This window comes from Ornithinimicrobium sp. CNJ-824 (genome assembly GCF_001942405.1).
Taxonomy (GTDB): Bacteria; Actinomycetota; Actinomycetes; order Actinomycetales; family Dermatophilaceae; genus Ornithinicoccus; species Ornithinicoccus kibberensis.
On sequence record NZ_MKKA01000044.1, the window covers coordinates 56,041 to 113,711 of the forward strand.

A 57,671-nucleotide genomic window follows, 5' to 3' on the forward strand; every position below is an offset into this window, starting at 1 on the left:
TGGCCGAGCTGGAGGAGGTGCTCGGCGCGGAGGGGCCGGAGCGCACCGACGCGGTCAACGCGCTGACCACCGCCCTGTCGGACCTGGACGGCGACCCGTCGGTGGTGCAGGAGGATGAGCTGCCCGGGACGCCGGTGGTGCACCGGGCCGACCGGCTCGTGCTCGACGAGGGGCTCGCGGTCCGGCAGCCGTTCGTCGACGCCCTGGCCCGCTCCTACGGCGCGCCCGCGGTCACCACCGACCTGAGCGGGGACGAGGGCAAGGCCGTGCTCGACGCGTGGGTCGACGAGCACACCGGGGGCCTGGTGCCCGAGTCGGCGATCGTGCCGCAGCCCGACCTGCGCCTGGTCCTGCAGGACGCGATCCTGCTGGCCGCCCGCTGGGAGGAGCCCTTCCCCGCGGCGCTGACGGCGCCGCATACCTTCACCCTCGCCTCGGGGGACGAGGTCGAGGTGGAGATGATGGACCCCGGGCGGGAGCGCCCGACGGCCTACGCCGAGGTGGAGGGGTGGCAGGCGGTGCGGCTGCCTTACACCGGCGGACGGCTGGCGGCCGAGGTCGTGCTGCCGCCGCAGGGGACCGCGCCTGCCGACCTGACGCCGGAGCTGCTCGCCGAGATCCTGGGGGAGCTCGACACGGGGGAGCAGCGGCTGGTGATCCTACGGATGCCGGTGGCCGACGTGGAGTCCGAGCTCGACCTGACCCCCTGGCTGCGTGAGCGGGCGCCCTCGTCGCTGGAGGGCGGCTTCGGCGGGATGAGCGAGCAGGAGCTGTTCATCAGCCAGGCCGTGCAGCAGGCCGTGCTCGCCGTCGACGAGGAGGGTACGGTCGCCGCCGCCGTCACCGAGATCGGGTTCGACGAGTCGGCCGCGGCCGAGCCCCCCGTGGAACTGACCGTCGACCGGCCCTACCTCGTGCGGATCGCCGACGGGGAGACCGGGTGGCCGCTGTTCCTGGCCTCCGTGGGGGACCCGCGGGGGGAGTGAGGCGGGGGGAGGTTCAACCCACCTGTTCCAGCACGTGGCCACGCGCCTCGGCATACCGTGCTCGCACCGGGGCGCCGTCGGCGGCCGGCTCGACGGCCATGAGCCCGGACAGCGGCCAGTCCGGCGGTTCGGCGCCGCCGGCGACCACCCAGGCCGCCTGCCGGGCCGCGCCGTTGGCCACGTACTCGTCGGGCTCGGGCACGAGGACGGGTGCCGCCAGCACGTCCGCGAGGGCCTGCCGCAGCGAGAGCGAGCGGGCCGCGCCGCCGACGAGCAGGAACCGGCGCGTCTCCACGCCCTGGGCACGGATGGCGTCCACCGCGTCGGCGAGGAGGCAGGCGATCGACTCCACGGCCGCCCGGGCCAGGTGGGCCTGCGTGGCCGTGCGCAGCGTCAGCCCGTGCAACGACCCGGTCGCGTCCGGCAGGTTGGGCGTCCGCTCGCCCTCGAGGTAGGGGACCAGCACCAGGCCGTCGGCGCCGAGGGGCGCCTCCGCCGCCAGCCGGTCCAGCGCCGGCAGGTCGGTCCCGGTCATCCGGCGGCCGCGTCGAGGACCCGGGCGCCGTTGAGGGTGGCCGCCAGGGGCAGGAACCGGCCGGTGGCGTCGGCGAAGCCGCTGATGAGCCCCTGCTCGTCGCTGGTCGGGTCGTCGGTGACCGCGGAGACGACCCCCGAGGTGCCGACAGACAGGACCACGTCGCCGGGAGCGGCGCCCAGCCCCAGGGCGGCCGCGGCGTTGTCGCCCGCCCCCGGACCCAGGGGTATGCCGTCCGCGAGGCCCGATCCCTCGCCCCCCGCCTCGGCGGGTCCCAGGACCCGGGGGAGGAGGACGTCGTGACCGAGCACCGCGCGCACCACCTCGGGCAGGTAGTCGCCTGCGGACGGGCTCCAGTAGCCGGTGCCGGACGCGTCGGACCGGTCGGTGACCAGGTCCTCCAGCCGGCCCGTCCCGCGCAACCGCCAGGTGAGCCAGTCGTGGGGCAGCGCGACCGCGGCCACCCGGGCGGCCGCCTCGGGTTCGTGCTCGGCCAGCCAGGCCAGCTTGGTGACGGTGTAGGAGGCGACCGGCACCGAGCCGGTGGCCCGGGCCCACCATCGGGCGCCCCGCTCCTGGACGAGCCGTGCGGCCTGGGGGGCCGAGCGGGTGTCGTTCCACAGCAGCGCAGGCCGGATGACCCGGCCGTCCTCGTCGAGGACGACCATCCCGTGCTGCTGGCCGGCCACCGACACGGCGGCGACGTCGTCGAGCCCGCCGGCCTCCTCGACCGCCCTCGTGAGCGCCTCGTCCCAGGCGGCCGGGTCGACCTCGGTGCCCTCGGGGTGGCCGGCCCGGCCGGAGCGGACCGGCTCCCCGCCGGCGGCGTCGCGGACGACGACCTTGCAGGACTGGGTGGAGGAGTCGATGCCGGCGACGAGCGTCATGGTCAGGCGGCGCCCAGCAGGTGGCGCAGGGCCAGCTGGTTGAGGCGGACGTGGCCGTAGCCGCGGGGAGCCAGCCGCTCGGACTCCTCGGCGATCTCCAGGCCCAGGTCGCCGTCGGTCTCCAGCAGGGCCGTCGCGCTCTCGCCCTCGGACAGCGTCGGCACCGCCAGCTCCTCGATCCCGGAGGCGCGCATCGCCTCCTGCACCTCGGGGTCGGCGCGGAAGGCCCGGGCCCGCTCGGCCAGCAGGGTGTAGGTCTCCATGTTGGCCGCGGCCGAGGCCCACACGCCCTCGAGGTCCTCGGTCCGGGACGGCTTGTAGTCGAAGTGGCGCGGGCCCTCGTAGCGGGGGCCGCCATTGGGGAAGCCGTTCTCGAGCAGGTCGACGGTGAAGAAGGCCGACATCAGGTCGCCGTGGCCGAAGACGAGGTCCTGGTCGAACATCGGCCCGTGCTGACCGTTGAGGTCGATGTGGAACAGCTTGCCCTGCCAGAGCGCCTGGGCGATCCCGGCGGTGAAGTTGAGCCCGGCCATCTGCTCGTGGCCGACCTCGGGGTTCAGGCCGACGATGTCGCCGTGCTCGAGGGTGGCGATGAAGCCCAGGGCGTGCCCGACGGTGGGCAGCAGGATGTTGCCGCGGGGCTCGTTGGGCTTGGGCTCCAGCGCGATCCGCATGCCGTGGCCGCGTTCCTTGATGAAACCGGCCACGGTGTCCAGACCCTCGGCGTAGCGGTCGAGGGCGGCCTTGTGGTCCTTGGCGCCGTCGTACTCCGTGCCCTCGCGTCCGCCCCACATGACGAACGTGGCGGCCCCCAGCTCGGCGCCGAGCTCGACCTGGCGCAGCACCTTGCGCAGCGCCAGCCGGCGCACGTCCCGGTCGTTGCTGGTCAGCGCGCCGTCCTTGAAGACAGGGTGGGTGAAGGTGTTGGTCGTCACCATCGGGACGGTGAGCCCGGTCTCCTCCAGCGCGGCGCGGAAGCGCTGGATCGTGCGGTCCCGTTCCGCGGCGTCCGAGCCGGGGGCGACGAGGTCGTCGTCGTGGAAGGTCACCCCGGAGGCGCCCAGCTCGGCCAACCGGTGCACCGACTCGACCGGGTCGATGGGGGCCCGGGTGGCGTCGCCGAAGGGGTCCTGGGCCGCCCAGCCGACGGTCCAGAGGCCGAAGGTGAACGGGATGGGGGAGCGGGACGTGGGCACGGGATCCTCCTTGATTGGTTGTGCGTCAAAACTATCCGCCCCCGACGTCTCGTGCAAGCCCCGCACCGTCGCGACGAAATCGTTATCGACAACGATTGACACGCGGCGCAACTAACTGGCAGATTCAGGACTACGGATCTCACTCAACGCCGAGGAGCAACACCATGAAGACCACCCGTGCACTGAGCCTGATGGCCTCGGGCAGCCTCGTTCTGGCCCTGGCGGCCTGCGGCGGCGACACCGGCGACGCCGGAGGCGGCGGCACCGACGAGGGCGGATCGACCGACGGGGGCGGCAGCGCCGCCGGGGAGGACGTCACCATCAGCTGGTGGCACAACTCCAACACCGGGGAGGGGCTGGAGTACTACGAGCAGGTCGCGGCCGACTTCGAGGAGGCCAACCCGGGCGCACCGTCCAGATGGAGGCCATGCAGCACGAGGACATGCTGACCCAGCTCGACGCCGCCTTCCAGGCCGGGGACGCCCCCGACGTCTACATGGAACGAGGAGGCGGGGAGCTGGCCGACCACGTCGAGGCCGGCCTCACCAAGGACCTCACCGACGCGGCCGCCGAGGAGATCGAGCTGCTGGGCGGGACGGTCCAGGGCTGGACCGTCGACGACAAGGTCTACGCGCTGCCGTTCTCCGTCGGCGTCGTCGGCTTCTGGTACAACACCGAGATGTTCGAGCAGGCCGGGATCACCGAGCCGCCGTCCACCTGGGAGGAGATGTACGACGCCATCGACCAGCTCAAGGCGGCCGGGATGGAGCCCATCTCCGTCGGTGCGGGCGACAAGTGGCCGGCGGCGCACTACTGGTACCAGTTCTCCCTGCGGCACTGCTCCGAGGAGGTCCTCACCGACGCCGTGCAGTCGCTCGACTTCTCGGACGAGTGCTTCATCCGGGCCGGCGAGGAGGTCGAGCAGCTCGTCGCCGCCGAGCCGTTCAACCGCGGCTTCCTCTCCACCCCTGCCCAGTCCGGTCCGACCAGCGCCTCCGGCCTGCTGGCGACCGAGCAGGTGGCCATGGAGATGCAGGGCCACTGGGAGCCGGGCGTCATGGCCGGCCTCACCGAGGACGGCGAGGGCCTGGGCGACAAGCTCGGCTGGTTCCCCTTCCCGGAGGTCGAGGGCGGCGAGGGCGACCCCGAGGCCCAGCTGGGTGGCGGCGACGCCTGGGGCGTGGCCGCCGACGCACCCGAGGAGGCCGTCGACTTCGTGAAGTACATGCTCTCCGACGAGGTCCAGCGCGGCTTCGCCGAGCGCGACATGGGCCTGCCGACCAACCCCAACGTCACCGACGCGGTGGCCGACCCGGCCCTGGCCCAGCTGCTCGAGGTGCGTGACAGCGCCCCCTACGTCCAGCTCTACTTCGACACGGCCTTCGGGCAGTCCGTCGGTGGCGCGATGAACGACGCGATCGCGCTGATGTTCGCCGGCCAGGCCACCCCGCAGGACATCGTCGACGACACCCAGGCCGCGGCGGACGCCGAGGGCTGAGCGCCCGTTAAACGATGACCGTCCTCCCCGTCGCCCCCAGGGGCACCACGGACCCGCCGGCCGGCCGCTCCGCGCGGCCGGCCGGCGCCCGCGGCCGCGACTGGCGCATGGCCGCCGAGATCGTCGCCTTCACGGCGCCGGCCCTGCTGCTGTTCGCCCTCTTCGTGGTGTGGCCGATCCTGCGGGCCGTTCAGTTCTCGGCCTTCGACTGGAACGGCTTCGGCCCGCTCGTCGACTTCGTCGGCCTGCAGAACTACGTCCGGGTCCTGGCCGACGAGGTCTTCGTCGCCGCGGTGGGTCACAACCTGCTCATCGTGGTGGCCTCGATACTGGTCCAGCTGCCCCTCGGGCTGGCGATCGCCCTGCTGCTCAACCGGCGCATGCGGGGGCAGGGGATGCTGCGCACGATCATCTTCGTCCCCTACGTCCTCTCAGAGGTCATCGCCGGCGTCGTCTGGTTCCAGCTGCTGCAGCCGGGGCGGGGCGTCGTCGAGGGGATCCTGGGCACCGTGGGCCTCGAAGGGCCCTACCAGGGCTTCCTCGGCACCCCCGAGCTGGCGATGCCCACGCTCATCGTCGTGCTCACCTGGAAGTACGTCGGCCTGGCCGTGCTGCTCTTCCTCGCGGGCCTGCAGGGCGTGCCGCACGAGCTGACCGAGGCCGCCCAGATCGACGGCGCCTCCTGGTGGCAGACGCAGTGGCGGGTCACCATCCCGCTGCTGGGACCGACGATCCGCATGTGGATGTTCCTGTCGATGATCGGCTCGCTGCAGCTGTTCGACATGGTCTGGATCCTCACGGGCGGCGGCCCGGCCAACGCCACCACGACCATGGCCACCTTCCTGGTCAACGAGGGCACCAAGCGGCAGAACTACGGCATCGCCGCGGCCGCCTCGGTGGTGCTGTTCGTCATCGCCCTCGTCATGGCCGTGCTCTACCAGCGCTTCGTCCTGCGGCGGGACACCGCCGACGCCGACGTCCCCAGGGGGGTCCGATGACCACCGCCACCCGGACCCGCGCCCCGCGCCAGGGCAGCGGCCGCAGCGAGGGCGGCGTGCTCGTCTACCTCGTGGCCCTGCTCGTCGTCGCGCTCACCCTGGGCCCGGTCCTGTATGCCGTGCTCGGCGGCTTCCGCACGAACGCCCAGCTGGCCTCCGACCCCGCCGGTCTGCCCGACCCCTGGGTCGCGGACAACTACCGGCGGGTGATCACCGAGAGCTCGTTCTGGACCTACGCGGTCAACTCGGTCGCGGTCGCCGTCATCACCACCGTCGTCACCGTGGTCTTCGGCCTGATGGCGGCCTACCCGCTGGCCCGCTACCAGTTCCGCTGGCGCGAGCCGTTGTTCATGGTCTTCGTCGTGGGCCTGCTCTTCCCGGCCACCGTGGCGATCATCCCGCTGTTCATCCTGGTCACCCGGGACCTGGGCATCGGCAACACCTGGTGGGGCGTGGCCCTGCCCCAGGCCGCCTTCGCGCTGCCGATGACGATCGTCATCCTGCGCCCCTTCCTCATGGCCATCCCGCGGGAGATGGAGGAGGCCGCCCTCATCGACGGCGCCAACCGCCTGCAGTTCTTCTGGCGCATCCTGCTCCCGCTGTCGGCCCCCGGCGCGATCACCGTCGGCGTGCTCGCCTTCGTCGGCTCCTGGAACGCCTACCTGCTGCCGCTGCTGCTGCTGCGCGGGGACATGAAGACCCTGCCCCTCGGCGTGGCCGACTTCTCCTCGCAGTACAGCTCCGACACCGCCGGCGTGTTCGCCTTCACCACCCTGGCGATGATCCCCGCGCTCATCTTCTTCCTCGCCATGCAGAAGCGGATCGTCAGCGGTCTGCAGGGCGCGGTCAAGGGCTGACCAGCCCGAACCCACCCCTGCCCGTCCCGTCCGCCCCCTCGCCCCAGAGAGGCCTGTCCCATGTCCCAGACCGCCGCACCGTCCAGCACCGCCCCGGTCCCGGAGGACCCCACCGACGTCCCCGGGATCGTCGCCTCGATGACCCTGGAGGAGAAGCTGGCCCAGATCGTGGGCTTCTGGGACAAGGGGGACGGCGACGCGGTCGCGCCCCTCCAAGGGGCGTTCGCCGAGCCGCAGGGCCTCTACGACGTGGCCGCGCGCGGCCTGGGGCACCTGACCCGGGTCTACGGCACCCGGCCGGTGGACCCCGTCGAGCGGGCCCGGTGGCTGTGGGACTTCCAGCGGTGGGTCGTGGCCAGCTCGCGCCACGGCATACCCGCCCTGGTCCACGAGGAGTGCCTGACCGGGCTCTCGGCCTGGACGGCGGCCACCTTCCCCACGCCGCTGGCGTGGGGGGCCACCTTCGACCCCGACCTCGTCCGGCGGACGGCCGCCCTGGTCGGCCGGTCGATGCGGCAGCTGGGCGTGCACCAGGGCCTCGCGCCCGTGCTCGACGTCGTCCGCGACCCCCGGTGGGGCCGGGTCGAGGAGGCCATCTCCGAGGACCCCTACCTCGTGGCCACCATCGGCACCGGGTATGTCGAGGGGCTCCAGTCCGAGGGCGTGCACGCCACCCTCAAGCACTTCGTCGGCTACTCGGCCTCGCAGGCGGGCCGCAACTTCGCCCCCGTGCACGCCGGCCCGCGCGAGCTGGCCGACGTGCTCATGGTGCCCTTCGAGATGGCGGTCGTCGAGGGCGGCGTCCGGTCGGTCATGCACTCCTACACCGAGATCGACGGTGTCCCCGTGGCCGCGAACCCCGACCTGCTCACCGGCGTCCTGCGCGACCGGTGGGGCTTCGACGGGACCGTGGTGGCCGACTACTTCGGGGTCGCCTTCCTGCACCTGCTGCACCACGTCGCCGCCGACCTCGGCGAGGCCGCCGGCCAGGCGCTGCTTGCGGGCGTGGACGTCGAGCTGCCCACCGGCGACGCCTACCTGGCGCCGATGGCCGAGGCGGTGCGTTCCGGCGCGGTCGACGAGTCGCTCGTGGACCGGGCCTGCACCCGGGCCCTGGAGCAGAAGGCCGAGCTCGGCCTGCTCGGCGCCACCTTCGAGGACGAGCCGCCGGCCCAGGTCGAGCTCGACGGCCCGGACCACCGGGCGGTGGCCCGGCAGCTGGCCGAGGAGTCGGTCGTGCTGCTGTCCAACGACGGGACGCTGCCGCTGGCGACCCCGGGCCGGGTCGCGGTGATCGGTCCGAACGCCGACCGGCTCGCGGCACTGTTCGGGTGCTACTCCTTCGTCAACCACGTCATCCCGCAGCACCCGGGGACCGAGCCCGGCATCCTCGCCCCCACCGTGCGGGAGGCGCTGGGGGTCGAGTGGCCCGACGCCGAGCTGACCTACACCTGGGGCTGCGACGTCGAGTCCGAGGACGTCTCCGGCGTCGACGAGGCGGTGGCCGCGGCCCGCGACGCGGAGGTGGCCGTCGTCGTCGCCGGCGACAGCTCGGGGCTCTTCGGTCGGGCCACGTCGGGCGAGGGCTGCGACCGCGACGACCTCGAGCTGCCCGGCGTGCAGCGTCGGCTCGTCGAGGCCGTGCTGGCGACCGGCACCCCCGTCGTGCTCGTGCTCGTCACCGGCCGGCCCTACGCCGTCGACTGGGCGCTGGAGTCCTGCGCGGCCGTCGTGCAGGCCTTCTTCCCCGGCGAGGAGGGGGCCGGTGCCGTGGCCGGCGTGCTCTCCGGCCGGGTCAACCCCTCGGGCCACCTGCCGGTGAGCATCCCCCGTTCGGCCGGCAGCCAGCCCTACACCTACCTGCACCCTGCCCTCGGCGGGGACAGCGACGTCACCAACCTCTCCAGCCGGCCGGCCCTGCCGTTCGGCCACGGGCTGTCCTACACCTCCTTCGAGCTCTCCGACCTCGATGTCCGGGCGGGTTCGACGGCCGACGACGTCGAGGTGACGGTGCGGGTCGGGAACACCGGCGAGCGTGCCGGCGGCGACGTGGTCCAGGTCTACGTCCGCGACCTGGTCGCCTCGGTGACCCGGCCGGTGGCCCAGCTCGTCGCTACGCCCGGGTGTCCCTGGAGGCGGGGGAGACCAGCACGCTCACGCTGCGGGTGCCGCCCGCCCGGCTGTCCTTCACCGGCCGGGACGGCCGCCGGGTCGTCGAGCCGGGCGAGCTCGAGGTGTGGGTGGGCGACTCGGTCGCCGACCGGCGCCTGCTGCGGACCGTGACGCTCACCGGCGAGGTCCACGAGGTCGGGCTGCGCGACCCGCGGCGGACGACGGTCGACCCCGGCCTGTAGGGCGGTTCCGCGGGGCGGACCTCAGCCGGCCGCTCCGTGGTCGGCGGCACCGGGCCCCACGGCGAGGACGACCATGCTCCACGACGCCGGGGGCAGCGCGGCGACCAGCTCTCCGTCGGCGACGGCCGCGGACGGGTGGCGGCGGGGGACGACCCGGTCGGGTCGGTCCCGGGTGTTGGCCGCGGTGAGGTCGTCGTCGGCCAGCACGACGGCCTCCACCAGGCTGGCGCCGTCCCACCCGCTCAGGTCGGTGGTGAAGGACACCGGCTCGGACGGGTGCCGGTTGACCACGAAGAGCACCAGCCGGTTCCCGTCCTCGTCGTGGGTCGCGGCCGCGTCGACGACGGGCACCTCGCCGTAGCGACCGGTGACCGTCGTCGGGGCGGCCAGCCGCAGGTCCAGGACGGTGCCGACGGCGTTCCTGGCCGTCAGCGCGAACGGGTGGAAGGTCGCCTGCCGCCAGGCCGGCCCGCCCGGCTCGGTCCGGATCGGGGCGATGGTGTTGACCAGCTGGGCCTGGGAGGCCGCGGTGACGCGGTCGGCGTGCCGCAGCAGCGTGACCAGGAGAGAGCCGACGACGACCGCGTCCAGCACGGTGTAGTCGTCCTCGCTGATCCGCGGCGCGACCTGCCAGTCCCGCGGCCGGTCGGCCTCCGCGGCCTGCAGCTCGTCGAGGTACCAGACGTTCCACTCGTCGAACGAGACGTCGATCCGCCGGTCCGAGCCCAGCCGGGCGCCGAGGTGGTCGGCGGTGGCCACGACCTGGTCGATGAAGCGGTCCATGTCGACCGCCGACGCCAGGAAGCTGGCGTGGTCGCCGTCCCGGAGCTGGTAGTAGGCGTGCGCCGAGACGTGCGTGACCAGGTCGTAGGTGTGCTCCAGGACGGTGGCCTCCCACGCACCGAAGGTGGGCATGTCCCGGCCGGAGGACCCGCAGGCGACGAGCTCGAGGTCGGGGTCGAGCTGGCGCATGGCGCGGGCGGTCTCGGCGGCGAGACGGCCGTACTCCGTGGCCGTCTTGTGGCCCAGCTGCCAGGGACCGTCCATCTCGTTGCCCAGGCACCAGATCCGGATGTCGTGCGGCTCCGGCGCCCCGTGCGCGACGCGCAGGTCCGACAGGGTGCTGCCCCCGGGGTGGTTGGCGTACTCGAGCAGGTCGACCGCCTCCTGGAGGCCGCGGGTGCCGAGGTTCACCGCCATCATCGGCTCGACGCCCGCCTTCCGCGCCCACCGGATGAACTCGTTCAGCCCGAACGCGTTCGTCTCGACCGACCGCCAGGCCGGGTCGAGCCGCGTGGGCCGGTCCTGCACCGGGCCGACGCCGTCCTCCCAGCGGTAGCCGGACACGAAGTTGCCACCGGGGTAGCGGACCGTGGTCACCCCGAGCTCGCGCACCAGGTCGAGCACGTCCCCGCGGAAGCCGTCGTCGTCGGCGCTCGGGTGGTCCGGCTCGTGGAGGCCGGTGTAGACGCACCGGCCCATGTGCTCGACGAAGGAGCCGAAGAGCCGGCGGTTGACCGACGCGACGACGAACGCAGGGTGGATCGTGGCGCGGGCGCTCAGCACGGGTCAGGACTCACGGCGGGGGCTCTCCTCGGTCAGGGGGCGGCGGTCGAGGCACGCTCGACCAGCCGGGTCTGCAGGCGGGCGTGCACCTGCTCGGGCTGCCGCGCGGCCATCATCGTCAGCAGCATGTCCAGGGCGGTGCGACCCATCTCGCGCAGCGGCTGGGCGACGGTGGTCAGCGGCGGCTCCGTCAGCGCGGACTCCGGCACGTTGTCGAAGCCGACGACCGACAGGTCCTGCGGCACGCGCAGCCCGAGGGACCCGGCGACCTCGATGGTCCGGATCGCCATGAGGTCGTTGGCGGCGAAGACCGCGCTCGGCCGGTCGCGGCGGTCCAGGAGCAGCCGGGCCGGGGCGACGGCCGAGTCGGCGCGGTAGGACCCGGTGGCCAGCAGGGTCTCGTCGACCTCCAGCCCCGCGGCCGCCATCGCCTGCCGGAACCCCTGCTCGCGCAGCCGGGCCGACTCCAGGTCCTCCCGGCCGCGGATCATGCCGATCCGGGTGTGCCCCAGGTCGATGAGGTGCTGCACGGCGGACCGGGCACCGCCCACGTTGTCCGAGTCGACGGTGGGCACGTCGCTGCTGCCGGTGTGCGGGTCGATCGCGACGACCGGCACCGCGCTGCCCGGCTCGATGACCGTGGGGGTGACGATGATCGCCCCGTCCAGCAGGGTCCCGCCCAAGCGCCGCAGCGACCGCCGCTCCCAGCCGACCGTCTCCCCGTGGGTGGCGCCGGCGAAGGCGAGCAGCTCGTAGCCGGTGTCCGCCATGGCGTCCGAGACGCCCTTGAGCAGCTCGGTGCTGAACGGCTCGAACTCGGCCACCAGCACCCCCAGGATCCCGGTGCGCGAGCTGCGCAGGCTGCGGGCCCCCAGGCTGGTCTCGTAGCCGAGCTCGGCGATGACCCCGTGGACCCGGGCGGTCGTGGCGGCGGCGACACCGTAGCGGCCGTTGACCACCTTGGAGACGGTCGCCACCGAGACCCCGGCCGCCCGTGCGACGTCCTCCATGCGGACCCGGCCGTTGGTCACCATGACGCCATTATCGGCCTCCGCCGTGGCGGGACCCGCGCAGGCAGGTCCCGCCACGCCGGGGCGGTCCACGGCTCTCTCAGCGCCCGCGCGGGGTGCGCGGCGAGACACCGGGGGTCGCCTCGCGCAGCGACTCGAGCATCGCGTGGTACGCGGGCTTGGGCGTGTAGTCGTCGGTGAAGATCGTGGCCCACTCCTCACCCGGGAAGACGTCCGGCACCCACGAGTTCGCGTCCGGGAAGCCCCAGACCGTGAACGAGGTGCACGAGGGCACCGCCAGGCAGGCCTCGAGCATCGCGTCGTGCCGCTCGGCGTGCAGGTCGACCTGCTCCGGGGTCGGCCCGTCCCAGCCCTCCTCGATCGGGACGCGGACGTCGGCCTCAGTGACGGCGACGTCCAGCCCCAGGGCGGCGAACCGCTCGAAGTTGGCCTGGATCGAGGTGTCGAAGCCGTACTGCAGGCTCAGGTGGCCCTGGGCCCCGAAGCCGTGCAGCGGCACGCCGTCGGCCAGCAGCTCCTGGGCCAGCGCGTAGTAGGCATCGGTCTTGGCGTTGATCCCCTCGGCGTTGTAGTCGTTGAGGAACAGCCGGGCCTGCGGGTCCGTCTCGTGCGCCCACCGGAAGGTGTCCCCGATGAGCGCGACCGGGTCGTCCGCGCAGGCGGCCAGGAACGGGTTGGCCTCGGTGCGCAGCCGCACGCCCCCGGCGTCCCAGTCGTCCTGGATGATCTCGTTGGCCACGTCCCACTCGTAGATCTCGCCGGCGTAGCGACCGACGACGGTGCGCACGTGGTCCTCGAGGACGTCGCGGGCCTCCTCGCAGGACCAGTCCGCGGCCGCCTCGTTCACCCACTCCGGGTTCTGGCTGTGCCACAGCAGCGTGTGCCCGCGCACCTCCTGGTTGTTGGCGCGGGCGAACTCCATGAGCGCGTCGGCCCCGCTGAAGTCGTAGACGTCCGGCTCGGGGTGGACCTCGGCCCACTTCATGTCGTTCTCGGGCGTGATGGAGCCGAACTCGCGCGCCAGCACCCGCTGGTGGTCCGTCAGGTTCTTCCGGTCGTAGCCGATGAGGTCGCGCTGGCCCCAGACGGCGCTGCCGATCTGCAGGTCCTTCGGCGCCTGCCGGCGCAGCGTGTCCTGGTGCCCCTGGGCGTGGTCCGGCGGGGCCGCGGTCGCGGCGGGCACGGCCGCTGCGGCCGCCAGGGCGGTCGTGGCCGCGGCCACGACGACGGAACGGGTCAGGTGTCGCACTGTGCTCTCCTTCGGGTGGTGGTGGGTGGTGCGAGTCGGGGTATGCGGTGCCGCCGGCGGGTGCGCGCCTCAGCCGGGACGGGGGTGCAGCTCGGCGACGACGTGGTCGGTCCCGGGCGCCAGGTCGACGGTGGCCGACTCATCCCCCCGGGGGAGGCGCACGGCATACCGCCCGTGCCAGCCCGAGAGGGGGACCCGGCCGTGCTCGTCCGTGCGGGCGGTGGTGGGGGAGAGCCACCACTCGTCCTTGACGAGGCGGCGGAGCGTGTCGTAGGCGGGCTTGGGCGAGCCGTCGGGACGCACCAGCCCGGCGGGCGCGTGCAGCCAGGCGCCGCGGTCCCACAGGCCCCACCAGGTGATCGACTCCACCGACGGGTGGGACAGGACGGTCCGGTAGTGCTGCTCGAGCTCCTCGGCCTGGCGGGCCTCGCCCTCGGGCGTGCTCGGCCAGCCGCCGGGCTCGACGACGTGGTCGTTGAGGTCGACGACGTGCTCCGGCATGAGGTCGCCGGAGACCAGCGTGGTCTCGGTCAGGTGCAGCGGCAGGCCGTAGCGGGAGAACCGCTCGAGCACCTCCAGGGTCCTCTCCGTGCCCCACCAGCCCTGGTGCATGTGGCTCTGCAGGCCGAGGGCGTCGACCTGGACGCCCGCCTCGAGGACGCCCTCGACGAGGGTGTCGTAGGCGGTCGACATGTCGAAGTCGTTGAGCAGCAGGGTGGCCGAGGGGTTCGCGGCCCGGGCGGTCTCGAACGCCAGGCGGACCATGCCGACGCGCCCCAGGTGGCGGGCGAGCGGGGTGATCGCGTTCTCCTCGGCGGTGAACACCGGCATGATGACGACCTCGTTGATCGCGTCCCAGATGTCGACCAGCCCGGCCAGGTCGGTCACCTCCCGGGTGATCCGCCCCCGCAGCAGGCGCTCGACCTCCGCGAGGTCGCGACCCAGCAGCCACCGGGGCGCCAGGGTGTGCCAGACCAGCGGGTGCCCCTTCACCCGGACCCCGCGGTCCCGGAACCAGCGGGCCCCCTCCTGCAGCCGCCCGGTGTCCGGGCGACCCTCGGTCGGCTCGAACTGACCCCAGTAGAACGGCAAGGTCGCCGTGTTGAACAGCTCCAGCCACTGGGCCGCCATCCGCTCGCGCTCCTCGCCCGACCGCCAGGCGCCGGACCCTGCCTGCGCCGCCGGGTCGGGCGGGAGGAGCTCGAAGGCGGCGCAGCCGAGGCCGACGGCGTGGTCGACCTGCTCCAGGACCACCTCCGTGCCCGGCAGCGGACGCCCGGCGGGGTCCCTCACCTCCACCGTCACGGTGCCCCTCCGGTGCGCCATCGTGGCGTCCGGTGCGGGGGAGTGCAGCGGGAAGGGTGGTCCAGCGGCCACGAGGCGCCTCCGTCGTTGGTTGCGTCGTAAAACTATCGGCAAGAAACTATCCCGGGACACGCGCCCGCGCAAGGGGGTCGAGGTGCGTAGGCTGACCGTCATGCACCCGGTCCCCGTGGAGGTCCCGCCGGCCCTGGCCCACCAGTCGACGCTGCGCGAGGCCAACCTCGGGGTCGTGCTGCGCTCGGTCTGCGCCGCCGAGGAGCCGCTGTCGCGGGCCGGGGTGGCGGCCGGGACCGGGCTGACCCGCTCGACCGTCTCGCGCCTCGTCGACGAGCTGGTCGCCGGCGGTCTCGTCGAGGAGGGCACCGCCCTGCTGGCCGGGCCGGGGCGCCCGGCGACGCCGCTGCTGCCGTCCTCCCGGGTGTGCGCGGTCGGGCTGCAGGTCAACGCCGCGCACGTGGCGGCCAGGCTCCTCGACCTGCGGGGACGGGTGGTCGCCGAGTCGCGCTCCGAGCCCGACCTCGTGGGGTCCGAGCCGGCCGCCGGGCTGGCCCTGCTGGCGGACCACCTCGCCGAGGTGCTGGAGGCCGTGCCCACCGGTGGCCGCGTGCTCGGCGCCGGGCTCGCCCTGCCCGGCGTCGTGGACGCCGCCGGGGAGCGTCTGCTGCACGCGCCCAACCTCGGCTGGCGCGACCTCGACCCCGGGCCGGACCTGCGGGCCCTGCTCGACGGCATACCCCTGGGCCTGGCCAACGAGGCCAACCTCGCGGCGCACGCGTTCGCCGAGCCCGCCCCGGGGCGGCGGGGGCGCTCGGGCCACTTCGTCTACGTCTCCGGGGAGATCGGGATCGGCGGCGCGGTGGTCACCGACTGGCGGGTGCAGACGGGGCTGCACGGGTTCGCAGGGGAGATCGGGCACATGCCGTTCCGGCCGGGCGGGGACCCGTGCCCGTGCGGGTCGGACGGCTGCCTGGAGCGGTATGCCGGACGCCTGGCGATGACACGTCGCGCCGGGCTGCCGCCCGGGACGACGCTGGCCGAGCTGGGCCGGCTGGCCGACGGCGGCCACGCGGCGGCGGCGGAGGCGATCGACCTGGCGGCCGACGCCCTCGGCGTCGTGCTGGCCGGCGTGGTCAACCTGCTCGACGTACCGACGGTTGTGCTGGGCGGGGAGATCGGCGACCTGGCCGACCGGATCACGCCCCGGGTCACCGAGCTGCTGCGGGCCCGGGTCATGGCCGCCGCCTTCATGCCGCTGGAGGTCGTCCGGGACGCCGACGACGTCCCCGGCGCCACCGGCGGGGCGCTGCTGCACCTGAGCCGGGTCGTGGCCGGGCCGGCCGGCTTCCTGACGGTCTGAGGAGGGGCCGCCCCCCGGGCGGTCCGGAGAGGAGACGCGTGCACACCGACCTGCCGCTGGAGCAGCTGCGGACCTACCGCCCGGAGGTGCCCGAGCCGGAGGACTTCGACGAGTTCTGGGCCGTCACCCTGGCGCAGGCGCGGGCCGCCGGGGGAGAGGCAGAGGAAGAGGTCACGTGCGTCCCGGCGGACACGCCCGTGACGGCGCTGCGGGTCGAGGACGTCACCTTCCCGGGGTTCGACGGCGAGCCGGTGCTGGCCTGGTTCGTGGCGCCGCCCTCGGATGGGCCGTTGCCCTGCGTGGTGGAGTTCCTCGGTTACGGCGGGGGGCGTGGTCTGCCCCAGGAGAGGTTGGCGTGGGCGGCCGCCGGGTATGCCCACCTAGTCATGGACACCCGTGGTCAGGGCTCGACCTGGGGCAGCGGGGGCGGCACGCCGGACCCGCACGGCTCCGGTCCGGCCTACCCCGGCGTGATGACGCGGGGGATCTCCTCGCCGCACGACTACTACTACCGGCGGCTCGTCACCGACGCCGTCCGGGCGGTCGACCACGTCCTGACCCGTGACGACGTCGACCCGGACCGGGTCGCGGTCGTCGGCACCAGCCAGGGCGGCGGCATGGCCCTGGCCGTCGGGGCCCTGCACGACCGGGTGGCCGCCGTCGTCGCCGACGTGCCCTTCCTGTGCCACCTCGAGCGGGCGGTGACGATCACCGACGCCGCACCGTACGCCGAGATCACGGCCTACCTGGCGGTCCACCGGGGCATGCGGGAGCAGGTCTTCCGCACGCTGTCCTACGTCGACGGGGTGGTCATGGCCCGCCGGATCACGGCCCCGACGATGGTCTCGGTGGCGCTGATGGACCAGACCTGCCCGCCGTCGACCGTCTTCGCGGCGGCCAACGCGATCCCCGAGCCGCCGACGGTGGAGGTCTACCCGTTCAACGACCACGAGGGCGGGGCCCAGGAGCAGTGGGTCCGGTCGGTCCGGTGGCTGGGGGAGGTGCTGGCCGACCGGGGCGGGCGGCGGTGAGGGTCAGCCGGCGCTTCGCACGAGGGCGTCCACCCCGTCCACCGACAGCAGCGTGTCGGTGACCAGGACCGAGGCGCCGACGATGCCGGCGCGCATGCCGCACACCGAGCTGACGATGCGCAGGTGATGGGTGCCCAGCGGCAGCGACCGCCGGTAGACCGACTCCCGGATCCCGGCGAGCAGCTGCTCCCCGACGCCGGACAGGCGGCCCCCGACCACGAGCACGGAGGGGTTGAGCAGGGAGACGACCCCGGCCAGGACGGAGCCGATGTCCCGGCCGGCCTCCCGGACGGCCTGGATGGCGGTCGTGTCGCCCGCGCGGACGAGCGCGACGACGTCGCCCTGGGTCCGGACCCCGGCGTCGTGCTCGTGCAGCTGGCGGGCCACGGCGGAGCCGGAGGCGACCGCCTCGAGGCAGCCGCGGTTGCCGCAGGAGCACAGGGTCTGGTTGCCGTCGGGCACGGCCACGTGCCCCAGGTCGCCGGCGGCGCCTGGGCGCCGCGCTGCAGCGCGCCTCCGCTGATGATGCCGGCCCCGATGCCGGAGGCGACCTTGACGAAGACCAGGTCGCTCACGTCCGGGTAGAGCTCGGCGCGCTCGCCCAGGGCCATGATGTTGACGTCGTTGTCGACCAGGACCGGCCCGGGCAGGGTCCGGCCCAGGAAGCCGGGCACGTCGAAGCGGTCCCAGCCGGGCATCACCGGGGGGCTGACCGGTTGGCCGGAGGAGAACTCGACCGGTCCCGGCAGGCCGATCCCGGTGCCGGCGACGTCGTCCAGCGTCCGGCCCGCCCGCTCGAGCAGGCCCAGGCCATGGCGGTGATCCGACCCAGCACGGCCTCCGGCCCGTCGGCGATCTGCAGGTCCTCCAGCACCTCGGCCAGGACCTGGTTGCGCAGGTCGGTCACGGCCACGTGCGCATGACTGACCCCCAGGTCCACCCCGACCACCACGCGGCTCGAGGGGTCGAAGACGAAGGTGGACGCAGGCCGGCCCCCGCTGGAGCTGGCCTCGCCCGTCGGGGCCACGAGCCCGGTGCCGAGCAGCTCCTCGATCCGGCCGGCGACCGTCGAGCGGGCCATCCCGCTGGCGGCGACGAGGTCGGCCCGGGTGCGCGGCTCACCGTCGCGCAGCAGCTGGAAGAGCGCCCCCGCGCCGAGAGCTTCTCCGGCCTCAGCGGGGTGGGCGGCACGGAGCGCGGCCCGGTGACGGTCGACGACGTGGCCCTGTTCACCGCCCGCCTGGAGTCCGGCGCCCCCGCCGTCTTCGAGGCGACCCGGATGGCCTGGGGCCGCAAGAACGCCATGCGCATCGAGGTCAACGGCTCGCGCGGGTCGCTGGCCTTCGACTTCGAGGAGATGAACGTCCTGCAGCACTACGACGCCGACGCGCCGGCCGGCGAGCAGGGCTTCACCCGCATCCTCGTCACCGAGCCCGAGCACCCCTACGTCGCCGCCTGGTGGCCCCCCGGCCACGGACTCGGCTACGAGCACGGGTTCGTCCACCAGCCGCCGACCTCGTCCGCGCCCTGGCGGCCGGCGAGCAGCCGCGGCCGTCCTTCGCCGACGGCCTGGCCGTCCAGAGAGTGCTCGACGCGGTCGAGCGCTCGCACGAGGACGAGGGGCGCCGGCACGACATACCCGAGCACCGAGGCACCAGCCTGGAAGGAGCTGCACGATGAGCCGACCGATCACCCTGTTCACCGGCCAGTGGGCCGACCTGCCGTTCGAGGAGGTGGCCCGCCTCGCCGGCGAGTGGGGCTACGACGGCCTCGAGATCGCCTGCTGGGGCGACCACCTCGACCCGTGGCGGTGGGACGACGACGACTACGTCGCCGACAAGTTGGCGACGCTGGAGAAGAACGGTCTGCAGGTGTGGACCATCGCCAACCACCTCAAGGGCCAGGCCGTCTGCGACGACCCGATCGACCAGCGGCACCGCGACATCCTGCCCGACCGGGTCTGGGGCGACGGCGACCCCGAGGGGGTGCGCGAGCGGGCCGCCGAGGAGATGAAGAACACCGCCCGCCTGGCCAAGCGGCTCGGGGTCCGCACCGTCACCGGGTTCACCGGGTCCTCCATCTGGAAGTACGTCGCGATGTTCCCGCCCGTGTCCGCCGACCTGGTCGAGGCGGGCTACCAGGACTTCGCCGACCGGTGGAACCCGATCCTCGACGTCTTCGAGGAGGAGGGTGTGCGCTTCGCCCACGAGGTGCACCCCAGCGAGATCGCCTACGACTACTGGACCACCAAGCGCACCCTGGAGGCCATCGGCCACCGGGAGGTGTTCGGGCTCAACTGGGGCCCCAGCCACATGGTCTGGCAGGACATCGACCCGGTCGGCTTCCTCTGGGACTTCCAGGACCGGATCTACCACGTGCACTGCAAGGACACCAAGAAGCGCCTCGGCAACGGCCGCAACGGCCGGCTCTCCAGCCACCTGGCGTGGGCCGACCCGCGGCGCGGCTGGGACTTCATCTCCACCGGCCACGGCGACGTGCCCTGGGAGGACGCCTCAGGATGCTCAACGCCATCGGCTACGAGGGTCCGCTGTCGGTGGAGTGGGAGGACGCGGGCATGGACCGTCTGGTCGGTGCCCCGGAGGCGCTGGAGTTCGTGCGCCGGTATGCCTTCCCCCCGCCCGAGGCGGCGTTCGACGCGGCCTTCAGCACCCGCTGACATCACTGACCCACGACACGTGCGTCGTGGCGGGCCGGGCCTCTCCTCGGGTGGTGGGGGCCCGGCCCGGTGCTGCCTGCGCCGGGGCGGGGGTCGGGCACGGGAGGATGGACGGATGAGCACGAACTGGGGCGGCAACCTCGTGTATGCCGCGGCGCGTCTGGTCGAGCCGGCCTCGGTCGCCGAGCTGCAGGAGCTGATGCCGACCCTGGAGGAGCCGCGGGCGCTGGGCTCGCGGCACTCCTTCAGCCGGGTGGCCGACACCCCGGGTGTGCAGGTCTCGACGGCGTCGCTGCCCCGGTCGGTGCAGGTCGACGGCGACCGGCGGGTCGTGCGGGTCGAGGGGGCGGTGCGCTACGGCGAGCTCGCGCCCGTCCTGGACCGGGCCGGCTGGGCGCTGGCCAACCTGGCCTCGCTGGGACACATCACCGTCGCCGGTGCGGTGGCCACCGGCACCCACGGGTCCGGGGACAAGGTCGGGTCCCTGGCCACCCAGGTGCGGGCGTGGAGGTCGTCGACCGGGCCGGAGGCTGCGCCGGCTCGACGCCGACCACCCCGACCTTGCCGGTGCGGTCGTCTCGCTCGGACGGCTCGGCGTGGTCACCGCGCTGGAGCTCGAGCTCGAGCCGACCTTCGAGGTCGCCCAGACGGTCGTCGACGACGTGCCGCTCGACGGCGTGCTCGCCGACCTGGACGCGGTGACCTCGTTGGGGCACAGCGTGTCGCTGTTCACCCGGTGGACCTCGCCCGACGTCCTGGACCAGGTGTGGGTCAAGCGCCGCACCGACCAGCCCGCCGGGCCCGACCCGGCCGAGGTCCTCGGCGGACGGCCCGCGGACGGGCCGCGGCACCCCATACCCGGGGTGGATCCGGCACCCGCCACCGAGCAGGGCGGTGTGCCGGGGCCGTGGTGGACCCGGCTGCCGCACTTCCGCCTGGACCACGTGCCCTCGGCCGGGCGGGAGATCCAGAGCGAGTGGCTCGTGCCGCGGGAGCACGGCGTGGCGGCGGTCGAGGCCCTGCGGGGGATGGCCGCGAGGCTCGCGCCGGTGCTGCAGGTGTGCGAGATCCGCACGGTCGCCGCGGACGGGCTCTGGCTGAGCGGGGCGTACGGCACCGACGTCGTCGGCCTGCACTTCACCTGGCACCTGGACCCCGACGGGGTCGCCGCGGTCCTGCCCGAGCTGGAGGGCCGGCTGGTGCCGTTCGCCGCGCGGCCGCACTGGGGCAAGGTGCACCGCGAGGAGGAGCTGGACGCCGCGGCGCTCTACCGGCGGTGGGGCGACTGGCTGGACCTGCAGCGACGCTGGGGCGTCCCGGTCTGAGGGGGACCTGGTCCGGTCGGTCGCGTCTGGCCATCGCCTGGTCCGACCCGTCCCCTCCGTCGCGACATGCAGCGGGAAACCGCTCCTGCAGCGGGGAGGAACCCGCTGTCAGAACCGGATGCCGCTGCAGGTGAAGGACGGTGGGACGCGAGCGACGCCCGGTGGCACCGGTCCCGCGGCAACCTCGTGGATGCGCGACGTCCGGCTCAGGGGAGGGCGCTGATGCGCATCGTCAGCGTCCGGCTCGCGCCCGACGCCAGCAGCACGCCGTCGGGGTCGCGGTTGAAGGCGTCCGGGGGGCAGGTCATTGGCTCCACGCCCGCGGCGACCCGGCCGATCCGCTCGCCGGTGTAGAGCTGCACCCACGGGGCGTCGCTGTCCACCCGCACGCCGGGGGAGTCCGGGTGGGTGAGCTCGACCGCCCACGTACCCGGCAGTCCGGTGAACGCGTGGTCGACCGAGACCCCGCGCAGGGGCGTCGGGCCGGTCGTCTCGATCCCGACCTGCGAGGCGGGCACGACCTCGGTGGGGGAGGACCGTTCGTCGGTGAGCAGCACCGAGGCGGCCGGCAGGGTGACCAGGCACTCGTCGAGCGGCCGGCCGTCGCAGGTGAGGTAGGGGTGGATGGACGCGCCGAACGGGGCGGGTTCGGGGCCGGTGTTGGTGCCGGACACCGTGATCGAGAGACCGCCGTCGGCATCGAGATCGTAGGCGGTCGTGCACCGCACCTGGAACGGGTAGCCGTAGGACGCCGGCAGCTCCAGCTCCCAGGTCGCCCCCGTCGGCGAGCGGTCGACCAGGTCCCACCGCTGGAAGGCGGCCAGGCCGTGCAGGGCCGCTCCGGTCTCCGGCTCGTTCACCGGCAGGTGGTATGCGGTCCCGCCCACCTCGTAGCGCCCGTCCACGACCCGGTTGGGCCAGGGGACCAGGGTGCGTCCGTGCCAGGCGTCGTCCAGCTCGCCGGGGGTCACCGGGTCGACCAGGTGGTGTCCGCGGTGCCTGAGCGAGAGCAGGGTCGCGCCCACCTGGGCCACCTCGGCCGCGTAGTCGCCAGCACGGAGCGTCAGCACGGTGCCGTGGACGGTCATGGGGTGCTCCCTGTCACGCTTCCGACCATCACCAGCGGTGGTGGACGTGCTCCCGCACGTGGCGGTCGTAGATCTGCTCGTAGGCGGCCGCGTCCTCCGGTGTCGTCGCGGGAAGCGCCGCGGCGCCGGCGTTGGCACGGGCCTGCTCGGGCGAGCTGGCCCCAGGGATGGTCGTCGTGACGCCGGGCTGGTCGATGATCCAGCGCAGCGCCCGCTGCGCCGGGGTGCTGCCGGCGGGTCCGTGGACCGCAGAGAACTCCTGCGCGGCGCGGACGCCGACGTCGTAGGGCACGCCGGCGAACGTCTCACCGACATGGAAGGCCTCCCCGTGCCGGTTGAACTGCCGGTGGTCGTCGGGGGCGAAGGTCGACGTCTCGTCGAACTTGCCCGTCAGCAGGCCGGACGCCAGCGGAACCCGGGCGATGATCCCGACCCCGGCCTCGGCGGCGGCAGCGGTGACCTCCTCCAACGGCTTCCGGCGGAAGACGTTGAGGATGATCTGCACGGTGGCCACGTGAGACCGGGCGATGGCCGCCAGGGCCTCGGCGGTGGTCTCCACGGAGACGCCGTAGGCCCGCATCCGTCCCTCGGCGACCATCTCGTCCAACGTGTCGAACAGATCGTCCCGCTGGTAGACCGCCGGGGGCGGGCAGTGCAGCTGGACGAGGTCGAGGACGTCGTCGCCCAGCAGCTCCCGGGACCGGTCGTTCCACCGCCGCAGGTTGTCGGGGGTGTACTGGTCGGCCTCGTGCGGGTCGGCGCGCCGCCCCATCTTCGTGGCCACCACGAAGTCCTCCCGGCCACGCTCGTGGACGAACCCGCCGACCAGCCGCTCGGACCGGCCGTCGCCGTAGACGTCGGCGGTGTCCAGGAAGGTGACCCCGGCGTCGGCGGCGGCCTCGAGGATCGCCCGGGCGCTGACCTCGGACACCTCTCCCCAGTCGGCGCCGAGCTGCCAGCAGCCCAGGCCGATCACGCTGAGCTCGCGGTCCAGACGGGGGACGGGACGGTGCTCCATACGACTCTCCTTCCGGCGGCGGTGGGTCTGCCGATCATGACATCCACCACCCGTCCCCGGTCGCGCGGTGGCCACCACCCTGGTGCCCCGCCGCCGGTCGACCCCCAGGACGCTGCGGCGATCGTCGAGCTGGTCGAGCAGCTCCATGTCACGTTCCCCGTCCGACGCGGTCGGCCCGAACGTCGCACTCACAGCCGGACGAGGAGCTTGCCGAAGTTCCTGCCCTGGAGCATGCCGATGAACGCCTCCGGGGCGTTCTCCAGCCCGTCGACGACGTCCTCGCGGTAGCGCAGCTTCCCGTCCCGCACCCAGGCCGAGGCCTCGGCGAGGAAGTCGTCATGCATCTGGGGCACGAACTCGTTCTGGATGAACCCCCGGACGGTGAGGCTCTTGGACAGGACCAGGGAGAAGAAGCCGGGCAGGCGGTCCTTGCGCTCCAGTTCGACGCCGTTGTACTGCGCCACCAGGCCGCACACCGGGATCCGCGCGTAGAGGTTGAGCAGCGGCATCACCGCCTCGGCGACGTGGCCCCCGACGTTCTCGAAGTAGACGTCGATCCCGTCCGGCACCGCCTCGGCCAGCCTGCTCGCGAAGTCCGGGTCGCGGTGGTCGACGGCGGCGTCGAAGCCGAACTCCTCCAGCAGCGCCCTGCACTTCTCCGGCCCGCCGGCGATGCCGACCGCCCTGGCGCCCTTGAGCTTGGCGATCTGCCCGACGGCCGAGCCCACCGGCCCGGTCGCCGCGGCGACGACGACGGTCTCGCCCGGCTGGGGCCGGCCGATCTTCAGCAGCCCGGAGTATGCGGTGAAGCCGGGCATGCCCAGCACGCCCAGGGCGGTGGACACCGGGGCCGCCGAGGGGTCCAGCCGGCGCACGTGGGCACCGTCGACGACGGCGTGGGACTGCCACCCGGCGCCGGCCAGGACGTGGTCGCCCTCGGTGAGGTCCGGGTGCCTCGACTCCAGCACTTCCCCGACCGTCCCGCCGACCATGACGTCGCCCAGCTCCAGGTGCGCGGCGTAGGACTTCGCGGTGCTCATGCGCCCCCGCATGTAGGGGTCGAGGGAGAGGTAGACGGTGCGCAGCAGCACCTGCCCGTCGGCCACCTCGGGGAGGTCGGCGACCTCGGCCCGGAAGTTGTCCGGGGTCGGTTCCCCGTCGGGGCGGGAGGCGAGGACGATCCGGGTGCTGGTCCTGGGGTGTTCGGCCATGGGAGCAGTCTCGCCTGCCGACGGGTCCGTCATCGGTCGGGGGAGGACTCGGCCCTGGCCCGGCGGATCAGGCCGGCCTCCCGCGCCCAGGTGTCGGCTCTGGCCTGGCGTCGGGCGCGGTCCAGGGCCAACGCGCCGGACGCCTCGGTTAGGAGCAAGCTCTCCTCCAACCAGGCGAGACGCTCGGCCGGGCTGCTGCCTGCCCGTGCACGCAGGGCCGACGAGGTGTCCGACGTCCCGCGCCAGAGGTCGTCACGGTCCGGGCTCGTCGTCATGGCTCCCCACCGTAGGGTCCTGCGCGAGCTGCCACAACCGTTCGACTTCGACCCCGGATGAGGTGACGAGTTGTGGTCGTCATCGCGACCACGATCGGTCACCGTCGTCAAACGCGTCTACCCTCGTCCCGTGGGTGACGACAGGACCAAGGAGATCCGCCGCTGGGTGCAGGGGCTGTCCGAGGACGAGCTGGACGGGGTGCTGCAGGGCATCCTCGGCGGCGGTCTCGGGGCCTTCGCACCCGGGCCGGAACGGCATACCCCCGAGCTGCCCCCGCTGCCCGACCCGCCGGACGAGCCGTCCGCGCTCACGGTGCGCGTCGACGTCGACGGGGCCAAGCCCCCGGTGTGGCGGCGGCTGGTGCTGCACGGCGACCTCCTGCTCGACGAGGTGCACGAGATCCTGCAGGCGGCGTTCGACTGGCAGGACTACCACCTGCACAAGTTCTGGCCGGGGCCGCAGAAGCGGGTGTGGACGGGGCCGTCCTTCCTCACCGAGTTCGACCTGTCCGAGGGCGAGGAGGGCGTGCTCGAGTCGGAGGTGCAGCTCGACCAGCTGCTGCGCGAGCCGGGGGACCGGCTGTTCTACACCTACGACTTCGGCGACGACTGGACCTGCACGGTCAGGCTCGAGGCGGTCGGCCCGCTCGACGAGGACTCCCCGACGGCCGTCTGCACCGGCGGCCGGATGGCCGGCCCGCTGGAGGACTGCGGCGGGGTGCCGGGGCACAACGAGCTCGTCGCGGCGTACCTGGAGGACCCCTCGCTACGCGCGCTCGACCGGGAGCGCCGGGACTGGTTGCCGCCCGACTGGGACCCCACGGAGTTCAGCACCGACGAGGTCGCCGAGCGGCTCTCGCTCGTCGGGCTGTCCACCGAGGAGGTCCTCCGGCAGCTGGGGGCCTCGGGCGAGCCGGGCGACACCGGGCAGTTCCCGGCGGCGCTGGAGCCGCTGCTCGACATCGCGCTCGCACCGACCGTGGCCGAGCTCGGGCGGCTGGTGGAGCGCGCCCGCACCGAGCACCCGGCCGAGCTGAGCGCGGAGGACCTGGCGCAGATCGCCCGGCCCTACCGCTTCCTCGTCGAGCTCGCCGGCGAGGACGGCATCCCGCTGACGGCGGCCGGCTGGATGAAGCCGGCCTACGTCGAGCGGACCTACCGTGAGCTGGGCCTCGACGAGGACTGGATCGGCAAGGGCAACCGGGAGGACCTGACCGCGCCCGTCGCGGACCTGCGCAGCACGTGCCAGGAGCTGGGGCTGCTGCGGAAGTCCAAGGGGCGCCTGCTGCGGACGAAGCTGGCGCGCGGGCTCACCACGGACGAGGAGTATGCCGACGCGCTCGCCGCGCGCCTGCTGCACCACCGCGACACCTGGGTGGAGGTGGCCGGGGTCCTCTTCGCGCTGCTGACCGCGGCGGAGGGCCGGCCATCGTTCGGCCACTGCGACACCATCGCCCGGATCCTCACCGACTGCGGCCTGCGGACGGCGCCGGGCGGGGTCGACAGCCGGCACGTGACGCAGTGGGTCCGCCCCGTCTGGTCCGCGCTGCGCCGGGCGGCGGGGGAGCGGCTGCTCGACCGGACCGGGAGGGAGCAGGACCACCGGGCGGTCGCCCTGGCCCGGCGGGCCCTGTGGCCGGAGACGTAGCCAGGCGGGTCCGATGACCACCGACGGCGTGCAGGGACTGGGGTTCCTGGGGGTGCGGATCGAGGACCGGGAGAGGTTCCGGGCCACGGTCGCGCTCTACCGCGACACGCTCGGGCTGGAGGTCCTCCGCGACGAGCCCGACCGGCTGGTCTGGTTCCGCCTAGGCGACGGCACCGAGCTGCACGTCTACGGGCCCGAGGACGTCGATCACCTCGCGTTCGGCGAGCGGCCGTGCGTCGGCCTCGTCGTGGACGACGTCGAGGGGGCCCGGCGCCGCATGGAGGCCGAGGGGGTGGAGTTCCTCTGGGACACCCAGCGGGACGGGGACCGCGTCTGGGCGCACTACCGCGGCCCCGACGGCACCGTCTACGAGCTGATCGGTCCCACTGCCGGGTGATGGCTGCCGCGTCCGGCCGACCGCCGGGCCACCGTCAGCCACACCAGCGCCACCAGCAGGATCGCGGCCAGGCCCCAGCCCCAGTAGTCGGTCGCCAGCGTCGTCGTCCACGCCAGCGGGTCCGGCCAGCCGCCCCAGGTGGCCAGGGCACCGGAGAGCGACACCAGGCCGACCACCCCGGCGACGACCACGGACACGAGGGTGACCCCGACGTTGTAGCGTCGCAGCCGGTCGGGCTGGTCGGCCGCCCGCCCGTAGGCCAGCCGGGCCACCCACCCCTCGAGCAGGTCGAAGGTCGACATGCCGGCCGCGAAGAGCACCGGCAGCGTCATGACCGCCCACCACGGCAGCTGGGCCACCCCGGCCGAGCCGGCCAGGATGAGCAGGCTGACCTCGGTGGCGGTGTCGAACCCGAGGCCGAAGAGCAGGCCCACGACATACATCTGCCGGGGCGTGCGGATGCGGGTGCCGATCCGGTCCAGCACCCTGGTGACCGGGCCGGCCGGGCCGTGGCCGCCGGAGGCGCGCAGCGAGACGACGTTGACGGCGGCGATGACCAGTAGGAAGATCCCCGCGACCAGCGGGCCCCACACGCTGGTGAACCGGTTCCACGTCGACTCGGCGCTGGTGGCGTCGCGCACGAGGGTGGACAGGCCGGCGGCGACGAGCGCGGCCAGCGCGACGACGACGGTGGAGTGGCCCAGGGAGAACCAGAAGCCCACGTTCGTCGCCGGCCGCCCCTCCGCGACCAGGCGTCGCGTGGTGTTGTCGATCGCCGCGATGTGGTCGGCGTCGAAGGCGTGCCGGGCGCCAAGGGTGAACGCGGTGATGCCGACCGCGACCCCGAAGACCTGCCCCTGCGCGCCGCCCAGCTCGAGCTGTGCCGGCCCGACGAGCAGGAAGAGGCTGCCCCACCCGAGGACGTGCAGCGCGAGGACGGCCAGGGAGGCCAGGACCATGCTGCGACGCTCGGCGGCGCTGAGGGTATGCCGTCGCGCCCCCCGCGGGGAGGCCGCGGTCGTCGTCGTGCTCACCGTCCGATGGTAGGTCGGTCCTGCTGCAACTCAGAGCGGCTTCCGGCTCCTGCGGCGGGTTCCTACCCGCTGCAGGAGCCGGTTTCCGCTGCAGGTCGTGCGGGAAGGAACCTGGGTGCCGGCCTCAGTCGCCGGCGACCTCCGGCGTCCGCACCACGTGCACCGAGCAGCGGGCGTGCCGCACGACGCCCGAGGCGGTCGAGCCGAGGAGGAAGTGCTCCCACCCCGGCTGGGCCGACGGGATGACGATGCAGTCGAACCCCTCGGTCCGGGCCAGCTCGACGATGCTGTGGGCCGGGTGCCCGTTGAGGGTGACGACCTCGACGTCCGTGCCGCCGAACTCGTCGACGATCGCCTGCACCGCCGTCTGCTGGCTCTCCTCGATCGCCGGCTCCAGGGCGAAGACGTCCGCGCCCAGGTAGCGGGGCAGCTCCTCGAGGACGGTGACGACGGTGATGGCGCCGTCCGGGGACCTGAGCGACTTCGCGACCTCCATGGCCTGTCCGGCCTCGTCGCCGTGACCGGGGACGACCGGCACCAGGATCTTCGAGTACGACATGGTCTCTCCTCTCCTGGGGACCCGTCACGACCGGGAGTGGAGACGACGGGCCGACCCAGACCGTCTACGTCCCATCGTAGTGGGAACCCCTCGTCCGCTGCTGGGAGGATGGGCCGGTGACCGCGACCATCCAGGCCCGGGACGTGGCCGTCGGCCACGGGGCCGCCCTCCTCTTCTCCGGCCTCGACCTCGTCGTCGCCCCGGGCGACGTCGTCGGGCTGGTCGGCCCCAACGGCGCCGGCAAGTCCACGCTGCTGCACGTGCTGGCCGGGCGTCGTGCGCCGGAGGCCGGCACGGTGACCGTGTCGCCCCGGACCGCGCACCTGGGCCTGCTCACCCAGGAGCCCGACGCGCTGCCCGGCGAGACGGTCCGGCAGTCGCTGGCCCGCCGCACCGGGGTCGCCGCCGCCGAGGCGGAGATGGACGCCGCCGCGCAGCGGCTGGCGCAGCGGCCCGAGGACGAGGCGGGCGCGACGGCATACTCCTCCGCCCTGGAGGCCTGGCTCGCGCTCGGCGGCGCGGACCTCGACGAGCGGGCCGAGGTGGTCGCCGCGCGGCTGGGCCTGGCGGTCGACCTGGACCGCGAGGTGCGCACCCTCTCCGGCGGGCAGGCGGCGCGGGTGGGGCTGGCGGGGCTGCTGCTGTCGCGCTACGACGGCTACCTGCTCGACGAGCCGACCAACGACCTCGACGCCGCGGGCCTGGACCTGCTGGAGGAGTTCGTGCAGGGGCTGGAGGCGCCCGTCGTGCTCGTCAGCCACGACCGCGCGTTCCTGTCGGCGACGGTGACGACGGTGGTGGAGATCGACCGCAGCCTGCGGCGGGTGGTGGCCTACGGGGGCGGCTACGACGCCTACCTGGAGGAGCGGTCGATCACGCGCCGGCACGCGCGGGAGGCCTTCGAGGAGTATGCCGCCCGCCGGCGGACCCTGGAGGCGCGCGCCCGGATGCAGCGCGAGTGGATGGACAAGGGGGTGCGGGCCGCCAACAGCAAATTGGCGCGGCGCAAGGAGAAGGACAAGAACATCCGGTTCCACCAGCAGGCGACCTCCGAGAAGCAGGCGGCCAAGGCCCGCCAGACGCAGCGGATGATCGAGCGGCTGGACGTGGTGGAGGAGCCGCGCAAGGAGTGGCAGCTGCAGTTCTCGATCGCGCAGGCGCCCCGGTCGGGCGACGTCGTCGCGGTCGCGCGCGGGGCGGTGGTGCGCCGGTCGGGGCCGGCGGGGGCGTACACCCTCGGCCCGGTGGACCTGCAGCTCGACCTGGGCGACCGGGTGGCGATCACCGGGCCGAACGGGTCGGGCAAGACGACCCTGCTGGCGCTGCTGCTGGGGCAGGTGGAGCCGGACGAGGGCGCGGTGTCGCTGGGCTCGCGCGTCGTCGTGGGGGAGGTGGACCAGGCGCGGCGGCTGCTGGACGCGGTGGACGTGCCGCTGGCCCGGGTCTTCGCCCTGGAGCTGCCGGAGTGGACCGATGCCGACCGGAGGACGCTGCTGGCGAAGTTCGGCCTGGTCGGCGGGCATGTCGGGCGGCCGGCGTCGACGCTGTCGCCGGGGGAGCGGACCCGGGCTGCGCTGGCGCTGCTGCAGGCGCGCGGGGTCAACCTGCTCGTCCTCGACGAGCCGACGAACCACCTGGACCTGCCGGCGATCGAGCAGCTGGAGCAGGCGTTGGAGGCCTTCGACGGGACGCTGCTGCTGGTCACGCATGACCGGCGGATGCTGGAGACCGTGCGGCTGACCCGCCGGTGGGACGTCGACGGGGGAGCGGTCACCGAGGTGCTGCCGGGGAGTGGGTGAGACGGCAGGTCCTGCACCGGTCTCACTCCCACTCGTCGTCCGGTGGCAGGACCGCGCCGAGGAGCTCGCGTGGGTGCCCAGGGCCACCACCCAGCTGGTAGGTCCGGCCGTCGGCGAGCACGATGATCGAGCCGCCACCGTCGAGGGGTTCGCCGGGGTGCTCGGGGTCGGCGTAGTCGACGAGCCACAGGTCGAGGTAGGGGTTGGGGCAGATGGACTCCTCGTCGACGACCATGCTCGACCCCTCGTCCTCGAGGTGGGATCGGGCCCGGGTCACCGCGTCGTTCTGCGTCATCGTCATGTCGCTGATCGCGTGGCGGGGCGGCTGGAAGAGTGCGTCCTCGCGGGCAGCGAGGGAGCGAGCGGGGTCGTCGTCGATGCCCACGGGGCGCTCGACGGGCATCCCGGCCCGCCTCCGCTCCGCCACGTCCGGGAACCAGCCGTCGCCGTCGTCGTCCTCGAGGATGTGGCGGCGGACGTCGTCGATGGCGTCACGCCATACGTGCTCGTCGACGTAGGCGACCACCTCGTGCAGGACGCGCAGGCGGACGTCGTCGAACGCGTCCGGCTCGCCCAGCCCGTAGACCTCGGCGATGCGCTGGAGCTGCCCCCAGCGCTCGCGCCCCTGGCGGCGGCGCCGCTCACGGGCGTAGCTCACCGTCGCGCTCGCCACCTCCGCCCCCTCCAGGTCGGCGAGGACCATCTCGTCCTCGCTGACCGACCGCTGCCGTCGCCCACCCTTGACCATCCCGACCACCTCTCGTCTGTCGTGCCAGCGTCCCAGGCGGGTCCGACATACCGCCCCCGAACGTCGCCTGCGTCGAGGACGCAGTTCACCCGTTCCTGACTGCCTCGGCGAGTGCGGGGTGCGCGGACAACCGGTCGAGGAGCTCGTCGTGCTGCGACCCGGTCAGGTGGGTGCCGAGGAGGGAGTGCCACTCGCTCAGGTCCTCGGCCAGCTCCGTCCGGCTCCGCCCCTGTCGACCTCGCGCCCGCCTCCGCAGGACCGCGTCGACGGCGTCCGCATGCTCGCGCGCGGCCAGCGTCCACAGGTCGGGCACGACGAGGAGACCGGCCAGCGTGCTCGCCAACGACACCTCCTGCGCACTCACTCGGCCATCACCTCGCCGCGTCCAGCCCCACCGCCGCTCCCACCGCACCAGGTCCTTGACGGCCTGCTCAACCATGGGGCCTGCGCCCTGGGTGTCCCGGAGCCGCGCCCACATCACCGCCACGGCGTCGGAGACGACGAAACGGGCTGCCTCCATCGGGTCCTCCGAGCGGAAGTAGTCGTACTCCTTCGTCTCGCACGCGAGGTCGACCAGCACCCTGACCGCACGGACGGCAGTGTGCACGTCGCCGCCGGAGAGTGCGCTGATGCTGTCCTGCGCAAGCGCGCGGAAGGTCGTGCGCCAGCGCGTCCTCTCCTGCCGGGACACCCTGCGATCGCCGGCCAGATAGGCCCCTGAGCGAGCCAGGGCGGCGAACTCCGTCACGCGGGCCAGCACCTGTCCTGCATCGGGTGGCTGCTGGCGGGCCGAGGCCCGTGCCTCCTTGGCCTGGGGCTCGAGAAGGTCCTCGATGCGTTCGCGGACCGGAGCTGAGCCCCGCCAGTAGAGCGTCCAGAGCACCTTCACCAGGTCGGCACGGTCGAACCCGGCCACATTGGCGTGGAACTCGTCGCGGGAGAACCGTCGTCCTGGCGTCATGCCGCGGACGATACTGCCCCCCTGCCGCTGACCCGAGCGGCACCATTCACACGCGTCTCCCGTCGCTCGCGATCGACGTCGAGCGTGTGGCGAAGTGGACGCGTCAGGCCGTGCGGGGCCGGGCGCTGCGGCGGTAGACCTCTTCCCGCTCCTCCTCGGTCATCCCGCCCCAGACCCCGTAGGGCTCGTGGACCGCCAGCGCGTGCTCGCGGCACTCGCGCAGGACGGGGCACTGCGCGCAGATGGCCTTGGCACGGGCCTCCCGGCGGCGGCGCGACGGGCCGCGCTCGCCCTCGGGGTGGAAGAAGATGTCGGGGTTGGTGGTGCGGCACAGGCCCTGGAACTGCCACTCCCACAGGGCGGCAACCGGCTCGGGCTGGTCGGACATGACAGACCTCCTCGGTCTGGGTGATCGTCCACCATCGCACCGAACCGTCCGCCCGCATCACCTCCCTAGGGGTGAGACGGTGCAGCGCTGCTCGACGGGCTGCCCCGCTGCCGACGGCACGGCAGACTGGTCCCATGGCAAGGAGCAGCTTCTGGTCGGGCACGGTGCGCGGCGGTGGGCCGTCGGCGGAGCAGGACGCCTCACTGGCCGGGATGGCCGCGGCCGCGAACCTCGTCCACAAGACGGTCGAGGCACTGGCCCGCGGGGATGAGGACAGGGCCCGCCGGCTGGCCGCTCAGGCGGCCGCGCGTCCCTTCGACGAGCACGAGGAGATCTGGCCGGGCCCGTGGGCGGCGCACTACGCCCTCTTCGAGCGGGTCACGGACCTGGTCGAGGACTGGCCGGAGGGCGACCACGCCTGGGTCGGCGCGCTGGCCGACCTCATGGGACGGGTGTCCGGACGTCAGCTCGACGAGCTGCGTCACCTGGCGGCCGTCCTCGACCAGGACGCCCGCCTCTTGAGCGTCGACGACGATGAGGCACGACGGCTCCGCAGACTCGCCGGCGACGCGGATCCGCTGGCGGAGCCCAGCATCGGTGTCCCCGAGGACGAGCGGGCCGACTACGTGCTCGACCTCTCCCGGCTCGTGCTCCTGGTGCGGACGCGGCTGGAGGAGCTCCTGCTCGACGACGTCACACAGGATGGAGGATCGTGATGAGCCCGGCGACGGACGACGCAGGCCCCAGGCTGCTCTCGGGCGGCAACCCGCAGATCCCCAAGGGGGATGGCGACGGACCGGTGCAGGCATACATCGCGGCCATGCCCGGCTGGAAGAGCGGCGTCGGCCGGCGGCTGGACGAGCTGGTCACGAGCACCGTCCCCGACGTGCGCAAGGCGGTGAAGTGGAACCAGCCGTTCTACGGCGCCCACGAGGACCGCTGGTTCCTGTCCTTCCGCTGCTACACGAAGTACGTCCAAGTGCAGTTCTGGCAGGGCACCTCGCTCGACCCGGTGCCGCCGAAGGCGTCCAAGCACGAGGACGTGCGCTACCTCGACATCCACGAGGACGACGAGCTCGACGAGGAGCAGCTGCGGTCGTGGATCGAGCAGGCGGGCAGGCTGCCGGGCGCCAAGGTGTGAGCAACCACCGCATACCCGTTGGGACGGAGTCCTGACCTACGCCGCACCCATTCTGGTGCCGGACGCGGAACGCCCTCAGAACATGCAGGCCATCAACGGACCGACCAGGTCGTTCATGCCCTCGTCCTCCTTGCCCTGGAACATCATGGAGAACAGCTCGGTCAGGGTCTCCTCGTCCATCACCTCGCCGATGCACTCCTGCTGCTCGGCGGTCAGCTCGTCGTCGGCCGCGATCTCCTCCGTGAACATCTCGGCCGCGTCGACGCAGCCGACGAAGACCTCGGCGGCGGCGTCGGCGTCCTCCTCCGACATGGTGACCTCGCCCACGGTGTCGTCGACCTCGAGGTCGTCGGTGAGCATGCCGTAGTCCTGCAGCTGGTCGACGCCGATCTCATCGACCATGCCCTCGCCCACGCAGTCGGCCTGATCCTGGTCGACGGCGAACTCGTCGTCGGTCTCCTCCACCATCGAGGCCGAGATCGCCTCGGCGGCCTGGGCCTCGTCGCCCCCGCCACCGCAGGCGGTGAGCGAGAGGGACAGGACAAGTCCCCCGACGACGAGAAGCGAGCGGTTCTTCATCAGATCCCCAATCCGGTGGGCGTGACACGCCGCGTGGTTTGACGGCCCCTGCGACCGGCGCGCTCGGAAGGGCACGCAACGACGACGCTAACAGCGGACGCGCCCATGGATCGGTCCGGCACCGACACGCGGGTATGCGGTGCACCCCGCCGAGGCGGGGTGCACCGCACACCTCCTCAAGAGCTCATCAGCCGCGACCCTGGTTGACGGACAGGCTGAAGGTGCCCCGCATCCGGTCCTCCATCGTGCCGGTGTAGGCGCGGAGGTAGGTGTCGAGGTAGGGCGCCCGGTCGCCGTGCGTTGGCACGTCGTTGCGGGTGTTCTGCAGCTGGAGCGACAGGGTGGGCGAGGAGACCGTGATCGTCTCGCCGGAGGGGGTGTCGCGCCACGACCGTGTCGTGTTCGTGCCGATGCCCACGACGAGCTGGTGGCCGGTCTTGAGGGTCCAGTCGGTGTCCTTGAGGTCGAACTCGACCGTGCCGTCCTGCACCAGCGACATCTGCTCGTCGAACATCACCGCCGTGCCGTCGGGGGCGACGTCCCAGGTCCGTACCAGCACGTTGCCGGTGCCGGCAGCCTCGAAGGCCGCCCGGGGCGTGCCGGTAATCCGCGTGTCGTGCTTCATCGGGCGTGACCAGGTGTAGAAGCGTTGCCGTCGTCGGTGACGCGGGGCGGTTTGCCGGGCCGGCCCTGGGCCTGGGGCGGCAGGGTCGGACCGTGCTCCATGTCGTAGTCGCCGTCGTCGGCGGGACCCCGTCCGGCGGCCTCCTGGCCCCCGTCGTCGACATAGCTGCCGGGCTCGAGGCGCACCGTCTGGGTGGTGGTGACCACCGGCCAGGTGTCCTGGGCGCGCCACTGGCCGAAGTTGTCCTGGATGACGAATGCAGGATCCTCGACGGACGGTTCGACGTCCAGGAGATGCTCGTCGTAGAAGCGCATGACCTCCTCGAACCACCCCTCCCGGCCCATCCGCAGGACCCCGTCGGAACCGCGGTCGTTGCCGCGCACGTGCTCGAAGGGGCCGAGCCAGCCGCGCTGCTCACCCTGGTGGTTGTCGAGGTACTGCTGCATGTCCTCGGGCTTGGTGTTGGGCTCCAGGAACCCCTGGGTGACGAAGAGCGGCACCGTCGACCCGGCGGCCATGGCGGCCAGGTCGCGGGCCTGCCAGTACTCGGAGTCGGGGTCCGGGTCCTGGGTGTCGGTCAGGTTGTCGGTGAGGCACTCGGGGTGAGTCTGCTCGTAGGCGGCGTTGGCCTTGTAGCGGTCGGTGTCGTCCGCCATCCCCTGGACGCTGGCGATCGAGTTGTAGGCCCAAGGGGTGCCGAGGTGGTTGGGCCGGCGGACGCCGTTGGAGAAGAGGTAGTTGTACATGTCCCACAGCGGCTCCTGGGAGACGACGGCGGCAAGGCCCTCCGGCTCCTCGTTGGCACCGACCAGCCCGGTGACGCCGTCGTAGGACTTGCCGTAGAGGCCGACCTTGCCGGTCGACCAGGGCTGGCTCGCCGACCACTCGACGGCGGCGACCACGTCGGCCTGCTCGCCGGGGCCGCCCCAGTCGAGGCACCCGGTCGAGCCGCCGAAGCCACGCAGGTCGACATAGACCACGGTGTAGCCGCGGGCCATCAGGTCGGCACCCTCGATGAGGTCGTTGAACCGCTCGGACGGGCCGGTCTGCTCGAAGCCGTCATCGCCGGTCTGTCCGGCGTGGGCGAAGTAGGGACCGACCGACAGGATCACTGGTGTCTTGCCGTCGGCCGGGAGGTGGGCAGGACGCAGCACGTCGGCGTGCAGCTCGACGTCGCTGCCGTCCGAGGAGGGGAAGTAGTGCTCGGTCCACGACGCGCCCTCGGGCACGCGTGGGTTCTCGTCGTGGGTGACGCCGTCCTCGACGGTGGCGCTCGCGGTCGCAGCGGCGTTGGCGGCCGCCGGCGAGTAGGTGGGGGAGGGCGTCGTCCCGGCCGTGGCAGCCAGCGGGCTGACCACGAGCGCGGAGGAGCAGGTGAGGATGAAGGTGGTCCGGTGCAGTCGCGTCCTTGCGGTGGTGTCCATTGCCGGACCGTAGGGAGCGGCGTGGGCCGGGTGGAAGGGTTACTGGCGAGTCTTGGACAAGGCTTTACCCGACCTGTCCAGACGTGGTTTCCCCCAGACCAACTGTTTAACAACTCCTTGTCCAGTGTTGACTGCACCGAGCTTCGCCGCGCGGCCCGCGGAGGCGCCGGCGCTGCGGGGACGGAGCGGACGACGGCTGAGGAGAGCTGTGCCCGGCCGCGGGTCACCGGTCCGTTGGTGCCCCCGCCGCGGCCGCCCGACGGCGGCCGTCCCACACCGCCGCGGCCAGCGCCAGGAGCAGCAGCGCCAGCGCGGTGCCGATCGCGGCCCGCAGCCCCGCCCCCGGGTCGCCGCCGTCCCCGGACCCGAGCTGGTATGCGGTGATGAGGGTTGCGGCGCCGATCGCGGCCCCCACGCGCTGGCCGGTCTGCAGCGCACCGCCGGCGGCTCCGCCCATACGGGGCGGCACCTCGGCCAGGGTGAGGGTGAAGTTGGGCGAGACGACCGCGCCGCCGCCGAGGCCCGCCAGCAGCAGGGGCAGCACGAGGGCCAGCCACAACCAGGACCGGTCCTGGGCCCAGGCGGCGAGCACGGCCAGCAGCACGAGCCCGGTCATCATGACGCCCAGCGCCCGGACCACCAGCGACCGCCCCATCCGGGTCACCGCCCGGCCGGCCCACATCGAGGACACCGCCGAGCCGACGGCGAAGGGCGTGAGCAGCAGCCCGGTGGCCAGGGTGGAGTAGCCCAGCCCGTCCTGCAGGTAGACCGACAGCACGAGGAACACCCCGGTGAAGCCGGTGAAGTAGAGCGCGCCGACGACGATGCCGTTGCCGTAGCCGGGGGTCCGCCTCAGCAGGGCGATGTCGAGCAGGGGTGCGCCGCCGGTGCGGGTGAGCCGGCGCTCCCACGCGATGAAGGCCCAGCCGGCAACGGGCACCCCGAGCAGCAGCCACAGGAGGCCGGTGGCGCCGGACTCGAGCGCCACGACCGGCAGCAGCAGGCACAGCACGGCCAGCCCGAGCAGCACCGCCCCGCCCGGGTCCAGCCGGGTGTCGGATTCCCCGACCTCGACCCGGGTGTCCGGCACCAGCCGGGCGATGGCCACGAGGAGCACCACCCCGATGGGCACGTTGACGAGGAAGATCCAGCGCCAGCCGCCCTCCTCGCCGGCGAGCGCGATGATCACACCGCCGAGCACCGGCCCGATCGCGGAGGCCACCGACACCACGAGCCCGAAGAGCCCGAAGGCCCGGCCGCGTTCGCCCCCGCTGAACAGCTCCTGGATGAGCCCGGTGTTCTGGGGAGCGAGCAGCCCTGCGGAGAGGCCCTGGACGAGCCGGGCCGCGACCAGCACCTCGACCGAGGGCGCCAGCCCGCAGGCGGCGCTGGCCAGCACGAAGCCGGTCAGCCCGACGAGCATGAGCCGACGCCGGCCCCAGGCGTCCCCGAGCCGGCCCCCGGTGACGAGCACGAGGCCGAAGCTGAGGGCATACCCCGACACGACCCACTGGATCGTCGCGGCCGAGGTGTCCAGGCCCGAGCGCATCGACGGGATCGCGACGTTGACGATCGTCACGTCCAGCAGCGACATGAAGCCCACGGCCAGGGTGACGGCCAGGACCCGCCAGCGCGCCGGGTCGGGCTCGGTCCCGGTGGCGTCGCCGCTCCGCCGTTCCGGCGTCACGTCGTCGCCCCTGGTCACCCGGCCCATGCTAGGACGCCGGGGGCGTCGGTCCCGTCCCCAGCGGCCACTCCACCTCACCGGCATGCAGTCGTCACTCGCGGGACCGAGGTCCCGACCGCGACCCGCGGCCGGGACCTCCTACCGTCTCCAGTCTGCGGCCGAATTTGGGAGGCTTGACGGCCTGTGCCCTTATCAACTGCGGCGAGTGGGTTTACCGTCTGCGACCGGGGCGGACGACGTGGTCAGGACGTCGGAGGCCTGCTGGGTCTTCCAGTTGTCGTGGTGGCGCTGTGCCAAGAGGAAGGCCACGTCGGCCTTCTTGACCAGCCTGTAGAGCCCGATGCAAAGCGCCAGGACGCCCGCCAGCTCCATCAGCGCAGCCAGAACGAACCATCCGGTGCCGTCGCTGTCGGAATACATGGTCGAGGTCAGCATCGTGTTGAAGCCGACTACGAAAGGAATCGCCGCCCCCATCACGAGACCAAGACCCCAGCCCACAAGACCGGCTGCGGGGGCAGATGACGCCCAAGATGCACCTCCGGGGCAGGGTTCCCCCACCTTGGTGTCGTGCGTCATGGGTTTGCCGTCGCTCCCCACGGGCACCTGCTGCATGCAGGCGGGACAGGTCTTCGTTTTCGTAGCGGTCGTCGTGGTCAAGTCTGCTCCTCGAGTTGCGGCCAGGCCCGTGATGCGGGCGCCGCGCAATGACACCACACGTCGCCCGCCCGCTCCACCCCAACAGTGCCCCCTGACGCCTGCGAAGCTCCGTCTGTTACCCGGAGGTCGGGAATCGCATTTTGTTCCGTCTAAACTTCCTGGCCACTTCATCGTCAAGCTGCACGCCGAGGACGTCAGTGAGTCGAAGAAGGTAGATGGCGATGTCGGCCAACTCGTCCCGGACTGCGTCTGCACTCTCACCGGACATCACCTGCAGCGACTCCTCAGGCGTCAGCCATTGAAAGATCTCCAGCAACTCGGAGGCCTCGACGGACAGCGCCATGGCGAGGTTCTTCGGTGTGTGGAACTGCAACCAGTCCCGTTCCTCGGCGAAAGTGCGCAGCTGCTCCTGCCAGTGCTCGACGTTCATCGCCCCAGCCAATCAGCGCAGTCCTCGTTGTGCTTGGTCAGAGCTTCGCGGGCGGGCTGCTCGTCCAGAGTCGACGGTACCGTGAGGACAGTGCCGGCGAGGGCTTCATACTCAGTGCCCTGCAGCGCGGGGGAGACACGCACCAGGAGGCTGTCCGCCTCAACGGTCAGGAGGAAGAGGTCGAAGAGGGTATGGAGGTCGGCGCGCAGGAGCAGGCCGTTCCAGACCTCGTTGGTCTGCTCGCCCTTGTGCGGCCAGATGTGGGCGGCCTCCAGCACCGACTCAACTGCGGTCCCGGTGATCGCGCACCGTCCCTCGTAGGCACTCAGGAGTGCTCCGCGGAACCGCGGCTGTCCCTGCCGAAGTGCCACCATCTGTACGCGGCGGACACGGAGATCCTCATCCATGTTGTCGAAGATCCTCTCCCGTTGCGCGTCGTTCAGTGAGCGCTGGGGATTCGGGTCACCACCGAGGTAGTCGTCCAGGATCGCCTGCTGCTCCGGCTTGAGCTTCCGGACGAACGTGGGGTTCTTGCTCAGGCCGGTCGCTGCGGCGACGTCGTGCCAGCGAGGCTGCTCGCCCGCCTCGCCGGCGAGGACCTCGAGGGGGAATCGCTGGACGTACGGCTTGTCCTCGGCCCCAGGCCAGTCGTCCCACGGCCCCGGAGTGACCTGTTCCGCGTCGATCTCATAGGCATCCCGGAGCGCACGCACCTTGCCGAGGAGCGACGCCCCGCTCTGCCAGTAGTAGACGACGTCACCGGCCTTGATCCCGCGCGGGGTGATCAGGTCCCAGAGACCGTGCTCCTTCGCGTACTCCCAGTGCTGGGGGTAGTCCTTGCTGATCGTCAGCAGCCATGCCGCCACGGCATGCGCCTTCCGTGCTCATCACGGGGGAGGCGTGTCCTTCACTGGAAGCCTGTCGATCCGTCGGTGTGTGGTTGTGGTCATGGGCGGCTGGGCCGCCCGCTACCTGCGGAGCAGGCTCCGGAGGAAGTCCCTTGTTTGCGGATCGGTCGAGTAGATCCAGGCGCTGCGCATCCCGCGCGTCAGCAGCACCTTGTAGACGTTGCGCACCAGCCGGTCGAAGTCGCGGTCCGACACCTTCGTGCGGTTGCGCAGCACCGGGTCGCGGTTTCCCTCCCGCACGGCCCGTCACGCCCCGTCACGCCACACCAGGTCGGGCCCGAGGATGATCCCCGCGTGGTCGTACTCGAAGCCCTGCGCCGTGTAGATGCACCCCACCTGCCCGAATCCCGCAGTCCGTCGCCCACAGCGCGGCAGCCGGCGCGCCGCCGACTGAGCGGTCGCCCTTGAGGTTCCACGGCCGTGACCAGTCCCCGATCCGCACGTCCTGCACGAGCGTTCCGTCCGGCTCGGGGTCCGACCACGGCCAGCAGTAGCCGGCCGCCATACGAGCCGTGTAGCCGTCCTCCTGCCGCAGCGCCAGCACGTGCTCCAGCTCGTCGGGGGAGTCGAGGACGCCCACCTCGAAGGCAGGATCACCGCCCCACCGGATCGGGCCACCGGGCGCCAGCCCCAGCAGCCGCTCGACCCACTCGACATACAGCGCCGAACCACCGCAGCGGAACTGGTCGTCGAGATCGATCTCGTGCACGTCCATGCCCAGCGACTCGGCATACTCCGTGATCGCCTGGACCGTCCCCATCTCCCCGGGCCGCACGACCTGGTTCTGATCGAGCAGGAAGACCGGCACCAGCGCGGCGCTGAGCAGCTCGTCGAGCTGCGGGCGACCCGTCCGGTGCTCCTTGCGGGTGTAGCGCGACTCCGACGTCTCCCGGATGCGGTGCGCCTCGTCGAGGATGAGGCACTCCAGCTCGTTGGGCTCGGCCGCCATGCAACTGTTGAAGTAGCTAACATCTTGCGCACCCGCGGCGCCCGCGCGGCAGCCACCTTGCGCAGGGTCTTGGTGAACGACTGCGAGCCGGTCGCATGCATGACGGCGCGCCCCTGCCGGGACAGCTCGCCCATCACAGACAGGGCGATGACGCTCTTGCCGCTCCCCGGTCCGCCGCTGACGACGATCGCCGTCTTGGTGGTGCCCCGCCGCGCCTTCTCGACCGCGTGCAGCACCAGCTCGTAGGCGTCGCGCTGCTCGTCGAGCAGGACGAACTGCTCACGCCGCTGCACCTCGTCCGCTGCCAGTGCCAGCAGCTGCTTGGAGGGGGCGATGCGGCTGCTCAGCAGCCGGTCCGCATACCCCGCTCCGGGCACCCCGGGGGCGAAACGGCTCTTGAGGAAATCGACGAACTCACCCCGGTCCCGCCCGCTGAACATCCGCGCCGGCCTCGGGGTGTCGGGGACGGCCATGCCCCTCAGGTCTGCGATGCCCAGGCTGGTGGCGTTGTGCAGGTATGCCGTGCCGGCGAGCTCGTGCTCGTCCTCGGCCTACGTGACGAAAGAAGTTAGTGAGGTAGTGGCAGCAACCGTGGCGCCTGCTCCAGCGGGTGGTAGCCGTAGCCGCCGATCCGCACCCGCACGTCGCTGTCCTCGAAGCGCTTCGCCTCGCTCCACTGCTTGAGCTCGACGACGAGGTATGACGAACGCCCGGTCTGGGGGTGCTGCCGGCGCTGCACACCCTCGCAGGAGATCCACCCAGGTCGATGACAGATCACCGTCATCGCCAAGCAAGGCGCCCTGCCTCACGTTGACTCCCCGGCAGCCAGCCGCGCGTGGCACCCATCTCTCGGCCACACCCGGCTAAACCCAACTCAAGCCGACGTCCACCTGTATCGTCGGCAGTGCTGGCCCGGCCCGGGCCAGACCGAGGAAGGACCAACGTGGCTGAGCAGTGGCTGTCCGCAGACGACATCGCGGCCCACCTCGGGGTCACTAAAGATACCGTCTACACCTGGATCGCCGAGAAGGCCATGCCAGCCCACAAGGTCGGGCGCCTCTGGAAGTTCCAAGCCAGCGAGGTCGACGAATGGGTGCGCCGAGGCGGCGCGGCGGGAGAAGCCGCTCCGTGAAGCTCAAGTGTCGGATGCTCCTGCTGCAATGAGGCCCGCGACGGAATCCATCTCAGAGCAGAGTCAGAATTCAGCGCTCTGGACGCTTGACGCGATGTGCGTGTATGGAAGGTGAACAACCGAGAGATGACGAGTTCTCGTATCACTGGGGGTGACTTCACCCTCGGCACGTTGCGGACGACCGCAAGCCACACGATCGGCATTCCCCATCTGGTGGAGCTTCTGCGCGAGGTGCCGTCTGATGCGTCCGCCGAGCAGTACAGCGAGGCGGTAATCGAGGGCAACGTCCTTGGCCGCCCGACGCAGACCGGTCGGCAGCGGTCGTTCCGTCACCTGCGCGAGTTGTACTTCTTGGACCCGAACCGCCCGGAGTTCACCGCGATGCGGCATTACTGGGACATCGACCCCGTGTCGCATCCCCTCCTTGCGGGGTTGCTGGCCTTTACCCGCGACGAGGTGCTCCGCGCTTCCTTCGCGGCGATCGCGGATCTTCCCGCGGGATCGAGCGTGACATCAGCGAACCTCACCGCAGCGGTCGCGGCGCAGTTCGGCGACGAGATGTCCGAGTCGACTCTCGGGAAGACCGGCCGCAACACCGGTGCCTGCTGGACCCAGACGGGCCATCTGGCGGGCCGCGCCAAGAAGGTGCGCACAGAGGTGGAGGCCCGCCCGGCCGTCATCGCCTATGCGGCGTACCTCGGGCACCTCGCTGGGGGCCGTGGCCTCGGCGTCCTCGATAATCCGTGGTCGCAGATTTTGGGGCTCGCTCCCGGGCGCACCTTGGAGGCGCTGCGCGACGCGCACACCCAGGGCATCCTCGACCTCCTCGTCGCGGGCAACGTGGTTGATGTGACCTTCCCAGCTCTCGGTGGTGGCGCATGAGCCGCGTCTCTGATCTCGTCGATGCCTACAGGGCCGAGTTGACCTTGACGTGGAAGGACAACGTCTCGGGCGGCGAGCGGGTCTGGATGCTTGTCTATCCGCCGGACCTCGAACGCCAGATCCGGCACGCGCTCCCGAGTATGGAGTTGGCAACCACCCAGGCCGCTCGCGGCTGGGTCATCGTCGACGTCACCGACGACTTCGGTCGCTGGCTGTCGTCGCACCGGCACGCTGAGGCGTTCTACGAAGAGCCGAGCGACCTCACGCAGTCGATCCTCGACCAGTTTGAGATGACTCTGGTCACCCGCATTCGTGACGCGCTCAACGCGGCTCCCGGGAATGCCGTTGTGGCGCTCGTCGGCATCGGCTCGATCTTCCCGTTCTTGCGGGCATCGAGCGTGATCAAGTCTGTCGATTCCGCGGTGACGGGCCGCCTCCTCGTGCTCTTCCCCGGGCTTCACGACCCGGAGACTCATTCATTCCGCTTGCTCGACGCGCGTGACGGGTTCAACTACCGCGCTCGTGTCCTCGATCCGCAGAAGGACCTTACGTGACTACCAACAACGACCTTTTCGTCCGGCCACCGCTGAGCTTCGAGATCCCGAACGACGGTGTTACCAATGTCGACCGGCCTGAAGATTCCAACCAGTGGGATGTCCTCAAGTACGAACTGGAGAGCTTCGTTTGTGAGGGCGAGTACGAGCACGGCCTCCAGCGCATTCTCGACTCCTACATCGGGCACCGCAACCGCACGACGCAGCCTGCCGTGTGGGTCTCGGGCTTCTACGGCAGCGGGAAGTCCCACCTGGTCCGCGTTCTCCAGCACCTGTGGGCCGACACCAAGTTCCCGAACGGGGCAACCGCAAGGGGTTTGACGAATGTCCCGCAGGGCATCCAGGACCAGCTCACGGAACTGACGACGCTCGGCCGTCGGGACGGTGCCGCGCCGTGGGCGGCTGCGGGTGCGCTTGACCGTAGCGGTGACACCCTCAACTCGGTGTTCCTCTCCATCATCCTTGGGGCGGCGGGACTGCCCACCCGCGTCGCGCCCGCCCAAGTGGCTCTGTGGCTAGCGGACAACGGACACCTTGACGCCGTCCGTGACCACATCACCTCCAACGGTGGTGACCTTGTCGAAGAGCTGGGCGAGTACAACCTCAGCAAGCTTCTCGCCAACGCGGTTCTCGCCTCCGAGCCTGACTTCGCCGCATCGGCCAGGGATGTGCGTGCCGCGCTCCGCAGCCAGTTCCCGCCGGACACGCGTTCGTTCTCCACGGACGAGACGATCGTGTTGCTCAAGAAGATTCTGGAGTATGTCGGTGATGGCCAGGTTCCGCCGTCGCTGATCGTCCTCGATAGGTGCAGCAGTACATCAGCGGCGACGACGGGCGGGCGATGGAGGTGCAGAACCTTGTCGAGTCAGTGTCGCGGGAACTGAACGGCCGTGTGTTGCTCGTGGCCACCGGCCAGCAAGAGCTGACTGCCGATTCGACCCTCCAGAAGATCCAGGATCGCTTCACCGTCAAGGTTGTTCTCAAGAACCAGGACGTCGACGCCGTCGTTCGGCGTGTGCTCTTGAGCAAGGAGCCTGCAAAGAAGCCCGGTCTCGACAGCACCTTGTCCTCGGTCGCGGGGCAGATTTCCCGGCAGCTCATCGGAAGCAAGATCCAGCACACCGCGGCCGACGACAAGAATCTCGCCGAAGACTACCCGCTGCTTCCGGTGCGGCGTCGGTTCTGGGAGAGCGTGCTCCGTCAGGCCGACGCCGGCCGTGCCGGTCAGTTGCGCTCCCAGCTCCGCATCGTGCACGAAGCCAACCGCAAGGTCGCGCCGAACGCTGTGGGGACCGTGGTCGGGGCGGACTTCCTCTACTCCCAGAAGAACGAGGACCTCAACGGCGCTGGCCTGCTCCTCAAAGAGACGCAGACGCTGATCCATGAGCAGGGGGAGAAGGACTCCCTGCGCGGCCGCATCCTCGGCCTCATCCATCTCATCGGTTTGCTCCCGACATCTGGCCACGGCGACATCGGCGTGCGGGCGACTGCGGACCACCTCGTCGACCTGCTCGTCGAGAATCTCGACCATGATGGCGACCGGCTGCGGCAGCAGGTGCCCGCCGTGCTCGAAGCACTCGCCGAGGAGGGCGTCGTTCAGCAAGACGGCGAGGAATTCCGTCTGCAGACCAAGGCGGGCCGCGAGTGGGACGAGGCGTTCCGCAGGCACCATGCGCAGGTGACCGACAGCGAGATGAGCATCGAGCGCGACTCGCTGCTGCTGGGAGAGATCCGCCGAGCCCTGCCCGTGAGTATCCAGCAGGGTCGTGCGAAGGAGTCGCGCAAACTCTCTCTCCACGCTGACGCCTCACTCCCGCCCGACTCTGACGCGATCCCGGTGTGGCTCCGTTCCGAGTGGGACGAAGGGATCACGGCGAAGCAGTTCACCGAGGCCGCCCGCAGCCTCGGCGTCGACTCGCCGATCGTCCTCGTCCACCTGCCTCGCCTTCAGGCCCCGGCGTTCGCCGCAGCGGTCCGCAACAAGATCGCCGCACAGCGAGTGATGGACCAGCAAGGAATCCCCCAGGACGACGAGGGCAAGCAGGCCCGAAGCGCAATGCAGACCCGCCTCAACCGTGCGACGGAGCAGGTTAACGCCCACGTCCGTGACGTGATCTCCAAGGCCAGCGTGCTCCTCGGCGGGGGTACCCCTCCGAACGGGGTCACTCTGCGCGAGCGCATTGAACTCGGAGCCCAGGACGCCGCTACTCGCCTGTTCTCGCGGTTCTCTGACGCTGACGACGACCGCTGGCCCCAGGTAATCGCACGTGTAAGAAGCGGATCGGCGGTCGACGCCCTCAAGGCGGTTCAACACGACGCCGACCCCGAGCAGCACCGTGTCGTCAAGCAGGTGCTCGGCTATGTCGGCCCGGCTGGCACACCCGCGAGCGAGGTTGAGAAGGCCGTCACCTCGCCGCCGCTCGGCTGGCCGCGGGACGCGCTAATGGCTTCGCTCGGGGTGCTCCTCGACACCGGGGTCATCCGAGCGACGCTCAACGGCAGCGACGCGACGACGGCCGACGTGCTCAAGCAGACTCGCCTCGGCAACGTGCAGCTCCGCCGCGAGGTCACCGTCCTCAAGCCCGCCGAAAAGATTCAGGCACGGCAACTGCTGAGCAGCCTTGGGTTCCCGACCGACAACGACGGACTTGCTTCGGCCGCCGAACAGGCGGTGAAGTCGCTTGTCGACCGCGCGAAGGGCGTGAGTGGACCTGCCCCGCTCGCGGACATCACCGTGCCGAGCGGCATCCAGGTGATCGTGAGCACGTCTGGCAACGACCGCGTGCACGCCCTGCTGGCCGCGAAGAGTGAGCTCACGAACTTCAACGACCAGCTCGGGGACCTGGAACGGCGGCTCAAGATGCGGACGTCGTCGCTTGATCTGGCACGTTCGCTCGCAACGTCAGCCGCGGAGCTGGAGCCCGCGTCGGCGGCCCGCGACCGGCTTGAGACGCTGGCCGTAAGCCGCGACCTCCTCGCCGACGCCGACCCTGTCGCCCCGATCGTCAAGGACCTCGCCAGCGCACTCAGAGATGCTATCCACCGCTCGGCAGTTGCATTGCGCGATGCCCGCGCGGCGGCTACCGCAAGCCTCGAACAGCAGCCCGCATGGATGGCTCTCGACGAGGCGCAGCGCGAGGCGCTCCTGACGGAACACCGCCTCGGTGCCGAGTCCGAGCCCGACCTCGCCGATCCGTCGGCCGTTCTGAAGGCTGTTCAGACCCGGCCGCTCCAGGGATGGACTGCCGAGCTCGATGCCATCCCGCAGCGAGCCTCTCGGGTGTTGGAGGCGGCCATTCAGCTCACGACGCCTGCTGCAAAGACGACCACGGTGAGGGTCCCGACGGCGAGCTTGAGCCGTGCGGACGAGGTCGAGAGCTACATCGACGCTCTGCGAACTCAGCTCCTCGACGCCTTGAGCAGCGGCAACGACACCATCGTGGTGAGGGGTTGACCATGGCGACGGCACCGACCACGGTCCTGAACTCCGATCAGCGGCGGTTCCTCGACACCCAGACTCAGCGTGCGCGCGCGGCGGCGCAGCGTGCGGCCGAGGATGCCCTCCGCGCCCTCGCTGTCGCAGAGCCGAGCCGTCCGGGCTACCTGAATGACGAACAGAACAAGTTGCGCCTCGCGTTGCGCGACAAGGCGCGGCAGCTCGGCGACGACACGTCACGAACGGGCGTGCCGCTCACCAACCTCATTCATGACGTGGCCTACGAGCAGTGGCATCGGTTGCTGTTCGCCCGGTTTTTGGAGGTTAACGACCTCTTGCGGCACCCGCAGTACCGCGACATCCCGCTCTCCATGGAGGACTGCGGCGATCTCGCTTCCGACCTTGGCGAGCCGGACGCTTGGGCTGTTGCTGGACGGTTCGCGTCGGAGATTCTGCCCGGCGTGTTCCGCCTGACCGATCCCGCGGTGCAGGTGCGATTCGCAGCCGAACACCGCAACGCCTTGGAGCGCCTTCTCCTGGAAATACCCAGCGAGGTCTTCACGACTGAGGACGCGCTGGGTTGGGTGTATCAGTTCTGGCAGACGGCCGAGAAGAAGCGTGTCAACGACTCGGGCGTGAAGATTGGCGGGGCCGACCTCTCGCCCGTCACGCAATTGTTCACTGAGAACTACATGGTGCGGTTCTTACTGGAGAACTCACTTGGAGCGTGGTGGGTTGCCCGCCACCCTGACTCGTCGCTCCGTGACGGCTGGGAGTACCTGCGTGTCAATGAGGACGGCACGCCGGCCGCGGGCACATTTAGTGAATGGCCCGATCGCGCCAGCGATGTGACGATGATGGACCCCTGCTGCGGCTCCGGGCATTTCCTCGTCGCCATGTTCGGCATGCTCTGGCGCATGCGCGCTGAAGAGGACAGTCTCACGCCGGCCGAGGCGCAGGACGCGGTCCTGCGCGACAACCTCCACGGCCTCGAACTCGACCCACGCTGCACCCAGCTCGCGACCTTCAACGTCGCCCTCGAGGCATGGAAGCAGGGCGGTTTCCGCGAACTCCCCGCTCCGCAAATCGCGTGCTCCGGTGTACCCGTTCGCGCGGCTCGTCAGGACTGGGAGTCGCTCGCGGGCGACGATGACGATCTTCGGCGAGCTATGCGTGGCTTGCACTCACTCTTCCAGAACGCTGAGGGTTTAGGGTCTCTTATCGACCCGCGACGTGCAGAGAATGGAGACGGACTGTTCGGGCGTGATCTCACCGTCGGGGTATCTGCGGAACGAGTGCGTGGCCTACTCGCGACGGCACTCAGAGAAGAGAACCGAGACACGACCGTTCTCGGTCATGCGGCCAACGACGTCATGCACGCGGCCGACCTGCTTGGTCGGAATTACACGCTGGTCGCTACTAACCCCCCGTATCTCGGTACGCAACGGATGGACGAGGCCGCGGCCCAGTTCATCGCTGACCGGTTTCCACGATCGAGCTCGGAACTTGCCACGGCAATGCTTGAGCGGTACCTCCCAGAAGGGGCCGGCACCATCGCGGCCGTCATGCCGATGAACTGGCTCTTTCTAAAGTCTTTCAACTCACTGCGCATCTACCTACTTGACCAAGCCGGTTGGAACGCCGTCGCCCCACTTGGAAAAGGTGCATTCCAGACAATAACTGGTCAGGTCGTGCAGCCTGCATTAGTGCTGCTCTCCACGCGTCGCCCTCGAGAGATGTTGTTTGTCGATGCTCGCCAGGCGACGTCAGTCGAAGCCAAGGCGGAAGCGCTAAGGGCCGCCAAGATTGAACTGCCTGCCTTTGACCAGGTTCGGCAGAACCCGGGTTCGATTCTCGACGCAAGCGCGTTTGGGAAGAGCCTATTGTCGAACTACGCCACCAGCTGGCAAGGGCTGGTGACGATGGACACGTCCCAGTACGTATTGCGCTTCTGGGAAACCAGTGGGGACCCCGCTGTGTGGGAGCGCTACGTTACAGCGCCATCCAAAACAGGTGCCAGCACTGGACGGCAGTATTTCCTCCGCTGGGAATCTGGGCGGGGCCGGCTCCAGTCGTCGAATGCACACAACTTCAACCCTCCCTCTGTACTCGGAAAGAGGGGTGTGCTCGTGGGTCAGTCGAGCCTTCGAGTCACTCTGTACAATGGCGAGATGTTCAACGACGCTTCGGCGCCAGTAATCCCAATCAACCCTGACGACTTGGGTGCGGTATGGCAATATTTGCAGTCTTCTGAGTACGTCCAGGCGGTTCGTCGTTTGAACTCGAAGGTCGTGGTGAATCCGGGCTATCTCATCAGGGTGCCGTTCGATCGTGAGCGCTGGCGGCAGGTAGCTGAAGACGCGGGCGCCGTAATTGCGAACGCTACCGGTGACCCTACGCAATGGTCGTTCCACGGGAAAGTGGTCGGTTCTGACCATCCGCTGCAAGTTGCAGTGGCGCGACTTCTCGGATACGGATGGCCTGATCAGATAGAGGATGACTTGGATTCCCTCGTGGACCGCGATGGCGTAGCTGCATTGGTGGCTCTCCCAGGTGAGCCTGACCTCTCCACGCGACTCCGCGAAGTCCTCAGCGTTGCGTACGGCGAGGAGTGGTCGGGGGCCACTGAGAGAAGGCTGGTGGCCGATGCGGGCGGCAAGAACGGACGGCTCGAAGACTGGCTCCGCGACTCGTTCTTCGTCCAGCACGTCAAAGTGTTCGACAATCGACCGTTCCTGTGGCACATCTGGGACGGTCGCAAGGACGGGTTCTCGGCGATCGTCAATTTTCACAAGCTCAATCGGCGCACGTTAGAGAAGCTGACCTTCACTTCTCTCGGTGCGTGGATCGATCGACAAAAGCACGAGGCCCGCGCCGAGCGTGCCGGGGCCGATGCGCGTCTCGCCGCTGCTGAGGCCCTCCAGCACAGGCTCAAGCTCATTCTCGAAGGGGCACCGCCGTACGACATTTACGTGCGGTGGAAGCGCATGGCCGAGCAGCCGATCGGGTGGGAGCCCGACCGCGACGATGGCGTCCGCCTCAACATCCGACCGTTCGTAACTGCTGATCTGCTCCGGTCGAAGGTCAACGTTCACTGGAGGAGAGATCGTGGGAAGAACCCCGATGGGTCCGAACGGCACAACGATCTGCACCCCACTCTTGAAGAGCGCCGTGCTGCCAGGCGCGAGGCGGAGGCTGCTGAATGACGCTCGTCCGTGCCTTCGTCGCCAAAGCACTCCGTGACGCCGCCGCCTTCAACGCGGGCGCGAACTCGCGCCCGCCGCCGTGCTCTGGTCCGACCCCGGTTACGCCTGGGCACCCGTGATTCGCAGCCTCCAGGAGGCAGTTCCCATCCTCGTTCTCGGTGAGTACGACCCCGCAATCGCCCAAGGCCCGGCCCTCTGGCTTCGAGCTGTGCTCGCTGCGCCAGATGTAGCAGAATTGCCACCTCATCTCGCCGAGCGCGATGAGCGCAACCCGTGGGTCATCTACCTGCCCGGCATCAACCGAGGTTCCGTCGCCGAGGCCTCCACGCTCGACGACTCGCTCGCACCGCTCGCAGACATCACAATTCGCTCCAACTGGTGGCCCTCCGCCCTCGGGCAGACTCCGTGGACGCCGCACTCGTTCCTGGCATCCAAGCAGGGTGCCGGGCTCGACCTCGCCAGTGACGCCGCAACCAAGGCCGCCCTTGGGGAGGTGCTCGACAAGCTTCTTCTGGAAGACGTCGATGACTTGAAGCGCAAGGGGAGGCTCGACTCCTCTCGACTGCGGCATCTCGTCCTCAACGACCACGTCCGTACCCTCCTCGACTGGATGGACGATCCCGAAGTCACGCGCGTCTCGCTGACCGGCGTGCGGTGGAAGGCACTTATCGCTTCCTGCCAGGACACCTACGGGTTCAGCCCGGAGAAGGACGGCGCGCTCACCGCGGCAAGCAAGCTCGGAAGCCGCGCCGGAGAGTGGAACGCAGTCTGGCAGCGGTTCGCCGAGAACCCCGCGCGTTATCCGAACATCCCTGGCCTCCTCGACCAGGCCCGTCCCTCGGTCGTGCCGCTCTTCGGAGACACCGACCCCCACCCCGACTCCTGGCCCTCGTGGAACCGGGATCAGGAAGAATCGTTGCGGGCTGCCCTCGGCGCCCTTGCGACGTATCAAGACCCGCGCGGCCGGATCGTGGAACTCGCTGCCGCACATGCGATGCGGGAAGAGAACGTATGGGCCGCGCTTGGGCAGGCTCCGCTCGCACGCGCCGTCGGACACCTTGCCGAACTGGCCGATCGCGTTGCGACCGCGTCGTCCGCGTCAGACCTCAAGGCGCAGGTCAGGTGGTATGGCGATGAAGGGCACCTGATCGACGATCTTGCATTGCGGGCCATCGCGTCGGCGAAGACTGCACAAGACCGGACCGCGGTCGCAGCGGCGCTCGGGACGCTCTACGACTCCTGGGTGGACGAGTCAGCGCGGTCGTTCCAGAAGGCCGCGGTAGCTGGATACGCCGGAGAAACGGGCCTGGCCGTCGAAGCGGGTACCGCCGTCGTCTACGTCGATGCGCTGCGCTTCGACCTAGCCACACGCGTGGCTCGGCGATTGTCGCCGCTCGTCGCCACCGTTGATACGCGGCTGGCCGCATTCCCCAGCGTCACCCCGACCGGGCAGCCGGCGGTCGCTCCCATCGCGATCACCGCGGGTGGCGGCGCAGCCTTCGACGCCGCAGACGATCAAGGCCGCTCCCTCACGGGCTCAGTCCTGCGCTCGGCGCTCGCAAGTGCGAACGTCCAGTTCCTGGAATGGGACGCCGCAGACATCGGAGACCCGACCGGCAGGGCGTGGACGCAAACCAACTCGATCGACTCACTCGGCCACTCCCACGGGCATGCTCTCGCCGACCTCGTCGACCAGCAGCTCGACCTCGTCGCCGAACGCGTACGTGGGCTTATCGATGCAGGTTGGCGGAAGGTCGTCATAGTTACCGACCATGGGTTCCTCCTGCCCGGCCTAGCAGCGCAGAAGGTGACCCTGCCGTTGCAGGTCACCGAGGGTGACGCGGCCCGCAAGCCTCGTGTCGCGCGCTTGAAGGCGGCCGCGGCGCGGCCGGATTTCCCCATTCTGCCGTGGACCTGGGATTCGTCGGTCGAAATGGTGAGCGCCCCGGGAAGCGCGGCATTCGAGGCAGGCCGTCTGTACGAGCACGGCGGACTGAGTCTGCAAGAGTGTCTAGTCCCCGTCGTCACGGTCACGCCTGGTGACTCCCTCGTGGCTCCGGTGCAGATCGAGGGCGTCCGGTGGACCGGGCAGCGATGCCGCGTCGACTACGGGCCCACCGAGGCCGAAATCGTCGCTGAGATTCGGCTCCGACCTGCCGACGCGTCGAGCGTCGTGGGCGGCCCAAGGCCACCCGCCGAACCCGGTGAGGTCAAGGTGCTCGTTGATGAAGAACAGGCCCCTGCTGGGGCGACCGCCTGGGTCGTGTTGCTGGATGAGAACGGCGGGGTTCTCGCCCAGACGCAAACGACGGTGGGAGGTACCGCATGACCGAGGCAATCACGCTCGATGAGATCGACGAGACCGCGGCTTCGGCGTTCGAGGGATACGTCGTCCGCAAGGACCTCGCCCTGCAGTTCAAGGGCGCATATCCCGTTCCGACGTACGTCGGCGAGTTCCTCATCGGCCGCTATTGTGCTACGACGGACCCTGAAGAGATCGAGGAGGGGCTCCAGGTTGTGAGGCGGCTCCTCGCCGACCGCACCGTGCGGGCAGGCGAGGAGGAGTTGTTCAAGTCGCGTGCTCGTGAGCGCATGACCGTCAAGCTCATCGACCTCGTCAAGGCCCGTCTCGACGCGAAGTCGAACGCTTACGTCGCCGAGCTGCCCAGTCTTAGGCTCCGGGACGTCCGCATCGACGACGCCGTCGTCCGCGACAACGAGCGCATGCTCACCGGCGGCTTCTACGCTGAGGTCGACCTGTATTACGACGCCGCGATCGCCGACGAGAACAACGGCAAGCCCTTCGCTATCGGGTCGCTGCGGCCCATCCAACTGTCGACCCGCGATTCGCTCTCGCGGCTCGCCGAAGGTCGCTCACGATTCACGACCGAGCAGTGGAAACATCTTCTGCTTCGGTCGGTGGGCTTTGAACCCGCGCAGCTCAGCGAGCGCGAACAGGACGTGCTGCTGCTGCGCATGGTTCCCTTCGTGCAGCGGAACTTCAACATGGTCGAACTGGGTCCGCGCGGCACCGGAAAGTCGCACCTATTCCAACAGGTATCACCGTATGCGCATCTGATCTCGGGCGGTAAGGCCACGGTGGCGCGGATGTTCGTCAACAATGCGACGGGCCAGCGCGGCCTCGTCGCGCAATACGACGTTGTGTGCTTCGACGAGGTGTCCGGTGTCTCCTTCGATCAGAAGGATGGCGTCAACATCATGAAAGGTTACATGGAGTCGGGCGAGTTCTCCCGGGGGCGCGAGTCCATACGCGCCGACGGCTCGATCGTCCTTGTTGGCAACTTTGACGTGGACGTCGCTCACCAGCAGCGCATTGGGCATTTGCTGTCGCCCTTGCCGCCGGAGATGCGCGATGACACGGCGTTCATGGATCGCATTCACGCTTACCTGCCCGGCTGGGACGTCCCGAAACTCAACCCGACCTACTTCACTCACCACTTCGGGCTTGTCAGCGACTTCCTGTCTGAGTGCTGCTCGCGCCTTCGTGACCAATCGCGCCTCGCGTCGATCCAGGGGCGGGTCAACTACTCCGACGCCCTCTCAGGACGAGACCTCTCAGCCGTCAATAAGACGGTAGACGGCCTGCTGAAGCTCCTGTATCCCGACGCCGAAGGCGCGATCTCCGACGAGGACCTCGAATGGGCCGTTCAGATCGCCTTGGAATGCCGGCGTCGCGTCAAGGAGCAGCAGCGCCGCATCGGCGCGGCGGAGTTTCGCAACACCCAGTTCGGCTACCGCCTGGGGGAGGGAGTCGAACAGTTCGTCTCGACTCCCGAACTAGCAAGCCCCGACTCGATCAGCCTCGATCCGCTGCCTCCCGGCCAGGTGTGGGCAATCTCCGAGAGCAGCGACGACGTGGGTCCCGGGCTTTATCGGATCGAGGCAGCGGACACGCCCGGCTCAGGTGCACGCGGGCTGCTCAACCAGGCAGCACCCGCAACGCTGCGCGAGAGCTTCAAGGTCGCCGAACAGAACCTCATCGCCCAGGCGCGACAGCTAGTGGGTGACCGTGATCCCCGTGAGCACAACCTCACCGCCCAGATCCGCGCGCTCGACGCGGCCAAGACCGGCGCCGGCCTCGGGCTTCCGATTCTGCTGGCCCTCGCCTCCGCAATGCTTCAACGGTCGGCACGCGGTGGCCTGATCGCCGTCGGTAATCTCTCGCTGGGTGGCGGCGTCGAGACGGTTCTCAACGCTGCGCAGCTCGCGGAGCACGCCATGGAAAAGGGCGCTACGGCGCTGCTGCTGCCGGTGTCCGCGCGCCGCCAGCTCCTCGACGTCAGCGACGAGGTCGCCACGAAGGTGTCATTCATTTTCTACAGCGACGCCCAGGACGCTCTCGTGAAGGCGTTGGATGAATGAGCATGGGGTCGAAAACGGGCTCTACGTAACTGAGCGTCGGGGACGGGCGGCACGCCGCCCCCTGAGTGAGGGAGGGCCAGGGTCTGAGTTCGCGATGATCGGAGAACTTCGACTTCTCCCAAACGTTAAGGACCCTGACGGGCCTGAGCCCAGATCGTTTTACCCAGTCCTGGGCGCGAGGACGGCGCGTACTGCCTCAAGGCGACCTGGCTGTGGGCCTCGTTCGGTCTGCACGTTTCCGACGCCATTCTGGCTGCTGCCATGACTCTCGTCCTTTACCGGAGCGGGCCTCTCCAGGGCCCCCGCGCGCTTGAAGTCGAAGAGCCTCGGAGCCGGCGATAGAAGGGGATGTCTGCTATATACACGGGCTGGTCCGCCCAAGAACGAACGCGGATAGACGCGCGCCAGACCGCCTCGCGCACCTTGAGCACGATACGCTCGGCCGGGGCCGGCAGTGCGGACGTTGCCCCTCAGAGGAGACTGGGGCGATCGTCCGCGCTGGCGCCGCCAGCAATTATTGACGAGTCGAGGGGCGACCAGTGATCAAGTCAGCCAACCAGTACCCGGTCCACGCACTCTTCAGTCACGAGGCAAACGTCTTGTATCGGATCCCGCCATATCAGCGAGAGTATTCGTGGTACAAGGCGCAGTGGGAGGATCTGTTCGAGGACCTCATAGAGGCGGACGGGGCTCATTTCCTGGGGACGATCATCACGCTCGACCAGACCACGGACACGCTGGAAGGCAACATCCTCCACGTGATCGACGGTCAGCAGCGGCTCACCACCTTGACTCTTCTGCTGGCGGCGGTGTACTCCGTGCTCAAGGAGCACCAGGCGGAGCTCGACGACGACACCCGAACAGACGTGACGAACCTCGGGCGGCTGATCGTGAGGAAGGCTGACGGGCAGCCCAGGGTCACGCCGCAGAAGCAGGGGCACAACCTCCCCGACTACCGCAGGGTGCTGGAAGAGGCGGGTCTACCGATTGACGGGGAGTGGAAACCGTACTACCCGAGCCGGAGGATCGCCAAGTGTTACCGCTACTTCCGGTCGGCGATTATTAAGTTGTCGGAGACGGAAGAAGTCGCTCCTCAAGAGGCGGCTCTCCGGGTTCACGAGGCGGCGTTGCAGGCGGTCATCGTCAAGATCGAGGTCGCAAGTCACGCGGACGCTTTCGTGTTGTTTGAATCATTGAACAACCGCGGAATGCCCCTGTCGCCCGTAGATCTCATCAAGAACCACTTGCTGGCAGAGTCAGAGAAAAAGCAAGTCATGGACGTCGACGAGGCATTCAAGCACTGGAACGAGATGTTGACGAGCCTCGGAGACAACTACTCCACCCAAGAACGCTTCCTCCGGCACTACTACAATGCCTTCAAATCGGAAATGCCAGAGGTGGCGAACGCGCCGGTAGCAACGAAGTCCCGTCTGATCCGAATCTACGAGACCCTGTTGGAGGAGGACCTCACGCAGGTGGTTGACTCGTTGGTGACGGCGAGCAAGATTTATGGTCGCATCAACTGTGTGGTCGAAAGGGACCAGCCGACGTCGCTCGATCGCGCGTTTCAGCGACTATTGCGGGCTCAAGGAGCACCGTCGTACGTACTTCTCATGTGGCTCATGTCGAAGCGGTCGGGGTTAGAACTCACAGACGGCCACATCGAGACCGTCGTGCATCTGCTGACTAACTTCTTCGTTCGTCGCAACTTGACGGGGTATCCGCCGACCTACGCCCTGGCGAAGCTGTTCATGACCACCATCGAGGCAGTAGGCGACGCCCGCGGCGACGCTGTGGTGTCCGTAGTGGGCGATCGACTACGGGCGGTCTCGGCCACCGATGAAGAGTTCCGGGCACGCCTGGAGGGGAGGATCTACGAGGAGAACACCGACGTCGCGAGGTTCATCCTTGCCACGCTGGCCGAGGATGGGATGACGAAGGAGACGACGACCGACCTCTGGCTGCAGGAGAAAAACCACTTCGTCTGGACGATCGAGCACATCCTCCCCCAGGGGGAGAACCTGCCGCCCGCCTGGCAGGAGATGCTGGGCGGCAAGGAGGTTGCTGCACAAGTCCAGGAGGAGCACCGCCACAGACTCGGCAATCTCACCATTACCGCCTACAACAGTAACCTCGGCAACAAATCCTTCCTGGAGAAGCGGGACAGAAAGGATTCCAAGGATCGGTTCATCGGGTATCGAAATGGGCTCTCCCTCAATGCTGAGCTAGCCGACAGGGACTCTTGGACGACGGGCGACATCGAGAAGCGAACCAAGGCCTTAACCGCGAAGGTAATAGCCCGGTTTCCTCTAGGCTAGATCAAGCGAAAGGTAGTTCCGCCTGAATTCTTAGGGGTTGCATATTCAACGATCCAACGTCACGACGTGAGCGCCGCTTGAGGTAGCGAGCGACGCCTCCACGTCACTGCTCCCCATAGCGCTGCGGACGATCTCGGCATACGTCCGCAGTTGCGGCGCGTAGAACGCTGCCCGGGCGGGCCACGCCTCTCCGGGCACGTCGTCTGTCTTGTAGTCGACCACCACGAGCCGTCCGTCGTCCTCGCGGTAGAGGAGGTCGACGAACCCCTCCAGCACCGTGCCGTCCTCCTGCGCCGTGGCGACGTAGGACTCCCGCCAGTGCTCGCGCGCCGCTGCCCTTCGGACGACGTCGGACTGCAGCAGCGACCGAGCCAGGTCCCTGACGACGTCGGCGTGGTCGGTGACGCCCTCGGCCCAGCACTGCGCGGCCACCGCGTCCTCCAGACCGTCACCCGTGGCCAGGTCGACGCTCTGCATGACACCGTGCACCGCTCGACCGATCGCCGAGCCGTAGCGGCCCTTGACCCAGGCCGGGCGTCGACGTCCCGTGCACCCTTGGCCTTCGACCGGGTCACCTGGTCGGCCTCCTCGTGCGACACGTCCGGTGTTCCCTCGACATCGCGCGCCGGTCGGGCCCCGACGACGGCGCCGCTCAGCTCGACCTCGGGGTCCGTCCCCTCCAGGCCGGAGGCGCTCTGGGCGCTGCGGCGGCGCGAGGAGGCCACGGCCTCGTCGAGCTGGCTGCGCCACCGGGACCACTCCGGCGGCGGAGGGACGGCCTCACGGGGACGGGTCGTCGCGCCGGTCGCGGGAGCCACGGTCGGCTGCACGGACTCGGCGCCCGCCGCGCTGTCCGCCCCTGCACCGGCGAGCAGGTGCGCCAGGGTGTCCTTCCCACTGCGGCCGTTCGCGGACCGGTGCATCGACACCACCAGGTGGTCCTTCGCCCGTGTCGTCGCGACGTAGAGCAGGCGCCGCTTCTCCAGGTCGCTCATCTGCTCGTCCACCGGCTGGGCGTCGGCGAAGTCGCCGGTGGTCATGTCCTTGCCCAGCGAGATCGCGAAGCCGTCGTCGGTCCACAGCAGCTGGACACCGCGGCGGTTGTTCGGCTTCGACGACAGGCCCGAGACCACGACCATGGGGAACTGCAGGCCCTTGGCCGCGTGCACGGTCATGATCCGCACCGAGTCGACGTCCGACTCCGGCAGCACCGCCTCGCCGGCCCGGGAGGTCTCCGACGCCTGCGCCTGCGCCCACGACAGGTAGGCGCGCAGCCCGCCGTGCTCGGTCTCCGACCAAGCCCGGGCCTGGTCCACGACATACCGCAGCCGCCGCCAGGTGTCCCGCGCGCGAGGTCCGTCCGC

General features: G+C 70.6%; 44 protein-coding genes and 11 pseudogenes (2 of these 55 only partly in view). 26 read left to right on the forward strand and 29 right to left on the reverse strand.

Features of this window, described 5'->3' with window-relative positions:
* Positions 1-986: the 3' portion of a serpin family protein gene (locus tag BJF81_RS12110; RefSeq protein WP_202817483.1), read on the forward strand. 295 nt of this gene lie to the left of the window's left edge; only the last 986 of its 1,281 coding nucleotides appear in the window; the start codon falls outside the window, past its left edge; the stop codon is at positions 984-986.
* A 13-nt stretch (positions 987-999) separates the two neighbouring features.
* On the opposite strand, the pseudogene xylB reads toward BJF81_RS12110, so the two are convergent.
* Positions 1,000-2,408, reverse strand: a pseudogene (gene xylB, locus BJF81_RS12115) (xylulokinase).
* 2 nt (positions 2,409-2,410) lie between these two features.
* Positions 2,411-3,619 (reverse strand): xylose isomerase, encoded by a 1,209-nt coding sequence (xylA, locus tag BJF81_RS12120; RefSeq protein ID WP_446740560.1) that lies wholly within the window; start codon positions 3,617-3,619, stop codon positions 2,411-2,413.
* 149 nt (positions 3,620-3,768) lie between these two features.
* Between xylA and BJF81_RS21115 the strand changes: the two genes are divergently transcribed.
* The 5 genes and pseudogenes from BJF81_RS21115 (at position 3,769) to BJF81_RS12140 (ending at position 9,311) form a co-directional block, all read left to right on the forward strand.
* Positions 3,769-4,053: a hypothetical protein gene (locus BJF81_RS21115; RefSeq protein ID WP_342447139.1), complete on the forward strand. Its 285-nt coding sequence runs from the start codon at positions 3,769-3,771 to the stop codon at positions 4,051-4,053.
* A complete protein-coding gene (locus BJF81_RS12125) occupies positions 4,032-5,102 on the forward strand; it encodes an extracellular solute-binding protein (protein WP_342447140.1) in 1,071 nt (356 codons plus the stop codon). The genes BJF81_RS21115 and BJF81_RS12125 overlap by 22 nt, the downstream gene beginning before the upstream one ends.
* A 14-nt stretch (positions 5,103-5,116) precedes the next feature.
* Complete coding sequence (locus BJF81_RS12130) at positions 5,117-6,100, forward strand: carbohydrate ABC transporter permease (RefSeq protein ID WP_075958556.1); 984 nt, start codon at positions 5,117-5,119, stop codon at positions 6,098-6,100.
* Entirely contained in the window at positions 6,097-6,957 is an 861-nt protein-coding gene (locus BJF81_RS12135) for a carbohydrate ABC transporter permease (RefSeq protein ID WP_075958557.1), read from the forward strand. The genes BJF81_RS12130 and BJF81_RS12135 overlap by 4 nt, the downstream gene beginning before the upstream one ends.
* A gap of 60 nt (positions 6,958-7,017) precedes the next feature.
* Positions 7,018-9,311, forward strand: a pseudogene (locus tag BJF81_RS12140) (beta-xylosidase/alpha-l-arabinosidase).
* A gap of 21 nt (positions 9,312-9,332) precedes the next feature.
* Here BJF81_RS12140 and arfA read toward each other — a convergent pair.
* The 4 genes from arfA to BJF81_RS12160 form a co-directional block, all read right to left on the reverse strand.
* The gene (gene arfA, locus BJF81_RS12145) at positions 9,333-10,877 is read right to left on the reverse strand and encodes an arabinosylfuranosidase ArfA (protein WP_075958558.1); all 1,545 of its coding nucleotides are present in this window, start codon (positions 10,875-10,877) and stop codon (positions 9,333-9,335) included.
* Positions 10,878-10,909: 32 nt separating this feature from the next.
* Entirely contained in the window at positions 10,910-11,911 is a 1,002-nt protein-coding gene (locus BJF81_RS12150; RefSeq protein WP_075958559.1) for a LacI family DNA-binding transcriptional regulator, read from the reverse strand.
* Between the two features lie 76 nt (positions 11,912-11,987).
* Positions 11,988-13,157, reverse strand: a complete 1,170-nt coding sequence (locus tag BJF81_RS12155; protein ID WP_075958560.1) for an endo-1,4-beta-xylanase — start codon at positions 13,155-13,157, stop codon at positions 11,988-11,990.
* Positions 13,158-13,226: 69 nt separating this feature from the next.
* Complete coding sequence (locus tag BJF81_RS12160) at positions 13,227-14,483, reverse strand: endo-1,4-beta-xylanase (protein ID WP_075958675.1); 1,257 nt, start codon at positions 14,481-14,483, stop codon at positions 13,227-13,229.
* Between the two features lie 151 nt (positions 14,484-14,634).
* On the opposite strand from BJF81_RS12160, the gene BJF81_RS12165 reads away from it, so the two are divergent.
* Both BJF81_RS12165 and BJF81_RS12170 read left to right on the forward strand, forming a co-directional pair.
* Positions 14,635-15,837 carry an ROK family transcriptional regulator gene (locus BJF81_RS12165; RefSeq protein WP_075958561.1) on the forward strand — a complete coding sequence of 401 codons (1,203 nt, stop codon included), beginning with the start codon at positions 14,635-14,637 and terminating at the stop codon, positions 15,835-15,837.
* 38 nt (positions 15,838-15,875) lie between these two features.
* On the forward strand, positions 15,876-16,868 hold the full coding sequence (locus tag BJF81_RS12170) for an acetylxylan esterase (RefSeq protein ID WP_075958562.1): 993 nt from the start codon (positions 15,876-15,878) through the stop codon (positions 16,866-16,868).
* Positions 16,869-16,871: 3 nt separating this feature from the next.
* On the opposite strand, the pseudogene BJF81_RS12175 reads toward BJF81_RS12170, so the two are convergent.
* Together BJF81_RS12175 and BJF81_RS21590 are read right to left on the reverse strand one after the other, a co-directional pair.
* Positions 16,872-17,677, reverse strand: a pseudogene (locus BJF81_RS12175) (ROK family protein).
* Positions 17,566-17,949 carry a hypothetical protein gene (locus tag BJF81_RS21590; RefSeq protein ID WP_446740561.1) on the reverse strand — a complete coding sequence of 128 codons (384 nt, stop codon included), beginning with the start codon at positions 17,947-17,949 and terminating at the stop codon, positions 17,566-17,568. The pseudogene BJF81_RS12175 and the gene BJF81_RS21590 overlap by 112 nt, the downstream one beginning before the upstream one ends.
* Before the next feature lie 54 nt (positions 17,950-18,003).
* On the opposite strand from BJF81_RS21590, the pseudogene BJF81_RS19800 reads away from it, so the two are divergent.
* The 4 genes and pseudogenes from BJF81_RS19800 to BJF81_RS19810 form a co-directional block, all read left to right on the forward strand.
* Positions 18,004-18,548, forward strand: a pseudogene (locus BJF81_RS19800) (Gfo/Idh/MocA family protein); the annotation flags it as partial.
* Positions 18,545-19,545: pseudogene (locus tag BJF81_RS12185) on the forward strand (sugar phosphate isomerase/epimerase family protein). The pseudogenes BJF81_RS19800 and BJF81_RS12185, both read left to right, overlap by 4 nt.
* Positions 19,546-19,744: 199 nt before the next feature.
* Positions 19,745-19,996: pseudogene (locus BJF81_RS19805) on the forward strand (FAD-binding protein); the annotation flags it as partial.
* Positions 19,997-20,141: 145 nt separating this feature from the next.
* Positions 20,142-20,870, forward strand: a complete 729-nt coding sequence (locus BJF81_RS19810; RefSeq protein WP_237770227.1) for a D-arabinono-1,4-lactone oxidase — start codon at positions 20,142-20,144, stop codon at positions 20,868-20,870.
* A gap of 206 nt (positions 20,871-21,076) precedes the next feature.
* Here BJF81_RS19810 and BJF81_RS12195 read toward each other — a convergent pair whose 3' ends face one another.
* From BJF81_RS12195 to BJF81_RS12205, 3 genes are all read right to left on the reverse strand, one after another.
* Positions 21,077-21,958, reverse strand: coding sequence for an aldose-1-epimerase (locus BJF81_RS12195; protein ID WP_075958563.1), 882 nt, complete (start codon positions 21,956-21,958; stop codon positions 21,077-21,079).
* Between the two features lie 28 nt (positions 21,959-21,986).
* On the reverse strand, positions 21,987-22,976 hold the full coding sequence (locus tag BJF81_RS12200; protein WP_075958564.1) for an aldo/keto reductase: 990 nt from the start codon (positions 22,974-22,976) through the stop codon (positions 21,987-21,989).
* Positions 22,977-23,164: 188 nt separating this feature from the next.
* The gene (locus tag BJF81_RS12205; protein ID WP_075958565.1) at positions 23,165-24,187 is read right to left on the reverse strand and encodes an NADP-dependent oxidoreductase; all 1,023 of its coding nucleotides are present in this window, start codon (positions 24,185-24,187) and stop codon (positions 23,165-23,167) included.
* 405 nt (positions 24,188-24,592) lie between these two features.
* On the opposite strand from BJF81_RS12205, the gene BJF81_RS12215 reads away from it, so the two are divergent.
* Positions 24,593-26,110, forward strand: a complete 1,518-nt coding sequence (locus BJF81_RS12215) for a plasmid pRiA4b ORF-3 family protein (protein WP_075958567.1) — start codon at positions 24,593-24,595, stop codon at positions 26,108-26,110.
* Between the two features lie 13 nt (positions 26,111-26,123).
* On the forward strand, positions 26,124-26,507 hold the full coding sequence (locus tag BJF81_RS12220) for a VOC family protein (protein ID WP_075958568.1): 384 nt from the start codon (positions 26,124-26,126) through the stop codon (positions 26,505-26,507).
* Here the strand turns inward: BJF81_RS12220 and BJF81_RS12225 are convergent.
* Positions 26,477-27,541, reverse strand: coding sequence for a HoxN/HupN/NixA family nickel/cobalt transporter (locus BJF81_RS12225; RefSeq protein ID WP_075958569.1), 1,065 nt, complete (start codon positions 27,539-27,541; stop codon positions 26,477-26,479). The genes BJF81_RS12220 and BJF81_RS12225 overlap by 31 nt on opposite strands.
* Before the next feature lie 124 nt (positions 27,542-27,665).
* On the reverse strand, positions 27,666-28,100 hold the full coding sequence (locus BJF81_RS12230) for a universal stress protein (protein WP_075958570.1): 435 nt from the start codon (positions 28,098-28,100) through the stop codon (positions 27,666-27,668).
* Positions 28,101-28,216: 116 nt separating this feature from the next.
* Between BJF81_RS12230 and BJF81_RS12235 the strand changes: the two genes are divergently transcribed.
* Entirely contained in the window at positions 28,217-29,899 is a 1,683-nt protein-coding gene (locus BJF81_RS12235; RefSeq protein WP_075958571.1) for an ABC-F family ATP-binding cassette domain-containing protein, read from the forward strand.
* 22 nt (positions 29,900-29,921) lie between these two features.
* Here the strand turns inward: BJF81_RS12235 and BJF81_RS12240 are convergent, their stop codons facing one another.
* From BJF81_RS12240 to BJF81_RS12250, 3 genes are all read right to left on the reverse strand, one after another.
* Positions 29,922-30,647 (reverse strand): hypothetical protein, encoded by a 726-nt coding sequence (locus tag BJF81_RS12240; protein ID WP_143780826.1) that lies wholly within the window; start codon positions 30,645-30,647, stop codon positions 29,922-29,924.
* Between the two features lie 85 nt (positions 30,648-30,732).
* Positions 30,733-31,608 carry a hypothetical protein gene (locus BJF81_RS12245; RefSeq protein WP_143780827.1) on the reverse strand — a complete coding sequence of 292 codons (876 nt, stop codon included), beginning with the start codon at positions 31,606-31,608 and terminating at the stop codon, positions 30,733-30,735.
* Positions 31,609-31,711: 103 nt separating this feature from the next.
* Positions 31,712-31,996, reverse strand: coding sequence for a WhiB family transcriptional regulator (locus BJF81_RS12250; RefSeq protein WP_075958574.1), 285 nt, complete (start codon positions 31,994-31,996; stop codon positions 31,712-31,714).
* A gap of 134 nt (positions 31,997-32,130) precedes the next feature.
* Between BJF81_RS12250 and BJF81_RS12255 the strand changes: the two genes are divergently transcribed.
* Both BJF81_RS12255 and BJF81_RS12260 read left to right on the forward strand, forming a co-directional pair.
* The gene (locus tag BJF81_RS12255) at positions 32,131-32,712 is read left to right on the forward strand and encodes a hypothetical protein (RefSeq protein WP_143780828.1); all 582 of its coding nucleotides are present in this window, start codon (positions 32,131-32,133) and stop codon (positions 32,710-32,712) included.
* Positions 32,712-33,137, forward strand: a complete 426-nt coding sequence (locus tag BJF81_RS12260; RefSeq protein ID WP_075958576.1) for a DUF1801 domain-containing protein — start codon at positions 32,712-32,714, stop codon at positions 33,135-33,137. Before BJF81_RS12255 ends, BJF81_RS12260 begins: the two co-directional genes overlap by 1 nt.
* A 75-nt stretch (positions 33,138-33,212) precedes the next feature.
* On the opposite strand, the gene BJF81_RS12265 is transcribed toward BJF81_RS12260, so the two are convergent.
* The 11 genes and pseudogenes from BJF81_RS12265 to BJF81_RS18680 form a co-directional block, all read right to left on the reverse strand.
* Positions 33,213-33,716: a hypothetical protein gene (locus tag BJF81_RS12265; RefSeq protein WP_075958577.1), complete on the reverse strand. Its 504-nt coding sequence runs from the start codon at positions 33,714-33,716 to the stop codon at positions 33,213-33,215.
* A gap of 187 nt (positions 33,717-33,903) precedes the next feature.
* Positions 33,904-34,572, reverse strand: coding sequence for a CocE/NonD family hydrolase (locus BJF81_RS20365; protein ID WP_269087333.1), 669 nt, complete (start codon positions 34,570-34,572; stop codon positions 33,904-33,906).
* Positions 34,533-35,765: pseudogene (locus BJF81_RS12270) on the reverse strand (CocE/NonD family hydrolase); the annotation flags it as partial. The gene BJF81_RS20365 and the pseudogene BJF81_RS12270, both read right to left, overlap by 40 nt.
* A gap of 223 nt (positions 35,766-35,988) precedes the next feature.
* The gene (locus tag BJF81_RS12275; protein WP_237770228.1) at positions 35,989-37,470 is read right to left on the reverse strand and encodes an MFS transporter; all 1,482 of its coding nucleotides are present in this window, start codon (positions 37,468-37,470) and stop codon (positions 35,989-35,991) included.
* Positions 37,471-37,644: 174 nt separating this feature from the next.
* Positions 37,645-38,109, reverse strand: a complete 465-nt coding sequence (locus tag BJF81_RS17610) for a hypothetical protein (protein ID WP_143780829.1) — start codon at positions 38,107-38,109, stop codon at positions 37,645-37,647.
* 115 nt (positions 38,110-38,224) lie between these two features.
* On the reverse strand, positions 38,225-38,539 hold the full coding sequence (locus BJF81_RS12285) for a nucleotide pyrophosphohydrolase (protein ID WP_075958580.1): 315 nt from the start codon (positions 38,537-38,539) through the stop codon (positions 38,225-38,227).
* A complete protein-coding gene (locus BJF81_RS12290; protein WP_075958581.1) occupies positions 38,536-39,405 on the reverse strand; it encodes an HNH endonuclease in 870 nt (289 codons plus the stop codon). The genes BJF81_RS12285 and BJF81_RS12290 overlap by 4 nt, the downstream gene beginning before the upstream one ends.
* A gap of 102 nt (positions 39,406-39,507) precedes the next feature.
* Positions 39,508-39,783 (reverse strand): annotated as a pseudogene (locus BJF81_RS20370) (DNA/RNA helicase domain-containing protein).
* Positions 39,704-40,396 (reverse strand): DNA/RNA helicase domain-containing protein, encoded by a 693-nt coding sequence (locus BJF81_RS19815; protein WP_075958583.1) that lies wholly within the window; start codon positions 40,394-40,396, stop codon positions 39,704-39,706. The pseudogene BJF81_RS20370 and the gene BJF81_RS19815 overlap by 80 nt, the downstream one beginning before the upstream one ends.
* A gap of 83 nt (positions 40,397-40,479) precedes the next feature.
* A pseudogene (locus tag BJF81_RS21120) lies at positions 40,480-40,869 on the reverse strand (ATP-binding protein); the annotation flags it as partial.
* A 95-nt stretch (positions 40,870-40,964) separates the two neighbouring features.
* Complete coding sequence (locus tag BJF81_RS18680) at positions 40,965-41,135, reverse strand: hypothetical protein (protein ID WP_202817485.1); 171 nt, start codon at positions 41,133-41,135, stop codon at positions 40,965-40,967.
* 204 nt (positions 41,136-41,339) lie between these two features.
* Between BJF81_RS18680 and BJF81_RS12315 the strand changes: the two genes are divergently transcribed.
* From BJF81_RS12315 to BJF81_RS12355, 9 genes and pseudogenes are all read left to right on the forward strand, one after another.
* The gene (locus BJF81_RS12315; RefSeq protein ID WP_075958585.1) at positions 41,340-41,528 is read left to right on the forward strand and encodes a helix-turn-helix domain-containing protein; all 189 of its coding nucleotides are present in this window, start codon (positions 41,340-41,342) and stop codon (positions 41,526-41,528) included.
* A 126-nt stretch (positions 41,529-41,654) separates the two neighbouring features.
* Complete coding sequence (locus BJF81_RS12320; RefSeq protein ID WP_075958586.1) at positions 41,655-42,410, forward strand: hypothetical protein; 756 nt, start codon at positions 41,655-41,657, stop codon at positions 42,408-42,410.
* On the forward strand, positions 42,407-42,964 hold the full coding sequence (locus BJF81_RS12325) for a BREX protein BrxB domain-containing protein (protein WP_075958587.1): 558 nt from the start codon (positions 42,407-42,409) through the stop codon (positions 42,962-42,964). The genes BJF81_RS12320 and BJF81_RS12325 overlap by 4 nt, the downstream gene beginning before the upstream one ends.
* Positions 42,961-43,848, forward strand: a complete 888-nt coding sequence (locus tag BJF81_RS12330; protein WP_075958588.1) for a hypothetical protein — start codon at positions 42,961-42,963, stop codon at positions 43,846-43,848. Before BJF81_RS12325 ends, BJF81_RS12330 begins: the two co-directional genes overlap by 4 nt.
* Complete coding sequence (gene brxC, locus BJF81_RS12335; RefSeq protein WP_075958589.1) at positions 43,770-46,418, forward strand: BREX system P-loop protein BrxC; 2,649 nt, start codon at positions 43,770-43,772, stop codon at positions 46,416-46,418. The genes BJF81_RS12330 and brxC overlap by 79 nt, the downstream gene beginning before the upstream one ends.
* Positions 46,415-49,606 (forward strand): N-6 DNA methylase, encoded by a 3,192-nt coding sequence (locus BJF81_RS12340; protein ID WP_143780830.1) that lies wholly within the window; start codon positions 46,415-46,417, stop codon positions 49,604-49,606. The genes brxC and BJF81_RS12340 overlap by 4 nt, the downstream gene beginning before the upstream one ends.
* A gap of 61 nt (positions 49,607-49,667) precedes the next feature.
* A pseudogene (gene pglZ, locus BJF81_RS12345) lies at positions 49,668-51,935 on the forward strand (BREX-1 system phosphatase PglZ type B); the annotation flags it as partial.
* Positions 51,932-53,989: a protease Lon-related BREX system protein BrxL gene (gene brxL, locus BJF81_RS12350; protein ID WP_202817486.1), complete on the forward strand. Its 2,058-nt coding sequence runs from the start codon at positions 51,932-51,934 to the stop codon at positions 53,987-53,989. The pseudogene pglZ and the gene brxL, both read left to right, overlap by 4 nt.
* 539 nt (positions 53,990-54,528) lie before the next feature.
* Complete coding sequence (locus BJF81_RS12355) at positions 54,529-56,307, forward strand: DUF262 domain-containing protein (RefSeq protein WP_075958592.1); 1,779 nt, start codon at positions 54,529-54,531, stop codon at positions 56,305-56,307.
* Positions 56,308-56,352: 45 nt separating this feature from the next.
* Here the strand turns inward: BJF81_RS12355 and BJF81_RS19820 are convergent, their stop codons facing one another.
* Both BJF81_RS19820 and BJF81_RS12360 read right to left on the reverse strand, forming a co-directional pair.
* Positions 56,353-56,784 (reverse strand): PD-(D/E)XK nuclease family protein, encoded by a 432-nt coding sequence (locus BJF81_RS19820; RefSeq protein WP_237770232.1) that lies wholly within the window; start codon positions 56,782-56,784, stop codon positions 56,353-56,355.
* A gap of 449 nt (positions 56,785-57,233) precedes the next feature.
* A pseudogene (locus BJF81_RS12360) lies at positions 57,234-57,671 on the reverse strand (UvrD-helicase domain-containing protein); its annotated part runs 3,111 nt beyond the window's last position; the annotation flags it as partial.

Excerpts from the sequence above, each read along its gene's own strand:
- BJF81_RS21115 (WP_342447139.1), top strand. The coding sequence starts at position 3,769 with ATGAAGACCACCCGTGCACTGAGCCTGATGGCCTCGGGCAGCCTCGTT.
- BJF81_RS12125 (WP_342447140.1), top strand. The coding sequence starts at position 4,032 with ATGCAGCACGAGGACATGCTGACCCAGCTCGACGCCGCCTTCCAGGCC.
- BJF81_RS12130 (WP_075958556.1), top strand. The coding sequence starts at position 5,117 with ATGACCGTCCTCCCCGTCGCCCCCAGGGGCACCACGGACCCGCCGGCC.
- BJF81_RS12135 (WP_075958557.1), top strand. The coding sequence starts at position 6,097 with ATGACCACCGCCACCCGGACCCGCGCCCCGCGCCAGGGCAGCGGCCGC.
- BJF81_RS12150 (WP_075958559.1), bottom strand. The coding sequence starts at position 11,911 with ATGGTGACCAACGGCCGGGTCCGCATGGAGGACGTCGCACGGGCGGCC.
- BJF81_RS12160 (WP_075958675.1), bottom strand. The coding sequence starts at position 14,483 with ATGGCGCACCGGAGGGGCACCGTGACGGTGGAGGTGAGGGACCCCGCC.
- BJF81_RS12165 (WP_075958561.1), top strand. The coding sequence starts at position 14,635 with ATGCACCCGGTCCCCGTGGAGGTCCCGCCGGCCCTGGCCCACCAGTCG.
- BJF81_RS21590 (WP_446740561.1), bottom strand. The coding sequence starts at position 17,949 with ATGGCCCGCTCGACGGTCGCCGGCCGGATCGAGGAGCTGCTCGGCACC.
- BJF81_RS12195 (WP_075958563.1), bottom strand. The coding sequence starts at position 21,958 with ATGACCGTCCACGGCACCGTGCTGACGCTCCGTGCTGGCGACTACGCG.
- BJF81_RS12200 (WP_075958564.1), bottom strand. The coding sequence starts at position 22,976 with ATGGAGCACCGTCCCGTCCCCCGTCTGGACCGCGAGCTCAGCGTGATC.
- BJF81_RS12205 (WP_075958565.1), bottom strand. The coding sequence starts at position 24,187 with ATGGCCGAACACCCCAGGACCAGCACCCGGATCGTCCTCGCCTCCCGC.
- BJF81_RS12220 (WP_075958568.1), top strand. The coding sequence starts at position 26,124 with ATGACCACCGACGGCGTGCAGGGACTGGGGTTCCTGGGGGTGCGGATC.
- BJF81_RS12230 (WP_075958570.1), bottom strand. The coding sequence starts at position 28,100 with ATGTCGTACTCGAAGATCCTGGTGCCGGTCGTCCCCGGTCACGGCGAC.
- BJF81_RS12240 (WP_143780826.1), bottom strand. The coding sequence starts at position 30,647 with ATGGTCAAGGGTGGGCGACGGCAGCGGTCGGTCAGCGAGGACGAGATG.
- BJF81_RS12245 (WP_143780827.1), bottom strand. The coding sequence starts at position 31,608 with ATGACGCCAGGACGACGGTTCTCCCGCGACGAGTTCCACGCCAATGTG.
- BJF81_RS12250 (WP_075958574.1), bottom strand. The coding sequence starts at position 31,996 with ATGTCCGACCAGCCCGAGCCGGTTGCCGCCCTGTGGGAGTGGCAGTTC.
- BJF81_RS12255 (WP_143780828.1), top strand. The coding sequence starts at position 32,131 with ATGGCAAGGAGCAGCTTCTGGTCGGGCACGGTGCGCGGCGGTGGGCCG.
- BJF81_RS12260 (WP_075958576.1), top strand. The coding sequence starts at position 32,712 with ATGAGCCCGGCGACGGACGACGCAGGCCCCAGGCTGCTCTCGGGCGGC.
- BJF81_RS12265 (WP_075958577.1), bottom strand. The coding sequence starts at position 33,716 with ATGAAGAACCGCTCGCTTCTCGTCGTCGGGGGACTTGTCCTGTCCCTC.
- BJF81_RS12285 (WP_075958580.1), bottom strand. The coding sequence starts at position 38,539 with ATGAACGTCGAGCACTGGCAGGAGCAGCTGCGCACTTTCGCCGAGGAA.
- BJF81_RS19815 (WP_075958583.1), bottom strand. The coding sequence starts at position 40,396 with ATGGCGGCCGAGCCCAACGAGCTGGAGTGCCTCATCCTCGACGAGGCG.
- BJF81_RS12320 (WP_075958586.1), top strand. The coding sequence starts at position 41,655 with ATGACGAGTTCTCGTATCACTGGGGGTGACTTCACCCTCGGCACGTTG.
- BJF81_RS12325 (WP_075958587.1), top strand. The coding sequence starts at position 42,407 with ATGAGCCGCGTCTCTGATCTCGTCGATGCCTACAGGGCCGAGTTGACC.
- brxL (WP_202817486.1), top strand. The coding sequence starts at position 51,932 with ATGACCGAGGCAATCACGCTCGATGAGATCGACGAGACCGCGGCTTCG.
- BJF81_RS19820 (WP_237770232.1), bottom strand. The coding sequence starts at position 56,784 with ATGCAGAGCGTCGACCTGGCCACGGGTGACGGTCTGGAGGACGCGGTG.